Origin of the sequence: Falsiroseomonas sp. HC035, from assembly GCF_050563525.1 — a bacterium.
Lineage (GTDB): Bacteria > Pseudomonadota > Alphaproteobacteria > Acetobacterales > Acetobacteraceae > Falsiroseomonas.
This window is the reverse complement of sequence record NZ_JBNXUN010000011.1, coordinates 111579-168456: the sequence shown is the minus strand read 5'-3', so window position 1 is coordinate 168456 and position 56878 is coordinate 111579. Positions and strand designations below refer to the sequence as shown.

50 protein-coding genes (2 of these 50 only partly in view) are annotated in these 56878 nt (G+C 70.6%); 17 read left to right on the top strand and 33 right to left on the bottom strand.

Translation table 11 applies throughout. From position 1 onward, the window contains the following. Both ACLF3G_RS21260 and ACLF3G_RS21255 read left to right on the top strand, forming a co-directional pair. A protein-coding gene (locus ACLF3G_RS21260; RefSeq protein WP_430671414.1) for a DMT family transporter crosses the window boundary here: on the top strand, positions 1–619 show its 3' portion. It extends 254 nt beyond the left edge of the window; only the last 619 of its 873 coding nucleotides appear in the window; its start codon lies off the left edge, out of view; its stop codon occupies positions 617–619. Next, positions 616–2451: an ABC transporter ATP-binding protein gene (locus ACLF3G_RS21255; RefSeq protein ID WP_430671413.1), complete on the top strand. Its 1836-nt coding sequence runs from the start codon at positions 616–618 to the stop codon at positions 2449–2451. The genes ACLF3G_RS21260 and ACLF3G_RS21255 overlap by 4 nt, the downstream gene beginning before the upstream one ends. Before the next feature lies 1 nt (position 2452). Here the strand turns inward: ACLF3G_RS21255 and ACLF3G_RS21250 are convergent, their stop codons facing one another. From ACLF3G_RS21250 to ACLF3G_RS21240, 3 genes are all read right to left on the bottom strand, one after another. Next, positions 2453–2896, bottom strand: coding sequence for an acyl-CoA thioesterase (locus ACLF3G_RS21250; RefSeq protein WP_430671412.1), 444 nt, complete (start codon positions 2894–2896; stop codon positions 2453–2455). A 109-nt stretch (positions 2897–3005) separates the two neighbouring features. Further along, positions 3006–4391 carry an ABC1 kinase family protein gene (locus ACLF3G_RS21245; RefSeq protein WP_430671411.1) on the bottom strand — a complete coding sequence of 462 codons (1386 nt, stop codon included), beginning with the start codon at positions 4389–4391 and terminating at the stop codon, positions 3006–3008. A gap of 4 nt (positions 4392–4395) precedes the next feature. Then, positions 4396–6210 (bottom strand): M3 family oligoendopeptidase, encoded by a 1815-nt coding sequence (locus ACLF3G_RS21240; protein ID WP_430671410.1) that lies wholly within the window; start codon positions 6208–6210, stop codon positions 4396–4398. Positions 6211–6312: 102 nt separating this feature from the next. On the opposite strand from ACLF3G_RS21240, the gene ACLF3G_RS21235 reads away from it, so the two are divergent. Continuing rightward, on the top strand, positions 6313–8043 hold the full coding sequence (locus ACLF3G_RS21235; protein WP_430671409.1) for an AMP-dependent synthetase/ligase: 1731 nt from the start codon (positions 6313–6315) through the stop codon (positions 8041–8043). Positions 8044–8058: 15 nt separating this feature from the next. Here ACLF3G_RS21235 and ACLF3G_RS21230 read toward each other — a convergent pair whose 3' ends face one another. Together ACLF3G_RS21230 and ACLF3G_RS21225 are read right to left on the bottom strand one after the other, a co-directional pair. After that, complete coding sequence (locus ACLF3G_RS21230) at positions 8059–8766, bottom strand: SDR family oxidoreductase (RefSeq protein WP_430671408.1); 708 nt, start codon at positions 8764–8766, stop codon at positions 8059–8061. Further along, complete coding sequence (locus ACLF3G_RS21225) at positions 8763–9407, bottom strand: flavin reductase family protein (RefSeq protein WP_430671407.1); 645 nt, start codon at positions 9405–9407, stop codon at positions 8763–8765. The genes ACLF3G_RS21230 and ACLF3G_RS21225 overlap by 4 nt, the downstream gene beginning before the upstream one ends. Before the next feature lie 115 nt (positions 9408–9522). Between ACLF3G_RS21225 and ACLF3G_RS21220 the strand changes: the two genes are divergently transcribed. Further along, the gene (locus tag ACLF3G_RS21220) at positions 9523–10761 is read left to right on the top strand and encodes a 50S ribosomal protein L11 methyltransferase (protein WP_430671406.1); all 1239 of its coding nucleotides are present in this window, start codon (positions 9523–9525) and stop codon (positions 10759–10761) included. Positions 10762–10764: 3 nt separating this feature from the next. On the opposite strand, the gene ACLF3G_RS21215 is transcribed toward ACLF3G_RS21220, so the two are convergent. After that, positions 10765–11766 carry an LLM class flavin-dependent oxidoreductase gene (locus ACLF3G_RS21215; RefSeq protein ID WP_430671405.1) on the bottom strand — a complete coding sequence of 334 codons (1002 nt, stop codon included), beginning with the start codon at positions 11764–11766 and terminating at the stop codon, positions 10765–10767. Positions 11767–11987: 221 nt separating this feature from the next. Between ACLF3G_RS21215 and ACLF3G_RS21210 the strand changes: the two genes are divergently transcribed. The 3 genes from ACLF3G_RS21210 (at position 11988) to ACLF3G_RS21200 (ending at position 16121) form a co-directional block, all read left to right on the top strand. Then, a complete protein-coding gene (locus ACLF3G_RS21210; RefSeq protein WP_430671404.1) occupies positions 11988–14555 on the top strand; it encodes a sensor histidine kinase in 2568 nt (855 codons plus the stop codon). Beyond that, positions 14555–15814: a glycosyltransferase gene (locus tag ACLF3G_RS21205; RefSeq protein WP_430671403.1), complete on the top strand. Its 1260-nt coding sequence runs from the start codon at positions 14555–14557 to the stop codon at positions 15812–15814. The genes ACLF3G_RS21210 and ACLF3G_RS21205 overlap by 1 nt, the downstream gene beginning before the upstream one ends. Before the next feature lie 64 nt (positions 15815–15878). After that, positions 15879–16121 carry a DUF4287 domain-containing protein gene (locus ACLF3G_RS21200; RefSeq protein ID WP_430671402.1) on the top strand — a complete coding sequence of 81 codons (243 nt, stop codon included), beginning with the start codon at positions 15879–15881 and terminating at the stop codon, positions 16119–16121. Positions 16122–16143: 22 nt separating this feature from the next. On the opposite strand, the gene minE is transcribed toward ACLF3G_RS21200, so the two are convergent. From minE to ACLF3G_RS21135, 13 genes are all read right to left on the bottom strand, one after another. Continuing rightward, a complete protein-coding gene (gene minE, locus ACLF3G_RS21195) occupies positions 16144–16440 on the bottom strand; it encodes a cell division topological specificity factor MinE (protein ID WP_430671401.1) in 297 nt (98 codons plus the stop codon). Then, positions 16437–17255 (bottom strand): septum site-determining protein MinD, encoded by an 819-nt coding sequence (minD, locus tag ACLF3G_RS21190; RefSeq protein ID WP_430671400.1) that lies wholly within the window; start codon positions 17253–17255, stop codon positions 16437–16439. The genes minE and minD overlap by 4 nt, the downstream gene beginning before the upstream one ends. A 90-nt stretch (positions 17256–17345) precedes the next feature. After that, positions 17346–18116: a septum site-determining protein MinC gene (gene minC, locus ACLF3G_RS21185; RefSeq protein ID WP_430671399.1), complete on the bottom strand. Its 771-nt coding sequence runs from the start codon at positions 18114–18116 to the stop codon at positions 17346–17348. Between the two features lie 183 nt (positions 18117–18299). Further along, positions 18300–19451: an isovaleryl-CoA dehydrogenase gene (locus ACLF3G_RS21180; protein WP_430671398.1), complete on the bottom strand. Its 1152-nt coding sequence runs from the start codon at positions 19449–19451 to the stop codon at positions 18300–18302. 26 nt (positions 19452–19477) lie between these two features. After that, positions 19478–21061: an acyl-CoA synthetase gene (locus tag ACLF3G_RS21175; RefSeq protein WP_430671397.1), complete on the bottom strand. Its 1584-nt coding sequence runs from the start codon at positions 21059–21061 to the stop codon at positions 19478–19480. Beyond that, the gene (locus ACLF3G_RS21170) at positions 21058–22296 is read right to left on the bottom strand and encodes a phenylacetate--CoA ligase family protein (RefSeq protein WP_430671396.1); all 1239 of its coding nucleotides are present in this window, start codon (positions 22294–22296) and stop codon (positions 21058–21060) included. Before ACLF3G_RS21170 ends, ACLF3G_RS21175 begins: the two co-directional genes overlap by 4 nt. Beyond that, complete coding sequence (locus ACLF3G_RS21165) at positions 22287–23114, bottom strand: ABC transporter ATP-binding protein (RefSeq protein WP_430671395.1); 828 nt, start codon at positions 23112–23114, stop codon at positions 22287–22289. Before ACLF3G_RS21165 ends, ACLF3G_RS21170 begins: the two co-directional genes overlap by 10 nt. Positions 23115–23128: 14 nt before the next feature. Beyond that, on the bottom strand, positions 23129–24409 hold the full coding sequence (locus ACLF3G_RS21160; protein WP_430671394.1) for an ABC transporter substrate-binding protein: 1281 nt from the start codon (positions 24407–24409) through the stop codon (positions 23129–23131). A gap of 20 nt (positions 24410–24429) precedes the next feature. Beyond that, positions 24430–25497: a branched-chain amino acid ABC transporter permease gene (locus ACLF3G_RS21155; RefSeq protein WP_430671393.1), complete on the bottom strand. Its 1068-nt coding sequence runs from the start codon at positions 25495–25497 to the stop codon at positions 24430–24432. Between the two features lies 1 nt (position 25498). Continuing rightward, the gene (locus ACLF3G_RS21150) at positions 25499–26392 is read right to left on the bottom strand and encodes a branched-chain amino acid ABC transporter permease (protein WP_430671392.1); all 894 of its coding nucleotides are present in this window, start codon (positions 26390–26392) and stop codon (positions 25499–25501) included. Between the two features lie 9 nt (positions 26393–26401). After that, positions 26402–28312: an AMP-binding protein gene (locus ACLF3G_RS21145; protein WP_430671391.1), complete on the bottom strand. Its 1911-nt coding sequence runs from the start codon at positions 28310–28312 to the stop codon at positions 26402–26404. Between the two features lie 24 nt (positions 28313–28336). After that, on the bottom strand, positions 28337–29146 hold the full coding sequence (locus ACLF3G_RS21140) for an ABC transporter ATP-binding protein (protein WP_430671390.1): 810 nt from the start codon (positions 29144–29146) through the stop codon (positions 28337–28339). Between the two features lie 77 nt (positions 29147–29223). Beyond that, on the bottom strand, positions 29224–29967 hold the full coding sequence (locus tag ACLF3G_RS21135; protein WP_430671389.1) for a glycerophosphodiester phosphodiesterase family protein: 744 nt from the start codon (positions 29965–29967) through the stop codon (positions 29224–29226). Between the two features lie 151 nt (positions 29968–30118). Between ACLF3G_RS21135 and ACLF3G_RS21130 the strand changes: the two genes are divergently transcribed. The 3 genes from ACLF3G_RS21130 (at position 30119) to ACLF3G_RS21120 (ending at position 34599) form a co-directional block, all read left to right on the top strand. Then, positions 30119–30436 carry a hypothetical protein gene (locus tag ACLF3G_RS21130; RefSeq protein WP_430671388.1) on the top strand — a complete coding sequence of 106 codons (318 nt, stop codon included), beginning with the start codon at positions 30119–30121 and terminating at the stop codon, positions 30434–30436. A 221-nt stretch (positions 30437–30657) separates the two neighbouring features. After that, on the top strand, positions 30658–31677 hold the full coding sequence (locus tag ACLF3G_RS21125; RefSeq protein WP_430671387.1) for a TRAP transporter substrate-binding protein: 1020 nt from the start codon (positions 30658–30660) through the stop codon (positions 31675–31677). Further along, a complete protein-coding gene (locus ACLF3G_RS21120) occupies positions 31678–34599 on the top strand; it encodes an ATP-binding protein (protein WP_430671386.1) in 2922 nt (973 codons plus the stop codon). Between the two features lie 19 nt (positions 34600–34618). Here ACLF3G_RS21120 and ACLF3G_RS21115 read toward each other — a convergent pair whose 3' ends face one another. From ACLF3G_RS21115 to ACLF3G_RS21105, 3 genes are read right to left on the bottom strand one after another with little or no spacing between them, the layout of a single operon-like run. Beyond that, positions 34619–35548 (bottom strand): nucleoside hydrolase, encoded by a 930-nt coding sequence (locus ACLF3G_RS21115; protein ID WP_430671385.1) that lies wholly within the window; start codon positions 35546–35548, stop codon positions 34619–34621. After that, positions 35545–36717, bottom strand: a complete 1173-nt coding sequence (locus ACLF3G_RS21110) for an amidohydrolase (protein ID WP_430671384.1) — start codon at positions 36715–36717, stop codon at positions 35545–35547. Before ACLF3G_RS21110 ends, ACLF3G_RS21115 begins: the two co-directional genes overlap by 4 nt. A gap of 2 nt (positions 36718–36719) precedes the next feature. Beyond that, a complete protein-coding gene (locus tag ACLF3G_RS21105; RefSeq protein WP_430671383.1) occupies positions 36720–37298 on the bottom strand; it encodes a DinB family protein in 579 nt (192 codons plus the stop codon). A gap of 81 nt (positions 37299–37379) precedes the next feature. Between ACLF3G_RS21105 and ACLF3G_RS21100 the strand changes: the two genes are divergently transcribed. The 4 genes from ACLF3G_RS21100 (at position 37380) to ACLF3G_RS21085 (ending at position 41114) form a co-directional block, all read left to right on the top strand. Beyond that, positions 37380–38072, top strand: a complete 693-nt coding sequence (locus ACLF3G_RS21100) for a phosphoribosyltransferase (protein ID WP_430671382.1) — start codon at positions 37380–37382, stop codon at positions 38070–38072. Continuing rightward, positions 38069–39640, top strand: a complete 1572-nt coding sequence (locus ACLF3G_RS21095) for an ABC transporter substrate-binding protein (protein WP_430671381.1) — start codon at positions 38069–38071, stop codon at positions 39638–39640. The genes ACLF3G_RS21100 and ACLF3G_RS21095 overlap by 4 nt, the downstream gene beginning before the upstream one ends. Positions 39641–39718: 78 nt before the next feature. Further along, positions 39719–40048 (top strand): hypothetical protein, encoded by a 330-nt coding sequence (locus tag ACLF3G_RS21090; protein ID WP_430671380.1) that lies wholly within the window; start codon positions 39719–39721, stop codon positions 40046–40048. 76 nt (positions 40049–40124) lie between these two features. Continuing rightward, the gene (locus ACLF3G_RS21085; protein ID WP_430671379.1) at positions 40125–41114 is read left to right on the top strand and encodes a hypothetical protein; all 990 of its coding nucleotides are present in this window, start codon (positions 40125–40127) and stop codon (positions 41112–41114) included. A gap of 3 nt (positions 41115–41117) precedes the next feature. On the opposite strand, the gene ACLF3G_RS21080 is transcribed toward ACLF3G_RS21085, so the two are convergent. Together ACLF3G_RS21080 and ACLF3G_RS21075 are read right to left on the bottom strand one after the other, a co-directional pair. After that, positions 41118–41471 carry a hypothetical protein gene (locus ACLF3G_RS21080; RefSeq protein WP_430671378.1) on the bottom strand — a complete coding sequence of 118 codons (354 nt, stop codon included), beginning with the start codon at positions 41469–41471 and terminating at the stop codon, positions 41118–41120. Then, complete coding sequence (locus tag ACLF3G_RS21075; RefSeq protein WP_430671377.1) at positions 41471–42178, bottom strand: RraA family protein; 708 nt, start codon at positions 42176–42178, stop codon at positions 41471–41473. The genes ACLF3G_RS21080 and ACLF3G_RS21075 overlap by 1 nt, the downstream gene beginning before the upstream one ends. A gap of 172 nt (positions 42179–42350) precedes the next feature. Here ACLF3G_RS21075 and ACLF3G_RS21070 point away from each other — a divergent pair, with 172 nt between their 5' ends. After that, the gene (locus tag ACLF3G_RS21070; protein ID WP_430671376.1) at positions 42351–43943 is read left to right on the top strand and encodes a methyl-accepting chemotaxis protein; all 1593 of its coding nucleotides are present in this window, start codon (positions 42351–42353) and stop codon (positions 43941–43943) included. After that, complete coding sequence (locus ACLF3G_RS21065; protein ID WP_430671375.1) at positions 43940–45121, top strand: PP2C family protein-serine/threonine phosphatase; 1182 nt, start codon at positions 43940–43942, stop codon at positions 45119–45121. Before ACLF3G_RS21070 ends, ACLF3G_RS21065 begins: the two co-directional genes overlap by 4 nt. A gap of 188 nt (positions 45122–45309) precedes the next feature. On the opposite strand, the gene ACLF3G_RS21060 is transcribed toward ACLF3G_RS21065, so the two are convergent. From ACLF3G_RS21060 to ACLF3G_RS21030, 7 genes are all read right to left on the bottom strand, one after another. Continuing rightward, the gene (locus ACLF3G_RS21060) at positions 45310–45879 is read right to left on the bottom strand and encodes a fasciclin domain-containing protein (RefSeq protein ID WP_430671374.1); all 570 of its coding nucleotides are present in this window, start codon (positions 45877–45879) and stop codon (positions 45310–45312) included. Positions 45880–46019: 140 nt separating this feature from the next. Then, positions 46020–48611, bottom strand: coding sequence for an ATP-binding protein (locus ACLF3G_RS21055; protein WP_430671373.1), 2592 nt, complete (start codon positions 48609–48611; stop codon positions 46020–46022). After that, positions 48608–49639: a response regulator gene (locus tag ACLF3G_RS21050; protein ID WP_430671372.1), complete on the bottom strand. Its 1032-nt coding sequence runs from the start codon at positions 49637–49639 to the stop codon at positions 48608–48610. Before ACLF3G_RS21050 ends, ACLF3G_RS21055 begins: the two co-directional genes overlap by 4 nt. After that, entirely contained in the window at positions 49636–50664 is a 1029-nt protein-coding gene (locus ACLF3G_RS21045) for a chemotaxis protein CheB (protein WP_430671371.1), read from the bottom strand. Before ACLF3G_RS21045 ends, ACLF3G_RS21050 begins: the two co-directional genes overlap by 4 nt. After that, entirely contained in the window at positions 50661–51815 is a 1155-nt protein-coding gene (locus ACLF3G_RS21040) for a chemotaxis protein CheW (protein WP_430671370.1), read from the bottom strand. Before ACLF3G_RS21040 ends, ACLF3G_RS21045 begins: the two co-directional genes overlap by 4 nt. Next, positions 51808–52551 (bottom strand): CheR family methyltransferase, encoded by a 744-nt coding sequence (locus ACLF3G_RS21035; RefSeq protein WP_430671369.1) that lies wholly within the window; start codon positions 52549–52551, stop codon positions 51808–51810. Before ACLF3G_RS21035 ends, ACLF3G_RS21040 begins: the two co-directional genes overlap by 8 nt. Before the next feature lie 38 nt (positions 52552–52589). Beyond that, positions 52590–52994 (bottom strand): ATP-binding protein, encoded by a 405-nt coding sequence (locus ACLF3G_RS21030; RefSeq protein ID WP_430671368.1) that lies wholly within the window; start codon positions 52992–52994, stop codon positions 52590–52592. Positions 52995–53123: 129 nt separating this feature from the next. Here ACLF3G_RS21030 and ACLF3G_RS21025 point away from each other — a divergent pair, with 129 nt between their 5' ends. Continuing rightward, entirely contained in the window at positions 53124–54974 is a 1851-nt protein-coding gene (locus tag ACLF3G_RS21025) for a solute carrier family 23 protein (protein ID WP_430671367.1), read from the top strand. A gap of 166 nt (positions 54975–55140) precedes the next feature. Here the strand turns inward: ACLF3G_RS21025 and ACLF3G_RS21020 are convergent, their stop codons facing one another. Both ACLF3G_RS21020 and ACLF3G_RS21015 read right to left on the bottom strand, forming a co-directional pair. After that, on the bottom strand, positions 55141–56103 hold the full coding sequence (locus tag ACLF3G_RS21020) for a Bug family tripartite tricarboxylate transporter substrate binding protein (protein WP_430671366.1): 963 nt from the start codon (positions 56101–56103) through the stop codon (positions 55141–55143). A 1-nt stretch (position 56104) separates the two neighbouring features. Next, a protein-coding gene (locus tag ACLF3G_RS21015; protein ID WP_430671365.1) for a hypothetical protein crosses the window boundary here: on the bottom strand, positions 56105–56878 show its 3' portion. The gene runs 93 nt beyond the window's last position; 774 of the gene's 867 nt are visible here — the last part of the coding sequence; its start codon lies off the right edge, out of view; it ends in the stop codon at positions 56105–56107.

Genomic DNA, 56878 nt, shown 5'->3' with positions numbered 1-56878 from the left:
CTGGGCGATCTTCGCCGCGCTGCAACACACTACCGCGGCCCGCGTCGCCGTGCTGGTCTACACAGCACCCTTCTTCGCCACGATTGCCACCCACTTCCTACTGCCCGACGACCGGCTCACCCGGCGCAAGCTGACGGGCCTTCTGCTCGCCCTCGCCGGCCCGCCGATCCTGTTCGCCGACCGCCTCGGGGAGGCGCAGCTGTACGGCGATGCGCTCGCCCTGCTCGCCGGCTGCGCCTGGGGCGGCACCATCGCCACCATCAAGGCCAGCCGCCTGACCCGCATCGCGCCGGAGCGCACCCTGCTGTACCAGCTTGCGGTCTCCGCCTTCCTGGTGCCGCTCGGCTATGCCATGGGCGAGCCGGGCATCTTCGCGCCCACCGCCGTGGTCTGGCTGGCGCTGGCCTATCAGGTGCTGGGCGTCGCGGTCGTCAGCTATGTGGCATGGTTCTGGATGGTCTCCCGCCACCCGGCCTCCCGCCTCGCCCCCTTCCTGTTCCTGACGCCGGCCTTCGGCGTGGTCTTCGCCGCGCTGATCCTGGGCGAGCCGATCACGCCCGGCCTGCTGCTGGCCCTGGCCCTGGTCGGCGCCGGCATCTTCGTGGTGAACCGGGCATGAGCGGCAAGTCCTTCCGCGAACGCCTCGGCGCCCTGCGCAACCTGGCGCCCTTCCTCGCCATGGTCTGGCGTACCAGTCCCTGGCTCACCGCCTGTTCGCTGCTGCTGCGCCTGTGCCGCGCCCTGCTGCCGGTGGCGGCGCTGTTCGTCGGCAAGCTGATCATCGACGACGTGGTGCTGCTGCTCGGCGAACAGCCGCGCCCCACCCCCGCCGCATGGCTGGAATCCGGCCGGCTGAACTGGCTCGGCTGGCTGATCGCGGCCGAATTCGCGCTCGCCATCCTGGGCGACGTGCTCGGCCGGGTCGTCTCCCTGGTAGACACGCTGCTGGGGGAGCGTGTCGCCAACGCCGCCTCCATCCGCCTGATGCGCCACGCCGCGACCCTCGACCTCGAGGATTTCGAGGACGCTGCCTTCCAGGACCGGCTGGACCGCGCCCGACGCCAGACCAGCGGGCGGATGAGCCTGATGGGCCTGCTGTTCAACCAAGTGCAGGACATGGTGACGGTCGCCAGCTTCGCCGCCGGACTGCTGTTCTACGCGCCCTGGCTGATCGTGCTGCTGCTGGTGGCGCTGGTCCCCGCCTTCCTCGGCGAGTCGCACTTCAACGCACAGGGCTACGCGCTGGACTACGGCCGCACCCCGGGACGCCGCGAACTCGACTACGTCCGCGCCACCGCCGCCAGTGCGGAGACGGCGAAGGAGGTGAAGGTCTTTGGCCTGAACGGCTTTCTGATCGACCGCTATGCCCAGCTTTCCGCCGCGTTCTACACGGGCAACCGCCGCCTGGCGCTGCGCCGGGCCGGCTGGGGCGGCGCCTTCACCGCGATCGGCACCGTGGGCTACTACGCCGCCTTCGCCTTCATCGTCTGGCGCACGCTGGAGGGCGCCTTCAGCGTCGGCGACCTGACCTTCCTGGCAGGGTCCTTCCGCCGCCTGCGCAGCCTGCTGGAGGGCTTGCTCTCCGGCTTCTCCACCACAGCCAGCCAGGCGCTGTATCTCGACGACCTGTTTACCTTCTTCGAGGTGAAGCCCGAGATCCTCTCGCCGGCCAACCCCCTGCCCATCCCATCGCCGATCCGCCAGGGCTTCGTCTTCGAGGATGTCGGCTTCCGCTACCCCGGCGCGGATCGCTGGGCCGTCCGCCACCTGTCCTTCACGCTGCAGGCCGGCGAAGTGGTCGCCCTGGTCGGCGAAAACGGCGCCGGCAAGACGACGCTGGTCAAGCTGCTGACCCGGCTCTACGACCCGGATGAGGGCCGCATCCTGCTCGATGGCCACGATTTGCGCGCCTACGACGTCGATGCACTGCGCGCGAGCATGGGCGTCATCTTCCAGGATTTCGTGCGCTACAACCTGACCGCCGGCGACAACATCGCCGTTGGCCGCATTTCCGCCCGCGACGACGAAGCCCGCATCAGCCGCGCCGCGCAGCGCAGCCAGGCGGATGCCGTCATCGCCCGGCTGCCGGCAGGCCTCGGCCAGATGATCGGCAAGCGCTTCAAGAACGGCGTCGAACTCTCGGGCGGCGAATGGCAGAAGATCGCCATCGCCCGCGCCTACATGCGCGAGGCCGAGGTGCTGATCCTGGACGAACCCACCGCCGCACTCGACGCCCGCGCGGAATACGAGGTGTTCGCCCGCTTCAAGGAACTCAGCCAGGGCCGCACCGCCGTGCTGATCTCGCACCGCTTTTCCAGCGTCCGCATGGCTGACCGCATCCTGGTCCTCGCCGACGGCAAGGTTGAGGCGCATGGCACGCACGAGTCGCTTCTGGCCGCGGGTGGGCGCTATGCCGAGCTGTTCGAGTTGCAGGCCGCCGGCTACCGCTGACTCACCCGCGTCGCAGCGCCAGCCGCTGCGCGGGTTCCTCCACGCGCGTCCTCGCGAAGATTGTCAGAACATCCTCCGGCCAGTGCGCCACCCGTCGCGTCGCGAGGTCTACGCACAGGAACAGCACCTCGTTCTCCGCCGCGAGAAAACCGTCCTCAGCATGGTACAACCGGTGCCGCAGCAGCAGGCGCTTGGCGTCAAAAGCGAGCAGCGCGGTTTCCGCCGCAAGCGGCGCATCCAGCATCACCTCGCGCCGGTAGCCCTGCCAGGATTCGACGGCGAAGGTGCCCAGGCCCCGCGCCCGCAGCCCCGGCCCGAGGCCCCATTCCGGCCAGACCTCGTCCGTCGCCAGGTCGAACACCACCAGGTAGTAGGCCAGGTTCATGTGGCCGTAATGGTCCACCCACTCAGGGCGCACCCGGCCCAGCGGTCGCCTGATCTGCATGCCAATCCCCTCGTCATCGTTCCGCGTCAGGCGTTCAAGGCCCTGCCGTGGAATGCAGGATGACGAGGAGGACGCCAAGGCGGCTTCGCGGCGCGCTGGCCGCCCGTCGTTACCCCACCAGGCTGTCGGGCACCTTCGCCGCCAGCACCGCCGCGCGCTGGCGTTCGGACACCGCGGCTTCGGAGTGGTCGTGCACCAGTTCCATGAACAGCCGGTGCCAGTTCGCCTTGGCGCGCAGGCGGAAGAACACGCTGCCCAGGCCGATGGCGGCGCGGTCCATCAGCGGGAACTCGCGCGGGATCTTCACCCCGCCGGTCCGCTTCAGCCCCTCATGCACCGTCTGCGCCACCTTGCGGCCGTAGCTCGGGTCTTCGCTCGGCGTGATGGAGCGGACCTTGTCCTCGACCAGCGGCTCGTACAGGAAGCGCGCCCAGAGGTTCAGGACCTCCATGGTTTCCTTTGAAAGATTTCGAAAGCCCCAGATGCGGTAGGCCTCCGCCGCCTTCTCCCGGTCATCGTCGCGCACCGCCTCGTACAGCATCACCACGCCGGTGACGAAGCTTGCCGGGAAGATGCGGATGACGCCGAAATCGAGCAGGTTCACACCGTGGCCGACCTCGGCATCCTCGCGCACCTGGTAGTTGCCGAGATGCGGGTCGCCGTGGATCACGCCGTAGCGGTAGAAGGGCACGTACCAGGCGCGGAACAGCGCGGTGGCATAGGCGTTGCGCTCCTCCTCCGGCGGATCTTCCTCAAGCCGGCGAAGGATTGGCCGGCCTTCCAGCCAGCTCATCGTCAGAAGGCGCTTGGTGGTGAGTTCCGGCACCGCGACGGGCACCGCGACGCCGGGCGTGCCCGCCAGCATGGCGCCGTACAGGCGCATGTGGCTGGCCTCGCGCTCGTAGTCCAACTCCTCCCGCAGCCGCGCCGAAAGCTCCTGGTAGGCCTCGGCATTGTCGAGGGTGCTGTCCATCCGCCGGTACAGGTTCAGCGCCACCTTCAACTGGCGCAGGTCCGCCTCGACGATGCTCGGCATGTCCGGATACTGCAGCTTGCAGGCGACCTCACGGCCATCCGGCAGCGTGCCGCGATGCACCTGCCCCAGGCTCGCCGCCGCCACCGCCTCCTGGCTGAAGGTCTTGAAGCGGGACTGCCAGGCCGGCCCCAGCTCGCCCTGCATCCGCCGGCGGACGAAGGACCAGCCCATCGGCGGTGCGTTGGATTGCAGCGTCGCGAGTTCCTGCGCGTATTCCTCCGGCAGCGCCTCCGGCACCGTCGACAGGAACTGCGCCACCTTCATCAGCGGGCCCTTCAGCCCGCCGAGGATCTGCTTCAAATCCTCCGCATGCGCCATCTTGTCGGTCTTGATGCCGAGGAAGCGCTGCCCGGCCACCCGCGCCGCGATTCCTCCCACGGCGCCCGAGGTGCGCACCATGCGCCGCATCTCGCCGAACAGCGTCGACTGGTTTCGATCCAGGGGCCGGTCATCGGGCATGGGCTCAGGCCGTCCTTTCCAGCTCGTCGGCCGCGGAAACCCGCTCCAACTCGTCGATGAAGCCGGAGATGACGTCGAGGCCCTTGTTCCAGAAGGCGGGGTCGGACGCATCCAGGCCGAATGGCGCCAGCAGTTCCTTGTGCCGCTTCGTCCCGCCGGCGCGCAGCATCTCCAGGTACTTCTCCTGGAACCGCGGATGCCCGTCGCGGAACACGCCGTACAGCGCGTTGACCAGGCAGTCGCCGAATGCGTAGGCGTAGACGTAGAAGGGCGTGTGCACGAAATGCGGGATGTAGGCCCAGTACACGCTGTAGTCGGGCGTGAAGTCGAAGGCCGGGCCGAGGCTCTCGGTCTGGATCTGCATCCAGATCTCGCCGATCCGCTCATGCGAAAGCTCGCCCTTGCGGCGCTCGTCATGCAGCAGCGTCTCGAAACGGTAGAAGGCGATCTGGCGGACCACGGTGTTCAGCATGTCCTCCACCTTGCCGGCCAGCAGCGTGCGCCGCTTCCGGGGATCGGCTTCCGCGTCCAGCACGGCCCGGAAGGTCAGCATCTCGCCGAACACGCTGGCGGTCTCGGCCAGGGTCAGCGGCGTGGAGGACATGAGGTAGCCCTGCTGCGCTGCCAGCACCTGGTGCACGCCATGACCCAGCTCATGCGCCAGCGTCATCACGTCGCGCGCGCGGCCGTGGTAGTTCAGCAGCAGGTAGGGATGCGCGGACGGCACGGTCGGATGCGCGAAAGCTCCCGAAGCCTTGCCCGGCCGCAGCGCCGCGTCGATCCACGGCTTCTCGAAGAACGGCGCTGCAACGCGCTCCAGCTCCGGGCTGAAGGCGCCGTAGGCGGCGCGCACGCGGGTCACCGCCTCCGGCCAGGGGATCGTGCTGTCGCTGTCTTCGGGCAACGGCGCGTTGCGGTCCCAATGCATCAGCTTCGGCAGGCCGAGCCACTTCGCCTTCATCGCGTAGTAGCGATGCGACAGCCGCGGCAGGCTTTTCCAGACGGCGGAGACCAGCGCGTCCACCACCTCGTCCTCGACCATGTTGGCGCGGTTGCGCGCGCTGGTCGGGCGCGGGTACTGGCGCCAGCCGTCGATGATCTCCTTGTCCTTCGCCAGCGTGTTGGTGATCAGCGAGAACAGCCGCACCCGCTCCCCGAACGCGGCCGAGACCCCCTTCGCCGCCGCGGCGCGCACCGAGCGGTCCGACGACGACAGGTTGTTCAGCGCCGCCGAAACGGTCAGTTCCTCCCCCGCCACGTCGACGCGCATGCTGGCGGTGGTCTCGTCGAACAGCCGGTTCCAGGCAGACCGCCCGGTGACCTCCTTCTCGTGCAGCAGCTTTTCCAGTTCGTCCGAAAGCTGGTGCGGCCGGAACACGCGCAGGTCGCGCAGCCAGGGGCGGAAGCGGGTCAGCGCCGCGGACTGCCGGTATTTCGGCTCCAGCGCCGCATCGTCCAGCCGGTTCAGCTCCAGCGTCAGGAACAGCAGGTGGCTGCTGATCGCCGTCACCCTCTCCTGCACCGTCTGGTAGAAGCGGCCGTTCTCGGCCGATTGCGCATCGCCGGAGAACACCAGCTGGGCATAGGACATCGCCCGGCCGAGCACTTCCTCGATCCGCTCATAGGTCGAGATCGCGGTGGCGAGCGCATCGCCGGACAGGCCGATCAGCCGGCCGGCATGGCTGGCGTTGAACGCCTTGGCCTCGTTTTCGGCCCGGTCGAGGTCCGCGGTCAGGCGCGGGTCGTCCGGCGCGGCGTACAGATCCGAGAGGTCCCATGTGGGCAGGCTCTCGGCGGAGGAATCCTGGCTAATCGTCACGGTGTCCCTTGTGTCCGGCGGCTGTTGCCCCTGGATATAGACGTGCGACGGTCAAGGCCAAGCCGTGGCGTGCCAAACGGGCCGAAGGGGGGGATCAAGACGGTGACCAAGACGGTGACCAAGACGGGCGCTACGGACTGGACCAGCCTGCCGCACATGATGCTCGACCTGGCCCGCGGCTGGCATGCCAGGCCGATGCTGCGGCATTGGGAGGGCGGGGCCAGGGACGGCGCCTGGCACGCCATCACCTGGGGCGAGTACGCCCACCGCGTCGCCGCCATGGCCGCCTTCCTGCGCGCCAGGGGCGTCGCGCCCGGCGACCGCATCCTGCTGGTTTCGGAGAACCGCCCGGAGTTCCCCATCGCCGATACCGCCGCCATGGCGATCGGTGCCGTCACCGTGCCCACCTACGTCACCAACACCGTGGCCGACCATGCCCATATCCTGCGCGACAGCGGCGCCACCGTCGCCATCGTCTCGACCCATCGGCTGGCGGAACGCATGGCGGAGGCCGCCGCCCAGGCTGGCCGGACGCTCGACCTGACGATCTGCATGGAACCCGGGGCGCCCGGCGCGCTCGACTGGTCGGCGGCCATCGCGACGCCGGCCGACCCGGCCATGCTGCTGGCCGAGGCCGAATTGATCCCGCCCGGCCGGCTCGCCTGCCTGGTCTATACCAGCGGCACCGGCGGCCTGCCCAAGGGTGTCATGCTGCCGCACCGCGCCATGCTGGCGAACCGCGAAGGCGTTGCCCGCATCGCCACCCGCCTGCATCTGGACGGCACGCCATACCTGTCCTTCCTGCCGCTGTCGCACAGCTACGAGCACACCGTGGGTGGCTTCCTGCTGCCTTCGCTGGGGCTGGAGGTGGTCTATTCCCGCGGTGCGGACCGCCTGGCCGCCGAGCTGAAGGAGATCCAGCCCACTGTCATAACCGCCGTCCCGCGCCTTTTCGAAGTGCTGCGCGGCCGCATCGAGGCGCAGGTGGAGAAGGACGGCGGCCTGAAGCAGAAGCTTTTCCGCCAAGCCCTGGCACTCGGCCTACGGAAGATGGACGGGCCGCCGCTGTCGCTGTTCGAGAAGGTGCAGGACGCGGTGCTGGACCGCCTGGTGCGCGCCAAGGTGCGTGAGCGATTCGGCGGCAAGCTGCTGGCCCTGGTCTCCGGTGGTGCCCGTCTTGACCCTGATCTCTCGGGCTTCTTCCTCGCCATGGGCCTGCCCGTCATTCAAGGCTACGGCCAGACCGAGGCCGGACCCGTGATCAGCGTCAACCCGCCCTGGGCCAACCGCCGAAGCACCGTCGGTCCACCCTTGCCAGGTGTCGAGGCGCGCATTGCCGAGGATGGCGAGTTGTGCGTCCGCGGCGACCTGGTGATGGATGGCTACTGGAACGACCCGGACAGCACCTCCCGCGCCCTTGTCGATGGTTGGCTGCACACCGGCGATGTCGGCGAGATCACGGATGGCTACATCCGCATCACCGACCGCAAGCGGGACTTCATCAAGACGCTCGGCGGCGACATGGTCAGCCCCGCCAAGCTCGAGAGCCTGCTGATGGCCGAGCCCGAGATCACCCAGGCCGTCGTCGCCGGCGAGGGCCGCCCCGCCATCGTCGCCCTGGTGGTTCCGGCGGACGGGATGGCGGATAAGGTGCAGGCCGCCATTGCCCGCGTGAACGGCCGCCTGTCGAACATCGAGCGCATCCGCGCCAGCACCGTGGTGGAGCCCTTCACGGTGGAGAACGGCCTGCTGACGCCCACCATGAAGGTCAAGCGCCGCCTGGTGCTGGAACGCCATGCCGCGGCGGTGGAAGGGCTGGCGAAGCGCGGCTGAACCCGGCCAGGGCCCTCAGACGTGCCGGGTCAGCCCGCCATCCACCCGCAGGCTCTGGCCTGTGACGTAGGAGGCCTGGTCGGACAGCAGATAGGCCACCGCGGCGGCGATCTCCTCCGCCCGCGCATAGCGGCCCATCGGGATGCGGGCGCGGCGGCTGGCTTTCTCCGGCAGGCTGTCGACGAAACCCGGCAGCACCGCGTTCACCCGGATTCCGGCCGGGGCCAGTTCATCCGCCGCCAGCTTGGTCCAGGCACCTAGCGCCGCGCGTAGGGTCGTCGCCGGGAAGTCCGCCTCCGGCTCCAGCGCCGCGTAGGAGGACAGGTTCACCACCGCGCCCGCGCCCTGCGCCCGCATCGCCGGTAGCACCAGTCGCAGCGCCCGGATGGCCGAGAGCATCACCATGTCGAAGCCGGCATGCCACTGCGCGTCGGACAGGTCCAGCAGCGGCGCCTTCGGCGGGTGGCCGGCATTGTTCACCAGCGCGTCGATCCGCCCGAAGCGGTCCAGCGTCCCAGCGACCAGCCGTTCCAGGTCCGCCGGCTCGGTGACGGATCCGGTGATGCCCAGCGCATCCGGCAGCGTCGCCGCCAGCGTCTCGGCCGCACCGGAGGGCGACATCACCGCGACCTTCCAGCCATCGCCGGCGAGACGCTGCGCCACCGCCGCCCCGATGCCGCGCCCGGCCGCGGTCACGATGGCAACGCCCGGCGCGACCTTCACGTCCGGTCGCTCGTCGTCGTGGTGAAGACGCCGCCATCGGTCGGTCGCAGCGCCTCGAACATTTCCGTCACCTGGGCGTAGTCGCGGTAGCCGCAGCGGGCGATGGACTGCGCCGCGACGGCATCGAAGCGGCCCTCGATGATGTAGCGCTCGTCGATATGGATGCCGACGACCTGGCCGATGATCATGAAGCCATCGGTCGGCTTGCCGTCCAGGTCGTGCAGTTCCATCCACTGCAGCACCTTGCATTCCATGCTCGCCGGGCTCTCGGCGACGCGCGGGGCGCGCACCAGGTGGCAGGGCGCCATGGTCAGCCCGGCGGCATCGAATTCGTTCTCGCCTTCCGGCAGGGCGCCGGAGGAGGTGTTCATCGCCTCGAACAGTGGCCGCGTCGCCAGGTTGAAGACGAACTCCCCGGTTGCGACCGCATTCGCCGCGCTGTGCTTCAGGCCCTCGCTGCCGAACACCATGATGGGCGGGTAGCCCTGGACCAGGTTGAAGAAGCTGTAGGGCGCCAGGTTCGGTCGCCCGGCGGCGTCCAGCGTCGACATCCAGCCGATCGGCCGCGGCGCGACGATGGCCTTCAGCGGGTCGAAGGGCAGTCCATGTGACTTCCTGCCGTCGCCGGGCTTGTAGAACATGCGGTTCGGTCCTGCGTCTGGGTTCGCAGCAACCCACCATATTTTCCCCGGGCCCGCCACTGCCGCACCGCCACCGATGGCGCTATGAGTCCGGAACGAACCGGGAGGAGGCCGCGTGCCCCCATCGCAGCAGGCTCCCGCGCATGAGGCGCTGGCCCGCAGCCTGACGCGCCGTGGCGCCCTGCACGCCGCGCTGCTGCAATGGCAGGCGCTGCTGCGGCTCGACCCGGCGCACCCCGACGCCTTGCTGGAAAGCGCGCTGCTGCTGCGCCGTCTGTCGCGGCCGCTCGAGGCCGTGGCGGCCTTCGCCGAAGCCGATGCCCGCGCACCCGGCGACCCGCAGATCCTGGCCGCGCTGGCGATCGCACAGGCGGAAGCCGCCCAGCCCGACGCCGCCATCGCCAGCTTTCGCCGCGCCATCGCAGCCGATCCTGGCAACCCGCACCTGCGCCACCAGCTGCGCCGCCTGATCGGCGCCCGGGTGCCGTTCTGGCACATCCCCATGCTGAACGACGTCGCTCGCAACGATGCCTTCGAGGCCGCCATCCTCCAGGCCCTGGCGACCGACGGCCCGGGCGCGCGCCTCCTCGACATCGGTACCGGCAGCGGCCTGCTGTCCCTGATGGCCGCCCGCGCCGGCGCCACTGGCATCGTCACCTGCGAAGCCGTCCCGCTGATCGCCGATACGGCGCGCCGCATCATCGCCCTGAACGGTCACGCGGACGCCATTTCGGTGGTGGCGAAACCCTCCACCGCGCTGGTCCTTGGTGACGATCTGCCCGACCGGGCAGACATCCTGGTCTCCGAGATCCTGTCGAGCGACCTGCTGGCGGAAGGCGTGCTCGAAGCCTTCGAGGATGCGCAGCGCCGGCTGCTGCGCCCAGGCGCGCGCATCATCCCGCGCGCCGCCGCCGCCATCGGCTGCCTGATCGAAAGCCCAGTGCTGGCGAACTATGCCGGCGTCACGCGCGCCGCGGGCTTCGACGTCTCGCCCTTCGCCGCCCTGGCACCGGCGCGGCTGCCGGTGCATGGCCGGATGGGCCAATGGCGCCGCCTGTCGCCCGACCTGGAACTGCTGCGCCTCGACCTGACGGCGCCGACGCACGATCCCGTCCTGGCGTCGCTCTCCGTCGCGGTACTGGCGGATGGGCTGGCGCTCGGCGTGCTGCAATGGATGCAACTCGATCTGGCGCAGGGCATCGGCTTCGACAACCACCCGGAGGCTGCGGCCGATGGTGGCTGGATGCCGATCCTGCACGCCTTCCCACAGCCGGTCCAAGTCACCGCCGGCAGCATGCTGGCGCTGCTGGCCGGTCACGACCGCAGCAGCCTCATTATCCTTCCTGCGGATTAAGGCTCAGGCGGCCTGCTTCATCTCCGCATGCACCTCGGCCAGGATGCCGAAGGACCGCAGCCGCGCCGCCGGGTCGTGGATCTGCGCCGTCACCATCAGCTCATCCGCCCCGGTTCGCTCAACGAAATCCCGCAGCCCCTGCCGCACCGTCTCCGGCCCGCCGACGATGGAACACGACAGCGCATTGTCCAGCATCGCCTGCGCCCGCGGATCGAGCCGCTCCGCGAAGCCCTCCCTCGGGGCCGGCAGCTTGCCCGCACGCCCGGTGCGCAGGTTCACGAAGGCCTGCTGGAGCGAGGTGAACAGTAACCGCGCCTCCGCATCGGTCGGCGCCGCGAACACGTTCACTCCCAGCATCACATGCGGCGCCGCCAGCCGGGCGGAGGGGCGAAAGCGCTGGCGGTACACCGCCGCGGCTTCCATCATCTGCGCCGGTGCGAAATGGGACGCGAAGGCATAGGGCAGCCCCAGCATCGCCGCGAGCTGCGCGCCGAAGGTGCTGGAGCCCAGGATCCAGGCCTCCACCTGCAGGCCGGCGCCGGGCACCGCCTGGACCGTCTGGCCGGGCTGCACCGGCTCGAAATAGGCCAGCAGCTCCATCACGTCGCGCGGGAACTCATCCGGGTCCGCATGCAGGTTGCGCCGCAGCGCCTGCGCCGCGTGCTGGTCCGTGCCCGGCGCGCGGCCAAGGCCCAGGTCGATCCTCCCGGGATGCAGCGCCGCCAGCGTGCCGAACTGCTCCGCCACCACCAGCGGCGCATGGTTCGGCAGCATGATGCCCCCTGCCCCGATCCTGATCCGGCTGGTGCCGGCCGCGACATGCGCCAGCGCCACCGCCGTCGCGGCGCTGGCGATGCCCGGCATGTTGTGGTGTTCGGCCATCCAGAAGCGCCGGTAGCCCAGCGCCTCCGCATGCCGCGCCAGCTCGGCGGAATTTCGCAGCGCCTGCCCGGCATCGCTGCCGTCGGGAATCGGGGAGAGGTCGAGGACGGAGAGTTCGATCATGTCCGACATATGGGCACATTCGGCCGCCGATGAACCCCGGCGAGCGCCCCGGACCCGCCGGCACGGCACGACACACGCATAGGTTGCAGCGGCCCGGCGCACATTTGTGTTGCAGGCTGCCCCGGCAGGCGGCCGGTGGTGGACGTGGCAGCACGCCGTCTGACAAGGTGACACCCGACTGGCGGGCGGAACGTCCCTGGCCACATCGCGCAAAGGATCTCATGAACGTCGAGCGTAGCCAGGGGCCTGCGACGCCCGCGACGTCCCCTGGCCAATGGTCGCTGCCACTGGATGTCGAACCGACGGTTCCGAGGCACGCGGCGCCCGGGCTGCGCCGGCAGTTGTTCGGCCTGGTCCTGGCCACGCTGCTGCCTGCCCTCGCCTTCGGTGCCGCGGCATCCTGGGAAGCCCTGCGCCGGCACGGGCAGGCGGCCGAGACCCGGCTGCTGGACACCGCCGGCGCGCTGGCCGCCGCGGTGGATGCCCACGTCGCCAGCCGCATCGCCGCCCTCACGGTCCTTGCCGCCGCCCCTGATACGGTGCGGGAGGATGCGCCGGAGGCCTTCGCCGCCCTGGCCCGCAGCACCGGCGCCGCCTTCGGCGCCTGGGTTGTCATCTACGCCGCCGACGGCACCATGATCCTGAACACCGCGGTGCCGCAGGGGGCGCCAATGCCGCCGCGCGGCAACGGAACGGTGCAACGCGTGCTCGAGACCGGGGTGCCCATGGTCACCAACCTGACGCTCGGCCGGGTCAGCGGGCGGCTGGTCGCCATGGTCCTGCTGCCGGTGCGACGCGAAGGCGTACCCTGGCGGGTCGCCGCCATGCCGCTGCTGCCGGAACGCCTGCACGCCTTGCTGGCTGGCCAGGCCGCCGGTGGCCGCGGCGCCGTCGCCGTAACGGATGCGGCCGGTGTGCTGGTGGCGCATTCCTCCGATCCGGCGCGCCTGGTGGGCCAGCAGCGCCCGCCCCGGCCGGATGACGACCGGCTCGGCCGCACCGGCGTGCTGCGCGGCCAAAGCCTGGCGGATGGCGCGGCGATCCGTACCGCCTACCATGTCATTCCCTCCGCCCCCGGCTGGATGGTCTGGGTGAACGAGCCCGAGGCCTCCTTCCTGGAAGCCCAGCGCGGCCCGCTGCTGGCGCTGGCCGGCGGCGGCCTGATGGCGCTCATCCTCGGCCTGTCGCTCGCCGCCGCACTGAGCCGCCGCCTGCTGCGCCCGGTGGAGGCGCTGGTCACGCATGCGGAGGACGTCGCCAGCCGCGGCACCTGGCAAGACGCCCCGCCCCGCCCGGTGCCGCCCGCCAAGGTCCGTGAATTCGAACGCCTGCGACTGGCCCTCGCGGCGTCGGAGGCCGCGCTGCGCGAGGCGGAGGCAAAGTATCGCCGGGTCCAGAGCATCGGCCGCGTCGGCGGCTTCATGATCGACCTGCGCTCCGGCGCCATCGACCGCTCGCCGGAATACATCGACCTGTACGGGCGCGCGCCGAGCCCGAGCGAGGCCAGCCACGAAGCCTGGCTGCGGCGCCTGCATCCCGAGGATCGCGAGCGCGCCGACCGGATCTTCCGCGAAGCCGTCGCCGATGGCGCGCCGCATCTGGAATATGCACAGGACTACCGGATCATCGAACCGGACGGCCAGATCCGCTGGATTTCGGCCCGTGCGCAGATCGAGCGCGACGCCTCCGGCCGTGCGCTGCGCATGATCGGCGCGCATGTCGACGTCACCGCCCTGAAGCGCGCCGAGGCGGCGATGCGGGAAGGCGAGGAACGGCTGCGCCAGGCGCTGGAGGCCGCCGAGCTCGGCGCCTGGGAGATCGACCTGCGCCGGGGCCGCGCCATGCGCACTGCGCGCACGCTGGAGATCTTCGGTTATGGGTCCGAGGCGCAGTTCGGCGAATATCCGGCCTGGCGCGATCGGGTGCATCCGGAAGACCGCGTCGCGCTGACGACTGCCGTCGAGTCCGTGCGCCTCGGGCGGGCCGAGCGCTACCGCGTCGCCTACCGGTTCCTGCGCCCGGACGGCGCCTGGCGCTGGGTCGAGAGCCAGGGCCACGCCGCCGAACGCGACCCGGCCACGGGCGAGGCCATCCGCATGATTGGCACGACGCAGGACATCACCGCGCGGCGCGAGGCGGAGGACCGCCAGGCGCTGCTGTCGCGCGAACTGGACCACCGCGCCAAGAACGCGCTGGCCATCGTGCAGGCGGCGCTACGCCTGACGCCCAGGGAGGATGCCGACGCCTTCGCCAGCACCGTCGAGGGCCGCGTCGCCTCCCTCGCCCGCGCCCATACCCTGCTGGCGCAGGGGCGCTGGGTGGGGGCCGATCTGCGGGCGGTGGTGATGGGGGAAATCAAGCCATTTCTCGGCAGCCCCGGCTTCCTCGGTGGCGAGGCGCCGGAGGGACCGCATGCGACGCTTGATGGGCCGCCCGTGCCGGTCCTGCCGGCCGCGGTGCAGGCGCTGTCGATGGCATTCCACGAGCTTGCCACCAATGCCGCGAAGTATGGCGCCTTGTCGGTGGCGGAGGGACACCTCGCCGTCTCCTGGTCGCTGAGCGAGGTTGAGGGCGTCTGGACCCTGCATCTGAGCTGGCGCGAGACGGGGGGGGCCGAGACCGTGGCCCCCAGCCGGCGCGGCTTTGGCTCGACCCTGGTGGAGGCGACCATTCGCCGGCAGTTGGGTGGACGGCTCGAACTGGACTGGCGGGCGGAAGGGCTGCATTGGCAGGCGTGGGTGCCGCTCGCGCGCCTGGCCGCGGAAGCCGGGCCACCCGCTGATCCCTGATGGCGGGCGCCCGGCGCGTCGCCATCCACACCTTGGGAACCCGCGGCGACGTGCAGCCCTTCGTGGCCCTCGGCCGCGCGCTGCGCCAGGCGGGCTTCGAGCCTTGCCTCGCCACCGCGCCACGCTTCGCCGACTTCGTCCGCGACCATGGCCTGCCCTTCGCGCCGCTGCCCGGCGAGATGCTGGACATGATCGACACGCCCATCGGCCGCGCCGCCCTCGGCGGCCGCCACGCGCTGGCGGCGAAATGCCGGCTGCTGCGCGCCGCCCGGCCGATGTTCCGCCGCCTGCTGGATGCGCAGTGGCAGGCCGCGCAAGGCGCCGACATCATCGTCGCGCACCCGAAGGCGCTCGGCGGCATGTCGATCGCGGACGCGCTGGGCATTCCCGGCTTCGTCGCCCTGCCGCTGCCGGGGCTGACGCCGACCGTAGCTTTCCCAAGCCCGCTGCTGCCCTTTGCCGACCTCGGCCCGCTGAACCGCGCCAGCCATGTCCTGATGCGACGCGGCGGCGACTGGGTGGCCGGTGGCGCGCTGCGGCACTGGCGGGCGGAGGTGCTGGGCCTGCCGCCGGGCGCCTCGCTCGGCCTGCGCGGCCGTCCGGCGCCGGTGCTCTACGCCTACAGCCCCAGCCTGGTGCCGGTGCCCTGGGACTGGTCGGCGGAGGCTGTCGTCACGGGAAGCTGGGTGCTGGAGGAGCCGGAATGGGTGCCGCCGGCGGCCCTGCTGGCTTTCCTCGCCGCCGGCCCACCGCCCGTCTACGTCGGATTCGGCAGCCTGCCGGCCGAGGATGCGCGGCCTCTGGCGGAACTGGCCATGTCTGCCGCGGCCCAGGCCGGGCAGCGCGCGGTGCTGGCCACCGGCTGGGGCGGCCTGGACCCCGGGCAGGCTCCCGCCAGCGTCCACGTCCTGGACGGCGCACCGCATGGCTGGCTGTTTCCGCGCATGGCCGCCGTGGTCCACCATGGCGGCGCCGGCACCACGGCGGCGGGATTGCGCGCCGGGCGACCTTCGGTGATCTGCCCCTTCTTCGGCGACCAACCCTTCTGGGGCCGCCGGGTTCACTCCCTTGGTGCCGGTCCCGCCCCGATCCCGCGCCGCGCCCTGAGTGTGGACCGCCTCGCTGAGGCCGTCCGTCTCGCGGTAGACGATCCGGTCATGCGGCGGAACGCCAAGTGCCTCGGCGCCGCGATGGCGAGCGAGGATGGTGTTGGCAGTGCCGTCGCCGCGATTGAACAGGCTTGGTCAAAACGAAGATAGCACCGCGGTCGTGCATCCAACCGGGCATGATCTCCGTATACCTTGAAAGACAGGAGCGGTGCCGATGTCCTTCCAGGCTCATCTCGACAGCATCCACGCCCGCACGGGCAAGCGCCCCGAGGATTTCCGGCGCCTCGCAGCCAGCAAGGGCTTTCTTGAAGGCGGGGCGCTCAAGCCGGGCGTGAAGGCGACCCACGTCACCGCCTGGCTCAAGGCCGAATACAACCTCGGCCGCGGTCAGGCGACAACGGTCCTGGCCCTGCTCGGCGGCCTGTCCCGCCTGCCGCGCTGCTTGGACGGCGCCTGACGGCACCGTCCACACGTCCGGCTCAGCCCGCCGCCGCGCGACGCCCGCCCGAATTGGCCGGCCCCGGCAGGTCGATCTCGATCGCCAGCGTGGACATGTCCCCGCCGCGGTCGAGCGAGACATTCACCCGGCCGGGATCGATGGCGACGTAGCGCGCCACCACGGCGACGATCTCCATCTGCAGCTTCGGCAGGAAATCCTCCCGCGTCCGCCCGATGCGTTCGTGCGCCAGGACGATCTGCAGGCGCTCCTTCGCATGGGACGCGGTCGGCGGGGCTTCCACCTTCCGCGCCTTGAACAGATCGGCGAGCCAGCTCATGCCGCCCTCCCCCCGAACAGCCGTGAGAACAAGCCCTTCTTCGCGGGCTCCAGGAACCGGTGGTCGATCTTCTCGCCCAGGAAGCGCCCCACCGCGTCCTTATAGGCCATGCCGGCGGCGCTTTCCTGGTCCATGATCACCGGGTTGCCGGTGTTGGACGCCTTCAGCACGCTTTCGCTTTCCGGGATCACGCCGAGCAGCGGGATCGCCAGGATTTCCCGGATATCCTCCAGCTTCAGCATCTCGCCCTTCTCGACCCGGTTGGGGTCGTAGCGCGTCACCAGCAGGTGTTCCTTCACCGCCTCCCGCTTGTCTTCCGCCCGCTTCGACTTCGATTGCAGCACGCCCAGGATGCGGTCGCTGTCGCGGACGGAGGACACTTCCGGATTCGTCACCACGATGGCCTGGTCCGCGAAGTACAGCGCCAGCAGCGCGCCCTTCTCAATTCCCGCGGGGCTGTCGCAGATGATGAAGTCGTGGTCCTTCGACAATTCCTCGATGATCTTGCCGACGCCTTCCTTGGTCAGCGCGTCCTTGTCCCGCGTCTGGCTGGCCGGCAGGATCGACAGCGTATCGACGCGCTTGTCGCGGATCAGCGCCTGGTTCAGCCGGGCTTCGCCGCTGATCACGTTGACGATGTCGAACACCACCCGGCGCTCCACCCCCATGATGAGGTCGAGGTTGCGCAGCCCGACATCGAAATCGATGACCACGGTGCGCTTGCCGCGCTGCGCCAGGCCGGTCGCGATGGCGGCGGAGGATGTGGTCTTGCCCACGCCCCCCTTGCCAGATGTGACGACGATGATTTCCGCCATGCTCAACCCCCGAAAAGCCGGTACTCGATACATCCAGGCGCGCGCCTCGCACGATGCGCCGCCACCCCAATCCCCGACGCCCCGCCGGCCTCAGCCGACCGGGTCGAACCGCATGTGCTCGCCCACCAGGCGCGCCTGCACCGTCTTGCCGATCGGCGCATCCCCGAGCCCTTCCCGCACCGCGTAGTAGCCGGCGATGGAGACCAGTTCCGGATCGAAATTCAGCGCGAAGACCCGCGCTTCCGCATTGTCCTGCCCACCGGCGATGGCCCGGCCGAGCAGGCGGCCATAGACGTGGATGTTGCCATCCGCCAGCACTTCCGCGCCGCGGTTCACCGTGCCGACGATGATCAGGTCCGTGCCCTGCGCCCAGATGCGCTGCCCCGCCCGCACCGGTTGGTCCACCACCATGGCGGCAGGCCGCGGCGCGGCAGGTGGCGGCGGTGGCTCGACCGCCGGCATCGGCTGCGGCATCGCCATGGGGGGCGGTGCGGCAGCGAGCGCCACATCCTCCTCACGCCCCCCCGCCTGGCGCAGCGGCGGCAGGCCGGCACCCTGGGCGGCGTGGCGCATCTCCGGCGTGCCGCCGGTGGTGCCGATCGGCACGATCTCAATGGCGCGCAGCCCCTGCACCAGGCCGTTGAAATCGACATCCTCCGGCCGCGCCGGAATGTCATCGAGGCCGATCACCACCGGCGCAAAACGCAGGAAACCCGGCGCACGGCGGAACTGGTCGCCGAGCGCCGGCACCAGCGCCTCCACCCGATGGTCGAGCAGCCGCATCACCAGCAGGTTGAAATTCGCCCCCCGTAGCCGGAAGGGCTCGAGGCGCGGGGGGTGCGGGCTGGACGCAGCGGACATCGCGTAAGGGGATTTCCCGGCCGGAGGTAAAGCTGGAGGGCCAGCGTGATCGTGCTCTATAGCCGCGCCGCGCCCGTGAGCGAAGCCTCCTTAAGCAGGCGTGATGCTTTGCAGGCACTTGGGCCGCAAACCTGCCACGGCATGCCAGGCCCGAATCGAAGCTGCCGCCGAGGCGCTGGCGGATCAGGCACTCTCGCGGAATATTTCACGCCCGATCAGCAGGCGCCTGATCTCGCTGGTCCCGGCGCCGATCTCGTACAGCTTGGCGTCGCGCAGCAGGCGCCCGGCCGGGTAGTCGTTGATGTAGCCGTTGCCGCCGAGGATCTGGATTGCATCCAGGGAGGCCTTGGTCGCCGCCTCCGCCGCGAACAGGATGGCCCCTGCCGCGTCCTTGCGGCTGGCGTGCCCCCGGTCGCAGGCGCGCGCCACCGCATAGACATAGGCGCGGCAGGCGTTCAGCGCGGTGTACATGTCCGCGACCTTGCCCTGGATGAACTGGAACTCCCCGATCGCCTGGCCGAACTGGCGGCGTTCGTGGATGTAGGGCACCACCAGGTCCAGGCACGCCTGCAGGATGCCGATGGGCCCGGCGGCCAGCACGGCGCGTTCGTAATCCAGCCCCGACATCAGCACCCGCACGCCACCGCCGACGGTGCCGAGCACGTTTTCCGCTGGCACCTCGCAATCCTCGAACACAAGCTCGCTGGTCGGGCTGCCGCGCATGCCGAGCTTGTCCAGCTTCTGGGCGGGCCGAAATCCCTTGAAGCCCTTCTCGATCATGAAGGCGGTGATACCCTTCGGCCCGGCCTCGGGATCGGTCTTGGCATAGACCACCAGCGTTTCCGCATAATGGGCGTTGGTGATCCACAGCTTGGTGCCGTTCAGCACCCAGCGGTCGCCGCGCTTCTCCGCCCGCAGCTTCATGGACACCACGTCCGACCCCGCTCCCGGCTCGCTCATCGCCAGGGCGCCGAGATGTTCGCCCGAGATCAGCTTCGGCAGATAGCGCTGCTTCTGGTCGGCGTTGCCATTGCGGCGAATCTGGTTGACGCAGAGATTCGAATGCGCCCCGTAGCTGAGCCCGACGGATGCGCTGGCGCGGGAGACTTCCTCCATTGCCACGCAATGCGCCAGATAGCCCATGCCGGCGCCGCCATACTCTTCCTCAACCGTAATCCCGTGCAGGCCGAGCGCGCCCATCTCCGGCCACAGGTGGCGAGGGAATTCATCCGTGCGGTCGATCTCGGCGGCGATGGGGGCAACGCGGTCCTCGGAGAAGGCGCGCACGCTGTCGCGCAGCGCGTCCACCTCGTCGCCCAGGTCAAAGTCCAGCATCGGCAATTGGTTCGCGGCCATGATCCTCAGTCCCCTTCCGCATAGCGGCGGCGCAGGACGCCGCGCATGATCTTGCCGGTCGCGGTCTGCGGCAGTGCGTCGACGAATTCCACCTGGCGCGGATACAGATGCGCGGCCAGGCGGGTGCGCACGTAGTCCTGCAGTTCCGCGGCCAGCACCGGGCCGGTCTCGACACCGGGCCTGGCGACGATGACGGCGGCGACCCGTTCCGTCCGTAGCGGATCCGGCAGGCCAATAATGGCGGCCGCCGAAACCGCGGGGTGCGTCAGCAGGAAATCCTCCACCTCACCCGGACCGATCCGGTAGCCCGCCGAGGTGATCACGTCGTCGTCGCGCCCGACGAAGGTGAAATAGCCGTCTTCGTCGCGACGTGCCCGATCGCCGGTCAGCAGCCACTCGCCGAGGTATTTCCGTGCCGTCGCCTCCGGCTGGTTCCAGTAGCGCAGGAACATCACGGGGTCCGGCGCCCGTACCGCCAGCACGCCCTCCTCCCCCGGCGGAAGCGGCCGTCCGTCCTCGCCAAGGATGGCCACCTCGTGCCCCGGCACGGCTCGCCCCATGCTGCCTGGGCGCACGGGAAAGATGTTGTTGGAATTGGCCACGATCAGGTTGCATTCGGTCTGGCCGTAGAACTCGTTGATCGTCACGCCGAAGGCGCCGCGGCCCCATTCCAGCATCTCCGCCCCCAGCGTCTCCCCACCCGAGCCGACACTGCGCAGCCGTTGCCCGAATCGCGCGGGGTCAGGCACCGCGCGCAGCATCCGCAGCGCGGTCGGCGGCAGGAATGCATTGCGCACGCCGTGCCGCGCCATCAGCGACAGGCAAAAATCCGGGTCGAACTTCTGCATGCGATGCGCCAGCACCGGCACGCCGTGGAACAGGCTCGGCAGCAGCACGTCGAGCAGCCCGCCGATCCAGGCCCAATCCGCCGGCGTCCAGAACAGGTCGCCCGGCTGCGGGAAGCCGTCCTGCGGCCATTCCACGCCCGGCAGATGCCCGCGCAGCACCCGGTGCCCATGCAGCGCGCCCTTCGGGCTGCCGGTGGTGCCGCTAGTGTAGATGATGAGCGCAGGGTCGTCCGGGCCCGTCGCGACGCAGGCGTGGCTGTCCCGCGCCCGCGCCATTTCCGCCGCCAGGTCCAGCGCGCCGGTGCCGCCGCCGACCGCGAAGATTTTCGTCAACTCCGGCAAGCGATCACGGATGGCGGTGACCTTGGCCAGACCGGCGCCATCGGTCACCAGCCCCGCCGCGCCACAATCGCTGAGCCGGAAGGCCAAAGCATCCTCGCCGAACAGAAGAAAAAGCGGCACGGCGATGGCGCCGATGCGGTAGGCGGCCAGATGCGCCACCGCTGCCTCCGGTCCCTGTGGCAGCAGCACGCCGATGCGGTCGCCGCGCTGCAGCCCGTGCGCCAGGAAGACATTGGCGAGGCGGCAGGCGCGGCGGTGCAACTCGTCGAAGCTGATCCGCTCCACCGCGCCGCTGTCGTGCAGATGCAGCAGGGCCAACCTGCCGCTGCCATCGGCCCAGCGGTCGCAGGCTTCCTCGGCGATGTTGCAGCGCGCCGGGATGTTCCAGCGGAATGTCATGCCGGGCGGGTGTCGTCGATCACCTTGCCGTCGTTCGGCAGGGCGCCGGATTCCAGCAGTTCCACCACGCCGCGCAGCCGTGTCGCCGCGTTCAGTGCATTGGCCAGGCTCTCAGCCAGCGCCGCATCGCGCACCGGCGTCTCGACGCGCAACACCATGGTGTCCCGCGTGCCGTCCAAGCCGACGACGAGCCGCGCCCGCCCCAGGCCGGGATGCGCCCGCATCACCTCGGCCACCTGTTCCGGCCGCACGAACATGCCACGCACCTTCGCCGCCTGGTCGGCACGGCCCATCCAGCCGCGGATGCGCATGTTGGTGCGGCCGCAGGGCGAGGCACCCGGCAGCACCGCGGACAGGTCGCCGGTTGCGAAGCGGATCAGCGGGTAGGTGGCGCAGAAGGAGGTGACGAGAACCTCTCCCACCTCGCCCTCCGGCAGCGGCTCGCCGGTGCCGGGGCGCACGATCTCGACCAGCACATCCTCGTCGCAGATCAGGCCCTCACCGGCCTCCGACTCATAGGCGATGAGACCGACATCGGCGGTGCCGTAGCTCTGTCGCACCACCAGCCCGCGATCGGCATAGAAGCGCCGCAGCGCCGGAAGGTAGGCGCCGCCTGTCACATGGCCAAGCTTCAGCGCGGACAGGTCCAGCCCCAGCGCATCGCCGGCCTCGAGGATCGACTTCAGGAAATCCGGCGTGCCGCTGTAGCACTGCGCGGAAAAATGCGCCGCCGCCCGCGCCTGGCTTTCAGTATTGCCGGGGCCGGCCGGAAACACCGGGCATTCCAGCGCCCGCGCGCCTTCCTCCAGCATCATCCCGGCCGGTGTGAAGTGGTAGGCGAAGCAGTTGTGCAGCAGCATGCCGCGCCGCAGCCCGGTGGCATGCAAGGCGCGTGCGTAGCGCCAGGGGTCGGTGCCGACGCCCTGCGGCTCATGGATGGGCCCGGGCGAGGCGAAGACGCGCGGCACCTGCGCCAGGCTCAGCGCCGTGAAGCCGCCGAAGGGCGGTGCTTCGGCCTGCGCCGTGATGAGGTCCGACTTGCGCGTCACCGGCAGCGCCGCCAGCGCCGCGCGGTCCGTCACCGCGCGCGGCTCGAGGTCCGCCAACAGCATGGCATAGGCCGGCGCATACTGCTTCGCATGGCCGATCTGCCGCGGCAGCGTATCGGCCAGGGCTTCCTCCCGCTGCTCCGCGGTCTGCGTCTCGCGGTCGTCGTAGTGATCGGTCACAGCCACCGCTTCCGTCGCTTGTAGGATTTCAGGTTGCGGAAGGATTTGCGGTCCGCGCCGTGGCCGCCGAGGTAGAATTCCTTCACGTCCTCGTTGTTCGCCAGCTCCTCCGCGCTGCCATCCAGCACGACCTTGCCCTGTTCCATGACATAGCCGTGGGATGCCACCGACAGCGCCATGCGGGCGTTCTGCTCGACCAGCAGGATGGTGATGCCGAGGTCGCGGTTGAGCTGGCGGATGATGCCGAACACTTCCTTCACCAGCAGTGGCGACAACCCCATGGATGGTTCGTCCATCAGGATCAGCTTCGGCCGCGCCATCAGCGCGCGCCCGATCGCCAGCATCTGCTGTTCGCCGCCCGAGAGGTAGCCGGCCAGGCCGGTGCGCTCCTTCAGCCTCGGGAAGTAGCCATAGACCATCTCGATGTCGCGCCGGATCTCCGCATTGTCGCTGCGGGTGAAGGCGCCCAGGCGCAAATTCTCCAGGCAGGTCATGTCGCTGATGATGCGGCGGCCTTCCATCACCTGGAAGATTCCACGCCGGACGATCTCATGCGCCTCGATGCCGTTCAGGCGTTGACCGGCGAAGCGGATGTCGCCGCGCGTGATCTCGCCATCCTCCGACTTCAGCAGGCCGGAGATCGCCTTCAGCGTGGTCGATTTCCCCGCGCCATTGGCGCCGAGCAGCGCCACGATCTTGCCCTGCGGCACGGCCAGGGACAGGCCGCGCAGCACCAGGATGACGTCGTTGTAGACGACCTCGATGTTGTTGACCTCGAGCAGCAACGCCTCCACCGGTGTTGCCACCGGCGCAGGCCTCGCCATTTCGCCGGAAAGGCTCACCAGCCCAGCCAGTCGGCGCGGCGATCCAGCTCGATCGTCGCGATGTTCTCGATCTTCATCGTGCCCGCCCGCATCAGGTCGGTGACGCTGCCCTGGGAGGTGTCGCCGCTGACATTGGCGCGGTACAGCGCAACGCGCAGCGTGCCGCGATGATCCTCCCGCGTGAAGGTGGAGGGGTTGCAGACACCCTCGAAGCCGCGCGGCACCCAGTTCTGGCGCGCATAGAAGCCATCGCGGATGCGCTCCCCGGTGATCTCGCCGCCCTGCCCCGCCGTCTCCATCGCCTCGACCATCAGCATGGCGGAGCAGATGCCGGAGATGTAGTGGACCGGGCGATAGGCCGTGCCGGCCGTATCCGAAACCCGGCTGATTTCCCGCACCTGCGCCATGCCGGGCGCTTCGCCACCCCAGACCGCGCCGGTGCGCACCGGGAACACCACGCCATTCGCCGCCGCGCCCGCCGCCTTCATCGCGTTCTCATCCATCCCCCAGACGTTGCCGAGGAACTGCACCTGCACGCCGGCCGTCTGGCAGGCGCGCAGGACGGAGATGTTGGAGCCCGCCGTGTTGCCGAGATAGGCGTAATTCGCGCCGCCATTGCGCAGGCCAAGGCATTGCGCGGTGTAATCGCCAGGCGTCAGCGCGAACTGGATCGCCGGCAGCACGTCGAAGCCAAGCTCCGCGGCCAGCGCCTCGCCGGCCGCCTTGGGCGAATTGGGGTAGGGGTGGTTGGCGCCCATGTGGACGTATTTCGGCCGGCCCTGCTGGCCACGATCCTTCCAGTCCTGCGCCGCCCATTGCAACATGGCACGCAGCCCGTCCGAATAGCTTGGCCCGTAGAAGAAGTTGTAAGGCGCCGCCTCCACGCCCTGCCGGCCGCTGCGCCCGGCGGCATCAGTCAGCGCGGCGGAGTAGGAGGCGCTGATATAGGGGATGCGGTCGCGCGTCACGAAGCGCACCAGCGCCTCGGTATCCGCCGTGCCCCAGCCCTGGATGGCGACGACGCGGTTGCGGCCGGTCCAGGCCTGATACTGGCTGACGGCACGCGGCGCGGCGTAGCCGTAGTCGAAGCCGGAGACGTTGAGTTGCCGGCCGGCCACGCCGTTGCGGCTGCGGTTCACCCAGGCCAGCGCATCCGCCACGCCCTGCCCATAAGGTTGGCCGACATCGCTGGTCGCGCCCGAATTGTCCATCAGATGGCCGACGGGAATGGGCTGCGCCGCCAGCGGCAGCGAAGCCGCCATCGCCACACCGAAGGCCAGGGCCTGCATCTTCATCTTGTCGTTCCTCCCCAGAGCTAATGCGAATACGGGTAGAGTTTCCAATACGCCTTGATCAGGCGCCACCGCCTTGCGAGCCCATCGGGCTCGAAGATCAGGAACAGGATGATGGCGGCACCTACCACCATCTCCCGCAGGAAGGATATGCTGGCGCCGAGGCGCAGTGCGCGATCGATCGCACCGCCCGCCAGCGCATCCGCGCCCCATTGCGTGACTTCCGGCAGCATCACCATGAAGGCCGCGCCCATCAGGCTGCCCATGACGGAGCCCAGACCGCCAATGATGACCATGCCCAGGAACTGGATGGAGAACAGGATATTGAAGGCCTCGACGCTGACGAACAGCAGGTAGTGCGCGTACAGCGCGCCACCGATGCCGGCATACAACGACGCGATGCCGAAGCTCAGCGTGCGGTAGTAGGCCAGGTTGATGCCCATCATCTCCGCGGACAGATAGTGGTCCCGCACCGCCACCAGCGCGCGTCCGTCGCGCGATCGCATCAGGTTCGCCGCGCCCAGGAACATGATGATGACGTAGAACAGCGTGAGGTAGAAATAGGTTTCGTCGCGGTCGAAGGCGAAGCCGAACAGCACCGGGCTCTCCGTCATCCGCCCTGCCACGCCGCCGGTGAACCACTGCGCGCGGGCGAAAAAATCCTCCAAAATGAACTGCGCGGCCAGCGTCGCGATAGCCAGGTACAGGCCCTTGAGCCGCGCCGCCGGCGCGCCGAACACCAGCCCCACCAGGGCGGTGAGGATGCCGGCCAGCGGAATGCACAACATCACCGGCACGTGGTAGCGCTCGTGCAGATAAGCCGAGATGAAGGCGCCGAGCCCGAAGAAGGCGGCGTGGCCGATGCTGATCTGCCCGGTAAAGCCCACCAGGATGTTCAAGCCCAGCGCGGCGATGCCGAGGAAGCCGATGTTGATCAGCAGCGAAAGCTCGTAGCGCCCGAATACCAGCGGCGCCAGGCACAGGATGGCGATGCCCAGGATCACGGCGATGCGACTGTTGCGCGTTGGGAAGATGGTGGTATCGGCGCGATAGCTGGCGCGCCAGTCGCCGCAAGGGGTGAGCGCTGTCATCTCAGACGCGCTCGATGTTCTTGGTGCCGAACAGCCCGTAGGGCTTGATCAGCAGGATCAGCACCAGCGCGTAGAAGGGCGCGATCTGGAACATATTGCCCCAGTTCAGCCATTGGCTGTCGATGTAGTGCGCCCAGTTCTCCAGCAGCCCCACGATGACGCCGCCGAGAACGGCGCCCAGGACGGAATCCAGCCCGCCCAGGATTACCGCCGGAAACACCTTGATTCCGTAGAAGGACAGCGCGCTCGAGACGCCGTTCACCACACCCACCACCACGCCCGCCACCGCCGACACCACCGCCGAGATCGCCCAGGACATGGCGAAAACCTTGGGTACGGACACGCCGAGCGACTGCGCCACCTGCTGGTCGAAGGCCGTGGCCCGCATCGCGAGACCATGCTTGGACGCTTTGAAGAACCAGCCGAAACCCGCCATGATCAGCAGGGATACGCCAAGGCTTGCGAGATAGACGGTCTGCACCTCCAGCCCCATCACCCGCACCTGTTCCATCGCGAAGATTGGCGGAAACGGCTTGGCGAAGACGCCGAAGATCCACTTCATCAGCGCCTGGAAGAAGATGCCGAGGCCGATGGTCGCCATGATGACGCTGATCACCGGCTCACCGATCAGCGGCCGCAGCACGACAACCTGCAAGACCAGGCCGAACAGCATCATGAAGACAAGGGTAAACAGGAAGCCGGCGTAGAAGGGCAGTTGCCACTCGGTCAGGAACCACCAGCAGACCCAGGCGCCGACCAGCAGGAACTCGCCCTGCGCGAAGTTCACCACCTGGGAGGCCTTATAGATCAGCACGAAGCTCATCGCGACCACGCCATACAGCGCGCCCACGATCAGTCCGTTCAACGTCAGTTGCAGCAGCAGCGCCCAGTCCATCAGCTTCTCCTAGGCCGCGGCGGTGGTAGGTTCCGGCCGCGCCGCGGCCGAGGCTGGTTCGGGCCGCACCACAGCCAGCGTCGTGCGGATTCGCTGCGTCGTGCCGTCTTGGAAGGCGATTGTGGTATCCACCGGAATGCTGTCCGCGCCGCCATAGATCGCGGCGATGATGTCGCCGTACTTGCGCGCGATGACGCCGCGCCGAACCTTGCGCGTCCGCGTCAGTTCCTCGTCATCCGCGTCGAGTTCCTTGTACAGCAGCACGAAGTCGCGCAGCCGCTGCGCCGGTGGCAGCGTCTCGTTCACGCGGCGCACTTCCTCCCGCAGCAGGTCCAGCACCTGCGGACGACCCGCCAGGTCGGAATAGGTGGTGAAGGCAATGCGGTTGCGCTCCGCCCATTTGGAGACAATGGGAAAGCGGATGCAGATCATCGCCGCCAGGTGCGACTGCCCGGCGCCCAGCACCACCGCTTCCGCCACATAGGGCGAGAATTTCAGCTTGTTCTCGATGTATTGCGGGCTGAACCGGTCGCCGCCCTTCGTCTCGGCGATATCCTTAATGCGGTCGATCACCACAAGCTGCCCGGCTTTGTCGAAATACCCGGCATCCCCGGTGTGCAGCCAGCCGTCCCGCACATCCGCCGGGTCCTCGGCCCCCAGATAGCCGGAGAACATGTTGGGATGCCGCGTGACGATCTCGCCGACACCATTCGCATCGGGCTTGTCGACGCGGATCTCGATGCTCTCGTCGAAGGGCACGCCCACGGTGTCGAAATCCACCTGCCCGGCACGGTGCAGCGTGTAGGCGCCGAGCAGCTCCGTCTGGCCATACAGTTGCCGCATCGGTACGCCCATCGCCTGGAAGAACCGGAATGTCTCCGGCCCCAGCGCCGCACCACCCGTCGCGGCGGAGGTCAGGTTTGAAAATCCCAGCCGGTCCCGCAATGCCCGGAACAACAGCGCATCCGCCGCCGCCGAACGTTTGCCGCCGGCCAGCTTCAGCCCCAGGTCGAACATGCGGCGCTTCAGCGGCGAGGCATCCATCACCCGCGCGCGGACCTCCGCCGCCAACTGTTCCCACACCCGCGGCGCGAACAGCACGAAGCTCGGCCCGATCTCGCGGAAATCGGCCATCATCGTCTCCGGCTCCTCGACGAAGTTCACCTTCATCCGGGCGATCAGCCCCCACCCGAGCACGTAGATCTGTTCCATGATCCAGGGCAGCGGCAGGACGGAGACATATTCATCCTGCGGCCCCTTGGGGTCCGCCTTCAAATAGGCGCGGCAATGCCGGATCAGCGCGCCCGCCGTCAGCATCGCCAACTTCGGCCGCGCCGTGGTGCCGGATGTCGTGCACAGCACGGCGATGGCCTCGCCATCCGTCGCCGCCACCAGCGCGTCATAGGCACCAGGTGCCGCCGCCTCCGCCGCACGCCCGGCCTCCAGCAGCGCCTCCAGCGACATCAGCCGTGCGTCGGCATGCTTCCGCATCCCGCGCGGGTCGGCGTAGATCACATGCCGCAGCGTGGGCACGCTGTCGAAGACGTTCAGCAGCTTGTCGACCTGCTCCTCATCCTCGGCGAAGACCAGCTTCGCGCCGGCATGGTTCAGCAGGTAGGCCACTTCCTCATCGAGCGCGTCGCGGTACAGGCCGAGGCTGCGCGCGCCCACCGCATGCGCGGCGATCTCGCCCATCACCCAGTCAGGCCGATTGTCGCCGATCAGCCCGACCACGTCGCCGGCGCCGATGCCGAGCGCTTGCAGCCCAAGCGCCATCGCCGCGGTACGTGCCTGGTATTCGGCCCAGGTGAAGGACCGCCAGATGCCGAACTGCTTCTCCCGCAGCGCCACCTCCGCGCCATGCTCCGCCGCGTTGCGCGCCAGCAGCTTCGGCAGCGTATCCAGCGCCGGTGCCTTCATGAGCGTGCCCTCATGCGCGTGCACTCATGCCGTCACCGACTCCGCCGCCGGCTCGGGCAGGTCCTCGCCGAGATAGGCGCGGCGCACTTCCGGATGGGCCATCACCTCCTCCGGCAGGCCTTCGGCGATCTTGCGGCCGAAATCGAGCACCATGACCCGGTGGGAAATGTCCATCACCACGCCCATGTCGTGCTCGATCATCAGGACGGTCATGCCCCATTCGGCGTTCAGGTCGGTGATGAAGCGGGCCATGTCCTCCTTCTCCTCAAGGTTCATGCCCGCCATCGGTTCATCCAGCAGGATCAGCTTCGGCTTCAGCGCCACGGCGCGCGCCAGCTCCACCCGCTTGCGGAGGCCATAGGGCAGCGTGCCGGCCATCGCCTTGCGCACCGCCTGAATTTCCAGGAAGTCGATGATCTCCTCGACCTCGCGCCGATGCGCCAGTTCCTCCTTCTGCGCACCGCCAACCCAGTACAGCATGCCGCGCAGAAAACCCGCCTTCAGCAGGTGGTGGCGGCCGACCATGATGTTGTCCAGCACGCTCATGTGCCCGAACAGCGCCAGGTTCTGGAAGGTGCGTCCGATGCCGAGCCCAGCGCGGCGGTTTGGCCCGAGCCGGGTGATGTCCGCCCCATCGAAAGCGATCCGCCCTTCCGTTGGGCGGTAGCGGCCGGATACGCAATTGACCATGGAGGTCTTGCCGGCGCCATTCGGCCCGATGATGGAGAAGATCTCGCCCGGCCGCACGGCGAAGGATACGTCGGTCAGCGCCCGTACCCCGCCGAACCGCAGGCTGACGCCATCCACCGCCAGGATCGGCGAATCATCACTCAAATGGACGCGCTCCCCGGAACGCCGTTTTCGTTGGCGGGAGCTTAGGCGGGCTTCCGGGCCGGCCGCAACGGCCCGTTTCAGCCGCCCTGGCGCATCCGGATGGCCAGAGGCGGGTCGTCCGTGGCGAAGATGTCCACGCCGAGGTCCAGCATCCGGCGGATGCTCGGCGCATGATTGCCGCCCCAGGCGCCGATGCCGATCCCCGCAGCACGCAACCCGGCGACCAGCTCGGCATTGATGACGCTCTCATGCATGCCGACCTCGGGGAAGCCGTAGGCCCGGGCGGTGGCGACAAGGCCCGGAAGGCCCAGGTCGCGCAGGGTCGCGGTCTCCAGCAGCCAGGCGACGCCCGCGAGCCCACCGGCGGCCTGCGCCTCCGCCATCGTGCCGGCGTGGAAGCCGATGATCCAGGCGCGGCGGCGCTGCCCGGCCGCATCCAGACCGGCCAGCGTCTTCCTGACAATGCCGGGATAGGGCCGCCCGGCCGTATCCGCCTTGATCTCGATGCGCGGTGCCACCGGGCTGCCGGCCAGGATCGCAAGATAGTGTGCGAGCGTCGGCGGCGCCTCCCCGGCCGCGCCGCGCACCCGCAGCGTGCCGAACTGCGCCGCCGTCAGCGCGGCAACCGGGCCGCTCGCGTCCGTCATCCGGTTCAGCGTGGCGTCGTGCATCACCACGACCTCGCCATCGGCGGTCAGGTGAACGTCGCATTCCGCTTGTTCCAGCGCCAGTTGCGCGCTGTTGCGGAAGGCGGTGGCGCTGTTCTCGGGCCACAGGAAAAGGCCGCCGCGATGGGCGGCGATCAGGGTCGGGTTCTGCATGAAGGCCAGCATCGCCGCCCGACGCGCGCCGCACCAGCCCCGTCCCGGTCTGCTGCACCACAAACTTGCATCGGATTGCATGCGATGGCCGCTCGGCGCATAGAGGATGCGGCGGGGCGGAAGCCCCATGGCTTCGTGGGCGGAGGTTGCAATGACCCTGTCGATCGTCATCCACCGGCCCGAAGGGGCTTCGGACACGCCAGCGGATGCGGCGATGGATGGCATGCGCCTGGCGGTCCGCGATGCGGTCTGGGAGATTGCGGATGCGCATTGGGCGCTCGGCAGCGATGCCATCCTGGTGTCCACGGACCTGTCGCCAGACTACATGCTGAGCCACTTCCAGCGCGCCCTGGCACGGCGCGGATATCCTGAATCGGGGTTCCTTCTGGTCTCCAGTGTCGGCCCGAAGGCCGCCTGGTCCGGCCTGCCGGCCGAAGCCGAGGGGTGGCTGCGCGAAGTCCTGCCGTGAGGCGCGTGCAGCTCGAAGCGCTGGCTGGCCTTGCGCGAGCGAAATAAACGCGATTTCCTGTAGGCGCACTCGCGTTATGGTTGCTGCAATCGTTAACGGGCTTGCTATAAGGCTCCAGTATGACCCCGGAGGATGCCGGGGAAATGGCCAGGCTTGAGCCAGGGAGTCCCCGCATGCCGACAGCAGGTCGCCGCCTTCGCCTACTGCTTGTCGCTCTGGCCATGCTCCTGGCCGGCTCCGCAACCGGGCGGGCGCAGGATCCGGCGCCGATCCGGCTGAAGATCGTCGGCGGCCTTGCCAATGTCAGCCAGTATGTCCGGTACGAGGAGCCGTTCTGGCGGTCCCGCATCGGGGAACTGACGGATGGCCGGGTCCAGGCGGAAATCGCGCCATTTGATCGCAGCGGAATCCGCGGCCAGGAAATGCTGCAGTTGATGCGCCTCGGCGTCGTGCCGTTCGGCACCGCGCTGCTGGCCGTGGTCTCGACCGAGGAGCCGGAGTTCAACGCGGTCGACCTCCCAGCGCTGGCACCGGATATGGCAAGCCTGCGGCAGACCGTGACCGCCTTCCGCCCGCATGTCGAACAGGTGCTGAGGGAACGCTACCAGATCGAGCTGCTGGGCATCTACACCTACCCCGCCCAGGTGGTGTTCTGCACCCGTCCCTTTTCGGGCCTGTCGGACCTGTCCGGCCGCCGAATCCGCACCTCCTCGGTCGGCCAGTCGGAGATGGTCCAGGCGCTTGGCGCCACGCCGGTGGTGATCCCCTTCGCGGAGGTGGTGCAGGCGATCCGGGGCGGCGTGGTGGAATGCGCCATCACCGGCACCCTGTCCGGCAATGCGGTCGGGCTGCACGAGGTCACGACGCATGTGCATTCCATGGCGCTGGCCTGGGGCATCTCCATCTTCGGCGCCAGCGGCACCGCCTGGGCCGCCGTGCCGGCCGACATCCAATCCATCATTCGCCAGGGTGTCAGCGATCTGGAACTGCAGATCTGGGCGGCGGCGGATCGCGAGACCGGCGAGGGCCTGGCCTGCAACGCCGGCCTGCCCTCCTGCACCGCCGGGCGCCGCGGCAGCATGACGGTGGTGCCGGTCAGCCAGGCGGATGACGAGCGCCGCCGCCAGCTTCTAACCGAGGTTGTGCTGCCACGCTGGGTCAACCGCTGCGGCCTGGACTGCGTCGATGCCTGGAACGAGCACCTGGCGCCGGTGCTCGGCATCCGAGCTCGGCCCGAATAGATGCAGAACGCCCGTCGGCTGCGGCTCGCCGTCCTCGCCGCCGTGATCCTGCTGCTGCTGGCGCAGGTCGTGGCCACGGCGATGCTGCTCGAACGTTCCCGCAGGGCGGCGCTGGGCAACGCCGCCGATACTGCGGAGCGGGTGGGACGCGCTGTCGAGTCCTCGATCAACCGCAGCTTCGTCCAGGTCGATGCCATGCTGGCCGGCCTGCCATCCATTCTGGCGCCCTATGCCCGCGACGGCCGCTTCGATGCCAATGCCGCCGGCCGCGTGATGCGGGAGTTGAACAACCAGAACTTCACCTTCCGCGACGTGCTGCTGGTGCGGGCCGATGGCATGCCCATCGCGACTTCGCTGGCCGTGTCGCGCCGCCGCCCGTTGCCGCTGCCGCTCGGGCCGGCGTTCACCGACGCCACGCCGAATGCCGGCAGCGTCATGATCGGCGGCCCGGTGCAGAACCCGGCGACCGGCGAATGGGCGCTGTTCTTCGCCCGCCCGGTGCTGATGCCGGTGCTCGGCATGGTCACTGCCGTGGCCGAGGTGCCCGTGCCCATGGTCGGCAGCCTGCTCGGCGTCGGCGGCAGCGCGCCGGGCCTGCGCACGACGCTGGAGCGGGAGGACGGCACGCTGCTTGCCGCCCTGCCGCATGACGAGACCCGTATCGGCCGCCGTCTGGCGCAGCCGGCCTCCGCCCTGGCAGGGGTGCGGGAAGCCCGCAGCCGCTTCAACGACGAGCCGGTGCTGATCTCGGTGCGACCAACGCTGTATCCCTCGCTCTCGATCGTCACCACGATCGAGATCGACGCGGCGCTGAGTGGCTGGAGCACGGATCGGGAACGCGCGCTGTTCGTATCCGGCGCCTTCGCCGCCCTGGTGCTGGCGCTGGCCGCGGCGCTGCTGCTCGGCCTGCGGCAGCGGGAAAAGGTGGAGTCGGAACGGGCGCGCTGGCGCTCCACGCTGGAGAATGCGCTGGAGAGCATGTCCGACGGCTTCGTCATGTTCGGGCCGGACGACCGGCTGATCGCCTGCAACCAGCGCTACAAGGAATTCTACGCGATCTCCGCCCCCTTCATCAAAGCCGGGGCGGCGTTCCGCGACATCATGCGCGAAGGCGCGCGGCGCGGGCAGTATCCGCAGGCGGTGGGCGATATCGAGGCCTTCGTCGCCGAGATGGACCAATGGCGCCACGCCAACAACCCGCCGATCGAGCGCCTGCTGCCGGATGGCCGCTGGGTCCTGATCACGGAGCGCAGCACGCCGGATGGCGGCACAGTCGGCATCCGCACCGACATCACGCCGCTGAAGCGCGCGATGGAGGATCTCGCCACCGCCCGCGACAACGCCCGCGCCGCCGGCGAGGCGAAGAGCCAGTTCCTGGCGCGCATGTCGCATGAGTTGCGCACACCGCTGAACGGCGTGCTCGGCTTTGCCCAGGTGCTGCTGCGCGACCCGGCGCTGACGGAGGAACAGCGCGACCAGGTGCGCACGCTGCACGAGGCCGGCAAGCACCTGCTGGAGCTGGTGAACAGCCTGCTCGACCTGTCCAAGATCGAGGCCGGCAAGCTCGACCTGCACCTGCGCGACGTGGCCGTGCGGCCGCTGCTGGAAGGCTGTGCCGGGCTCCTGGCCCCGGAGGTCGATCGCAAGGGGCTGACCCTGAAGCTCGACATCGCGCCCGGCACGCCGCCTGCGGTGGCCGCGGATGAACTGCGGGTGCGGCAGATGCTGCTGAACCTGCTGTCGAACGCAGTGAAGTTCACGCCGCCCGGCGGCAAGGTCGACCTGCGCGCGACGCCGCTCGGCGAAGGCCGGCCCGGCCTGCGGATCGAGGTGCAGGATACCGGCCCGGGCGTACCGCCGGAAAAGCGCCACCTGCTGTTCGAGGATTTTTCCCAACTGCTGCCGGCCAATGCGCAGGAGGGCACCGGCACCGGCCTCGGCCTCGCCATCTCGGCGCGCCTCGCGGCCGCGATGGGCGGACGGATCGGCTGCGACAGCGAGACTGGCCGGGGGGCGCGCTTCTGGGTGGAATTGCCGCTGGAGGAGGTGCCGCTGCCGGCCGCCGCCGCCATCGCCGCCGCCCCCACGGCCGAGCCTGCCTTGGCCAATCCGGGCCGCAGCCTCCGCATCCTGGTGGCGGACGATGTGGCGGCGAATCGCATGGTCGCCCGCGCCATGCTGGTCGGCGCCGGCCATCGCGTCGACAGCGCGGCCGATGGCGCGGAGGCGCTGGCCGCGGTGGAGCGCGAGGCCTACGACGTGGTGCTGATGGACGTGCAGATGCCGGTGATGGATGGCCTGGAGGCGACCCGCCGCATCCGGGCGCTCGACACCGCCCGGCGCCGCGTGCCGGTTCTGGCCGTCACCGCCTCCGCCCTGCCGGAACAGGTTGCCGCCTGCCACGCCGCCGGGATGGACGGGCACCTGGCCAAGCCGATCGACCGCGAATCGCTGATTGCCGCCGTCGCCCGCCTCGCGGCCGGTGATGCGATGCCGGGCGCCGCCGCGACCCCCGGCGCCGGGGTGCAGCAGCCGCTGCTGGATGAGGCGGTGCTGCGCAACCTGACGGCCGACCTGGGCCCGACCGCCGACGTGGTGGTCAGCGAATTCGTCTCCGAGATCCGCTTCGGCTATGAAACCCTGTCCTCGCCGGGCATCACCCGCGACATCCCGCGCCTGCGTCACGCCTCGCACCGCATGCTCGGCGCCGCCCGCACCCTTGGCGCCCGGCGCCTGGGCGCTGTGACGGAAGCGCTGCAGAAGGACCTGCACGGCGATGACCCGAGCACGGCGGGCCTGCGACTGGTGCTTGAGACCGCGGCGGCGACCCTGCCGCTGATCGAGGCGCCGCCGGAACGCCCGGCGCAGGGCGAGGAGGCGAAGCCGCGATCCGTCAGGTTGGCGCAGGGCGTGGCGGACTGAGACCTGAGGCAGCCGGGGCCTACGGCAGCCGGGCAATCCTCTCGGCCAGCAACCTGAAGAAGCCGGCTGCGTCCAAGGTCTCCTGCAGCAGCAGGTTCGGCACCTGCCGCAGGCGGTCCCAGCGATCGATCACCGTGCGCCCACGCCCCGGGCCGGGTCCGCAATCGACCTCCGCATAAGCATCGCGCACGCCGAACAGCTTTGGCGCCACCAGCCAGGCGATGGTGCAGGGATCGTGCAGCGGGAAGCCCCTGTGGCCCATGCGGCGGGACGGTGGCAACGCCCGCAGGATGGCCAGCGCCGCCTGCCAGCAGGCCCCGCCCTGGTGCCGCGCCAGATCCTCGATCACCTGCGGCGTCACGAAGGCCTGCGCTGTCAGGTCCAGCGTGGCCATGGACAGGCGGCAGCCGAGGCCGAGCAGCATGGCCAGCGCCTCGGGGTCGTTCCAGGCGTTGAACTCGGCGGCGGGGGTGATGTTGCCCTCCGACCAGGCGCCCGACATCAGCGCGATCTCGGCGACGCGGTCGACCAGCGCCGGTTCGGTGGCGAGGGCCAGCGCAAGGTTCGTCACCGGCCCCAGGCCGACCACGGTGAAGGACTTCGCGGGTGCCACGCGCAGCAGATTGCGGATCGCATCCGCCGCGATGCCCGGTGCCAGCGGCGGGCCTTCCGGCAGCCGCACCCCGCCCAGCCCATCATCGCCGTGCACCGCGGTTTCTGCCCGAAACGACGCCATCAGGGATCGCTCGGCCCCGGCCACCACCGGGATGTCGCGCCCGGCGAGCGCCACGATGGCGCGGGCATTGGCGGTGGTGCGGTCCAGGCCGACATTGCCGCCGGCCACCGTCACCAGCCGCACATCCAGCTCCGGCGAGGCCAGCGCCAGCCACAGCGCGATGGCGTCGTCCGTTCCCGGATCGCAGTCGATGATGGTCGGGCGCGGCGTCATCCGAGTTCCGCCTCCACCAGGCTGCACCAGAAGGCGGCGCCATGCGCCAGGGCGGCGTCCGGGAAGTCGAAATACGGGTTGTGGTGCCAGCCCTCCGGATGCGCCGGGTCGCCGGTTCCGAGCCAGGCATAGGCACCGGGCCGCCGCGCCAGGAATTCGGAAAAATCCTCGCCGGCGGTGATCGGCGGGTGGTCGTCGCGCACGGCGTCGGCCGTGCCGGTGGCGGCGGCGACCATCACGGCCGCCTGCGCCGCGTGGTTCACCGTGGGGGCGAGGCGGCGGATGTAGCGCGGCGCGGCGTCCAGCCGGTGCAGCGCTGCGATGGCGTGGGCGATCTCGGCCAGGCGGGTCTCAAGATGCGTCCGCACCGTCTCCTCCAGCGCGCGGGCGGTGCCGCGCAGGAAGACGCTGGCCGGGATCACGTTCGGCGCCGCCGGGTCGCCCGCCGCCATGTGGCCGACGCTGACCACGGCGGTGCCGAGCGGATCGACCTCCCGCGCCGCGATCGCCTGGATGGCGGTGATGAACTGGGCCGCCGCCAGGGTCGCGTCGCGGCCGAGATGCGGCTTGGCGCCATGTGTGCCGATGCCGCGGAACGTCACCTCCCAGGTGTCGCTGCTGGCCAGTACGGCGCCCTTCGGAACGGCGATAGTTCCCATGGGCAGGCCGGGCAGGTTGTGCAGGCCGTAGATCGCCTCCATCGGGAAGCGCTCGAACAGCCCGTCCTCCGCCATCGCCCGCGCGCCGCCGAGCGATTCCTCGGCCGGCTGGAACACCAGATGGACGGTGCCGGCGAAGCGCTCGCGGTGCGCCGCAAGCCATTGCGCGGCGCCGAGCAGCATCGCGGTGTGGCCGTCATGCCCGCAGGCATGCATCCGGCCGGGCGTGGTGCTGGCGTAGGGCAGGCCCGTGGACTCCGTCATCGCCAGCGCGTCCATGTCCGCGCGCAGCCCGACGCAGCGGTTGCCCGCGCGCGCGCCACGCAGGGTGCCGACGAGGCCGGTGCGGGCGATACCCTCCGTCACCTCGATCCCCCAGCCGCGCAGCAGTTCCGCGACACGCGCGGAGGTGCGCACCTCCTCGAAACCGAGTTCGGGATGGCGGTGGAAATCCTGGCGCCACATGGTCATGGCCGGGATGGCGTCGGCGAAGTCGTCAGGGCGCGGCATGATCAGCTTCGGCTCCAGATTCCGTTCCAGATTCGGGCCTCGGTGAAGCCGAGTTCGGCAAACTCGGCGGCGCGCAGGGGCGCTTCCTCGGCGGCGTAGAATTCATCCAGTTGCGGCGGCGTCACGCCGGTGCCGGACAGCATGGCATGCGCCTGGCCGCGGTGGTGGATCTGGTGCTGGAACAGGTGCAGCAGCAGCCGGTCACGCCGTTCGACCTGCACCCGCGTGTCGCGGTTCACGCGCACCTCGGTGGCCAGCGCATCGTCGTCCAGCGCCTCGCAATGCGAAATCAGTCGCCGGTCCACCGTCGCCTGCGCCGTGCGCAGATCCGCCAGCTTCGGACAGGGCACGGGGTCCGCGAAGGCCTTCGGCCCGAGCCAGCCACCTTCCAGCGCATCGACGTAGAACCAGTCGATGATCAGGATGTGGTTCAGCGTCGCGATCAGGCTCGGGAAGAAGCCGGTCCGCGGCGCCGCCAGTTCCGCCGCATCCAGCTTCGCGCACGCCGAGAGCAAGCGGTGATTGGCCCAGGCATTGTTGTAGGCCTGGGCGCGGAAGGTCAGGCTCAGGCTGGGCTTCATGCGGACCTGTCCCCTTTGCGCAGGTTGCGGATACGCCGCCGAGCGTGGCACGCTGGTGCCTCTCGATAAAGCGGATGGCTGATGCGGTTCTGGCAGCAATTTGGCGCGCCCGGTGGCTCACCGCCGCCCTACCGCGAGCATTTTCCCGCTGCCATGCCGGATGGCAGCGTGCTGGACCTGCCGCTGCGCGATCTGTCTGAGTTTGCCGTAGCGGGCCTGATCGCCAACCAGGCCAGCTTCCCCGTGGTACGGCGCCTGGCCGGCTGGATGACGGAGGCCGCGCGCCCCTTCGCCGCCGATGTGGTGGTGGGCCTCCCCTCGCTCGGCCAGGTCTTCGCGCCGCTGGTCGCCGAAGCGCTCGGCCATTTGAACTGGGTCGCGCCGGGGTGGTCGCGCAAGCGCTGGTACGAGAACCGGCTCTCCGTATCCGTCCACTCCATCACCAGCCCGGCCGAGCGCCGCCTGTGGCTTGACCCGCGGCTGCTGGACCGGCTGGCGGGGCGCCGCGTGCTACTCGTAGACGACGTCATCTCCACCGGCACCTCCGCCCAGGCCGGGCTGGCCCTGCTCGCCGCCGCCGGAGTCACGCCGGTGGCGCTGCTGGTCGCGATGGCGCAGGGCGATCGCTGGATGCCCGGCTGGCCCGGTGCCGTACCGGTGCGTGCCGCCTTCGCCACGCCGATCTTCCACCCCTGCCCCGGGGGCTGGCGGCCGGAAGCCGGCACCGCCCCGCATCGCCTCTGCCCGCTCCTCCCCAAGGACCACGCCGCATGATCCGCTCCCTCCGCGCCGCCCTTCTGGCCTCGGCGCTCTTCGCAGCGCCCGCTTTGGCACAGGACAACATCCGCATCGGCGTGGAGGCCGGGCCGACCAGCCTCGATCCGCATTTCGCCAGCCTGATCACCAACATCGCCTTCGCCCGCCATGTCTTCCAGCCGCTGATGGAACAGGACGCGAAGCAGGACCTGCGCCCCGCCATCGCCACGTCGCTCCGTGCGATCGAGCCGCTGGTCTGGGAGGTGAGGCTCGACCCCGCGGCGCGCTTCCATGACGGCCAGCCAGTGACGGCGGAGGATGTCGCCTTCACCCTGTCCCGCGCCGGCGACGTACCGAACTCGCCTTCCTCGTTCCGCTACGCCACGCGCCCTATCACGCGGGTGGAAGCCGTGGATGCGACCACGCTGCGTCTGCACACCGCGCAGCCCACGCCGCTGCTGCCGAACTTCCTGGCGCTGGTGATGATCGTCTCGAAGAAGCACGGCGAGGGCGCCACCACGGCGGACTACAATGCCGGCCGCGCCATGATCGGCACCGGCCCCTTCCGCCACGTCTCCTGGCAGCCCGGCAGCCCGGTGGTGATGGAGCGCAATCCTGCCTTCCATGGCGCCGCCCCCGCCTTCGCCCGCGCCGAATTCCGCCCCATCGCCAATGCCGGCGCCCGCGTCGCGGCATTGCAGGCCGGCGACGTGGACCTCATCGAGATCGTCCCGCCCGACCACTTCGCCCGGTTCCGCGGGGAGCCCGCCCGCTTCAGCGTCGCCGACAGCCCTTCCAACCGGCTGATCTTCCTGACGCTGGACAGCGACCGCATCGATAGCCCCTTCGTCCGCGCCAAGGATGGCGGCCGCATCGACAACCCGCTGCGGGATGCCCGCGTGCGCCGCGCCCTGTCGCTGGCCATCAACCGGGACGCCATCGTCTCCCGCATCATGCAGGGCCAGGCCCTGGCCGCCGGCGACCTCGGCCCACCGGGCTATTTCGGCACCTCCCCGGACATGACGCCGCCGCCCTTCGACCTCGACCAGGCGCGCCGCCTACTGGCCGAGGCCGGCCTGCCCAACGGCTTCGCCATCCAGCTCAACGGCCCGAACGACCGCTACACCAACGACGAGCAGGTGGTGCAGGCCATCGCGCAGATGTGGACCCGGCTCGGTATCACCACCACCGTCGAGACCAAGACGCGATCAATGTGGCTCAGCGAGGCGGCGCAGCTGCGCTACTCCGCCAACCTCGCCGGCTTCTCGCCCAACCCGGAACTGCTCGGCATGCTGGAGACGCAGATCCACACCTGGGACACGACGCTCGGCCTCGGCAGCGCCAATCGCGGCAGGTTCTCCAACCGGGAGATCGACGCCATCATCCAGCGCGCCCGCACCACCATCGACGACGACCAGCGCCGCGCCCTGACGCAGCAGGCGACGCGGATGGCGCTGGTGGATCACACGGCGCTGGTGCCGCTGTACTTCCAGGTAAACACCTGGGCGATGCGGCGCGGCTTCACCTATGCGGCGCGGACTGATGAGATGACGCTGGCCTTCAGCGCCGGGCGTGCGGCGCAGTAGCGATCCGCTTGATCGGGCAGCGCGCGGCCACCATAGTCTCGTGGCGACATCGATGAGGTGAAGCGAAGGGAGGATCAGGTGCGGAAGACGGACTATTTCGGAACCTTCCTTGACACGCTGAACTCCAGCAGCGCGGCGCCACGTGGGCCCCTCATCAAGGGCGCGCCGCGCCCGGCCAGTGCCGTTGAACCGGCACCCACCTTGGAACTGGAGACGGTCCTCCAGGTGCTGCCCGGCGAACCGGGCGCCGAGATCTCGATCGTCGACCTGGCGCGCACGCTCGGGGTGGGGCTGGGCCAAGTGATCCCGGTCCTGAAGACGGCGGAGACCAACGGGTTGGTTCGCAACAACCGCGGCCAATTCTCCCTGACAGAGATGGGCCGGCAGGCCGCCGTCCCGGCCAGCTAAAGCCGGTTGCGGGACGTTCTGGCACGGCGCTACGCTCGGCGCGTCGTTCCGCCGCAGCACCGGAGGCGCCTGCCGCATGCCCGATCGGGCCCGCATCGCACTCGTCATCCTCGTCCTGGCCGTGCCGCTGGTGCCGCTGGTCGGCGGCCTCGCCGCCGCCGGGACGGTGCGGGACCTGGTGCTGATCGGACTGGTCGCGCTGGTCGCCGGGGCCTTCGTCTTCGTGCTCGCGGGCGATCCGGCGCGGCAGGCCGCGCGCACCAGGCATCAGGCCTCGCGCAGCGCGGCGGTCACGCTGGGCAGTGCCGGGGCGCTCGGCCTGGGCCTGATCCTGTTCGTGCTGTGGCTGCGGGCGGCGCCAGGCGCGGGCATCGCCTGGGACAGGCATGTGCTGGCGCAATACGGCTCCGTCGCCTTCTTCGCCGGCGCGGTCGGCTTCGGGGAGCTGATCGCGCGCTACCGCGACGATCCGTCCCGCCTGCTCGGGATGCGGCCCTCCGCGGCCTATATCTGCATCAACGTCGCCTCCGGCATCATCGCGCTGGCGCTGGTGCAACAGTTCCAGGTGATCGACGCCGCCAACCCGAACAAGCTGCTGGTCGAGACGCTGCTGGCCGCCTTCGGCGCCATCGCCTTTTTCCGTAGCTCGCTGTTCACCGCCCGGATCGGCGATGCGGATGTCGGCATCGGCCCCTCCACCATGCTGAAGACCTTCCTGGAAGGGTCCGACCGGCTGGTGAACCGCAGCCAGGCGACCGACAGGGCGGATACCGTGGCCGAATGCATGCAGGACATCGACTTCGAGAAGGCCAAGGCCACCCTGCCCGCCTTCTGCCTCGGCCTGGTCGAAGGGCTGAGCGTTGAGGAGCAGCGCGAGCTCGGCGAGCAGATCGCGCGGCTCGACCAGGATGCGAAGATCACGCCGGCGGCGAAGACGCATATCCTCGGCGTCTACCTGCTGCGCCAGGTCGGTGGCACGGTGCTGGCGAAGGCGGTGCAGACCCTGGGCGACACCATCCGTACCGGCGGCCCGCAACTGGCGGAGGCCATGGATGTGCCGGAGTAAGCCTCAGCCGCAGCCGGGATAGGCGAGCCAGCCGAGTTCTCGCCCGTCCGGGTCCACCACCCGCCAGGCGTCGACGCAGCGCCGTTCCAGCATGAAGGCGCGCAGGCCTTCATCAGCCCGCGCCGCACCAGCAGGCCGTAGGGCGGTGCCGGCGCAATCCTGCCGCGTGGCATCCGGCAGCAGCAGGCGCGCGACCACGCCCCCGGCTTCCTCCCACGCCGCCACCACCATGGCGCCGGGCCGGTCCGCGAGGCAGGCGCGCAGCGCCGGCGCCCATTCCACCACCCGCGTTTCCCAGGCCACCTCCTGCGCGAGCGCCAGCCCCGGCAGCAGCGCCAGGGCCAGAGCCGACCGCATCAGTGGATTTCGCTGGCCCGGCCGATCGCCTCGGCCAGCTTCGCCGCGCTGAAGTCCGGGTCCTTGCACAGGTCCAGGATCACCTTCTCCCGTCGCGCGCCCAATTCGATCGCGGCCGGGATCAGCCGCACGGCCTCATGCGGGATCACCACGGCGCCGTGGAAGTCCGCGTGGATCACGTCCTCATGCTTCACATGCATCCCATGCACGGCCACTTCCTGCCCGTAGGCCACCATGTGGACGTAGGCGTGGGAGGGATTCACCACCCCCGCCAGCAGCTGGAAACCCGGCGCCAGCATATCCAGGTCACGGATCGAGCCGTTGGTGACGCCGCCCTGCGCGCCGAGCGCCTTGTGCACCGCGGAATGCACCTCGCCCCAGAAGGCGCCCACGCCCGGCGTGTCGTCCAGGTCCTGCAGCACCACGATGGTCGGCAGGGAGGCACGCTCGACATACTCGTACCAGCCGAGCCGCACCGCGCGGTCCTGTTCGGCCGGACGGCCGGAGGGTGCCGCGGCGCGGATGGTGCCGGTGCGCGCCAACCCACAGATCGGCGGCAGCTTGCGGTCGGCGGCGACCAGCGGCCGCACCGTAAAGCCATGGCCGCGACGGCTCGGAACCACGGTCTCCAGCGCATTGCAGATAGTGGGCGTATCCCATTGCCGGAGCGTCTCGAGGTCTTCCAGCGTGAACGGATGCTCGGCCATGGTCGCGTTTCCCTTTCCCGGCAGTGTGCCGGCCGCAGGATCGAACCTGCGCCCCGGCTCGTCAAACGGTCCTCCCCGAACCAGCCAAGCTTGTTGCCACCTCGCGCCGCCTGTAGCCTCACGCCCAGGTCAAGAAGGCCACGCCCCCATTCCACCGGACCCGCCCCGAGCCATGACCTTGCAGAAACCCGGCGCCTCCCGCATCCGCGCCTGGTTCGGCCGTATCGGCGTGCGCGCCGGGCTGATCTCGCTGCTGATGCTGATGGTGGTCGGGCTGCTCTCCGGCGCGGCCCTCATCGTCGTCGCCCGCCAGGTCGTCATCATCGAGCAGCTTGGCCTGCGCGACCGCAATGCCGATGCCGCGGTGGACGATCTGGCGTTGAACGTGGCGGATTTCTCCTCGGCCTTCGCCAGCGTCATCGCGGGCGTCCTGCAGCCCGGCCCCAGCGCGCAGCGCATGGTCCGCAACGGGCAGCTCATCGGCGAATCCTTCGACCGCATGGTGGCGATCCTCGGCCCGCAGATCGACCCCATCGTGCTTGGTGGCGGCGTCGACATGGCACGCCGGCTGCCGGAATTCACCGAACAGGTCCGCGCCGCCTTCGCCGCACGGGAACGGGCACAATTCGGCCCGCTGCACGAGGAATGGCTCGACTTCGCCTCCGCCTTCAACCGTGTGGCCAGCGTCGCGCGCACCGAGGTGAAGCGCAGTTCCGACGAGTCGCTGGAGGCTGCGCACCAGCTGGAGGACCAAGCGCGCACCATCGTCCTGGCCGCCGCCGGGGCCGGGCTGATCGGCTGCGCCCTGGTCTGGGTGGTGCTGGTCCGGCTGCTGGCGCAACCGCTGTCACGCCTCGCCATGGCCATGGTCCGCCTGTCGCGCGGCGCGGTGGAGACCGCGGTGCCGGGTTCCGAGCGCACCGACCAGGTGGGCGAAATGGCGCGCGCCGTGCTGGTGTTCCGCGAGAACCTGGTCGCCGCACGCAACCTGACCGAGACGGCGCTGGAAAACGCCCGCCGCACCGCGGTCGCCACCACCCAGGCCTCCGACGCCATCGGCCAGGTCTCCGACGGCGCGATGACCCAGCTCGCGGAATTGCGTCAGGTCGAGGAAGCGCTCGGCCAGACCCAGGATGCGGTGCGGGAAGTGGGCCGCACGACTCAGGACAGCAGCGACCGCGCTGATGAGTCGAAGGCTCTGCTGGCCGAGAACCTGGTGAAGCTGCGCAGCCTGATCGAGCTGGTGGACGCCGTCGCCGAGGATACCGAGCGGGTGACGCGCATCGCCGGCACCATCGCCAAGATCGCGACGCAGACCAACATCCTGGCGATCAACGCGGCCATCGAGGCGGCGCGCGCCGGGGAACACGGCCGTGGCCTTGCCGTGGTGGCGGAAGAAGTGCGTGCCCTGGCCGCCAGCAGCGAGAGCCTGGCGCAGGAAATCGCCGACGTGGTCCTCGTCGCCGGCCGCCGCACCCGCGAAGGCAGCGGCACCGCCGCCGCGGTGGGGGAGGCGATGGACGATTTGGAGAAGCTGGTCACCGAATCCGCCCGCCTCGCCGGTGCCATCGCGGTGGCGATGGAGGAACAGCAGGCGACCGTCACCTCCATCACCGACCGGGTCAGCACCCTGTCCCGCATCGGCCAGTCCAACGCCACCGCCGCGGAGGAAATCACCGTGACCATGATCGACCTGTCGAAGCTCGCGGCGGAGACCCGCAGCGTCGTCGAAGCCATGGCCTCGGAAAAGGGCGCGCGCGCGTGAGCGAGACGGTGGCGCCCGGCGAGGATGTCGCGATCCTCGTCGTCGACGACAGCAGCTTCAACCGGCTGGTGCTGAAGCGGCGCCTGGCCGAACTCGGCTATCCCAACGTGACGATGGCGGAGGACGGATTGCAGGGCCTCGCGGCGCTGGAACGCGGCCATTTTGACATCATGCTGCTCGACCTCGAGATGCCCAACCTGGACGGCATCGGCGTGCTGGAGCAACTGCGTGCGGCACGCGGCGCGGCGCCGCCCGTCATCGTCATCTCGGCCCTGACCGAGATGGAGAAGATCGTCCGCTGCATCGAACTGGGCGCCGAGGACTACCTGCCGAAATCCTTCGACCCACCGCTGCTGCGCGCCCGCCTCGGCGCCGTGTTGGAGAAGAAGCGACTGCGGGACCTGGCGGATGCGCGGCTGGCGGCGCTGGAGGCGGAGCTGGAATCGGCCCGCGCCGCGCAGCTTTCGCTGGTGCCGCGCGATTTCGCGGCCGCCGCCACGGGAACGTTGACGGTGCACGCCGCCATGGTGCCGGCGCGACAGGTCGGTGGCGACCTGTACGACTGCCTGCGGCTGGATGCGCGCCACATGCTGTTCGCGGTGGCCGATGTCTCCGGCAAGGGCGCGCCCGCCGGCCTCACCATGGCGCGCACCCTCGGCTTGATGCGCGCGGCCGCGAAGCGGCTTTCGACGGATGGCCAAAGCCCCGACCCCGGCGCCATCCTCGCCATGGCGAATGACGACCTGGCCGCCGACAACGAAAGCCAGACCTTCGTCACGGTGGTGCTGGGCATCATCGATGGCACCACCGGCGAAGGCCGCATCGCCGTCGCCGGCCACGACATTCCGCTTCTGGTCGCCCCGGGCGCCGCGCCGCGCCTGCTGACCGGCCTGCGCCGCCAGCCGGCGCTCGGCGTGATGGAGGGCATCGGCTACGCCTCCGACCCCTTTCGCGTCGCGCCGGGCGAAGCGCTGTTCTGCTATTCGGACGGCGTGTCGGAGGCCGAGGACGACCGCGGTGGCTTCTTCGGCCGTGAACGGCTGGAAGCGGCACTCGTCGAGGCCGGCGCCGAACCGATCGCGCTGGTGGAAATGGTGCTGCGCGCCGTGACGGCCTTCGCCGACGGCGCGCCACAGGCGGACGACATCACCGCCCTGGCGTTGCGCTACCAGGGCTGAAACCAGCGGTCATTTTCGATGACCGCTGTGTTTTTCGCGCCCTGAGACGCCGGGCCCGGCCTTCGGCCGCTTGGCTGCGCGGCACTGGCCGCGGCGCCCGTCTGGGCCTCCGTCTGGGCGCCCGTCTGGGCGCTCGGCTGGCCGTGCCGGCCGCACGTCACCCAATGATGCCGCTGGTCAGAGACCTCTCAGTTCGGCAGCACCGGCGCGTTGGTGACATGGAACACACCGTCGGCCGCCAGCACCTCGCCACGGGTGATGGCCACCGGCGGGCGCCCGGCCGCCAGGGTCACACCCTCCCGCGTCAGGGTCGCGGTCCGTGTGCCGGTCGGCTGGACGTTCAGGCGGGCACGGTCCCAGGTGACCACGGTGTTGCGCCGCGCCGCGATGTCCGCGAAGCGCAGCAGCCCGAAGGCAGCGTTGGCGAAGGCGATGGGCTGCAACAGGGCGCGCTGCGCCTCCGTCGGGCTGGACGGCGGATTGTCCAGCAGCGCCAGGACCGGTGCCGGCAGGCCGTTGAAGCCCTCGTTCACCGGGGCGAACAGCGTCACCGCGCCGCTGCGCAGGCCGAGCCGCGTGTTGGCACCGCTGACCGTCAGCAGCGCGGCGAAGCGACGATGCTCCGGCTTGCCGCGCAGCAGGGTCAGCAGGTCGATCGTGCCGTCCTCCGGCAGCGTGCGGGGTCTGGTGGGCGTTTCGCAGGCGGCCAGGAGCAGCGCGAGGCTGCCAGCGCCGAGCGCGTGGCGTCGGGAAATCACGGGCAAGTCCCTTTTTACATACCGGGTGATGAAGCCGGGGCGAATCGCCCGGCACCGGCGCGGCCTGCCGCGTCTAGCCCTGCGAAAGCCCCCCGTCCAGAAGCGGGAAGGCTGTTACGCAGGCGGCCGGATTCGCAGGGTCAGCCGGACACGTCTGGTGCAAAGCCATCCGGCTCCAGCACCACCACCGGCTCTCCGTTTCCGAGAACGCCGACACCGCCGATGCCGGGCAGCGCCGCCAGCGCCGGGTGCAGCGGGCGCAGCAGCAGGTCGGTCCGCCGCTGCACGCGGTCCACCGCCAGTCCGAAGGATCGGCCGCCCGACTTCACGATGACGATGGTACCGGCCATGGCGCGTTCCGGCCCGATCGGTCCCTCGGTGCCGATCAGAGCGGCCAGCCCCAGCACCTCGCAGCCCGCCGCAGCCCCGGCCTCCAGCACCGCCTCCACCCGCGCCGCCGGCAGCGCGTAGGAGTGGCCGGCAGCCTCCACGAGAAGCACCGGCTGCACCGCGGCGGTCAGCGGCAGCAGCAGGGTGAAGCTGGTGCCCTGCCCCGGCTGGCTGGCAATCTCCACGGTGCCGCCGGCCCGGCGGATCGCATCCTGCACCACATCCAGGCCGACCCCGCGGCCGGAGGTCTCGGTCACCGTCTCGGCGGTGGAGAAGCCCGGCCGGAACAGCAGCGCGAAGACCTCCGCCTCTGTCATCTGCGCCGCCTGCTCCGGGCTGACGACACCGCGCGCCACGGCGCGGTCGAGCACCCGGGCACGATCGATCCCCCGCCCGTCCTCGGAGACGCGCACCCGGACCTGCCCGGTGCGCCGCGCGGCGGAAACCCGCAGCGTGCCGCGGCGCGGCTTGCCGGCCGCCTCGCGCGCCTCGGCTGGCTCGATGCCGTGGTCCACCGCGTTGCGCGTCAGGTGCAGCAGCGGGTCGGCAAGCAATTCGACCAGGCTGCGGTCGATGGTGACGTCCTCGCCTTCCAGCAGCAATTCCACCTCCCGCCCCGCCGCCTGTGCCACCGCCCGCACCACCCGCGGCAGCCGGGCGAACAGCGTGCCGATGGGAACCACGCGCAGTTCCATCACGGCATCGTCCAGCCGCCGCATGCCGACCGCGAGACGGTTCTCCGTCCGCACCAGCATTTCCTGCAACTGCCGCAGCCGGCCGAGCGCCACACCCAGCTCCCGCGCCGGCCCGCCCGGCAGCCGGCGTTCGAGCGCGCCGAGCGCCGCCAGCGCCTCCGTCGCGCCGCCATCATCCAAGGTTTCGGCAAGGGCGAGCGCCGCTGCGCGCACCTCTGTCTCCAGCGCGATGATCTGGTCGATTGTCTCCTGCCGCACGCGCATCGTCACCGGCGCAGCAGGTGCCACCACCTCCGGTGCAGGACCTGTCGCCGCGGCGGCGAGGTCCAGCACCGCCAGCCCTGCCGGGTCGGCCGCCGCCAGGGCGCGCGACAGCGCCTCGAACTCCGGAGGACCGGCCAGCAACATGTCGAGATGCGGCGGATGGGCGTCCAGCACCGTCCGGCTGGTCAGAACCTCGGCCTCGGCGGCCAGCACCGCGGCGATGGCCGTCTCAAGCTCCGCCGGCAGGCCGAGGGCAAGGCGCAGGCGGACCAGCGGGCGGCCCCCTTCCACCGCGGCGAGCACCCGGCGACGGCCCTCCGCGCCCAGCAGCGTCGCGAAGCTGGGGGGGATGCGCGGATCCGTCGCCTCCGTCGTCGGCAGTGCCTCCCCCACCGCGCGCAATGCCGGCAGCCCGCCTTCGGAGGCATTGCGCAGCCGTTCGACCAGCGCCGGCCCCTGCGCCGCCAGGATGGCCGCCGCATCCGGGTCCGTGCCGCGATCGGCCAGGTCCTGCACGGCGAGCAGAAGCTGCTCCAGCCCGCCCAGCCCGAAGCCGGCCGCGATTTCCGCCGCGATGGCCGCGCCGGCCATCGCGGCGGTAGCATCGCCGCCCGCCAGCGCCGCATCCAGTTGCAGGGCAAGCCCCGCGAGCAGCGGCCCGAGCGCCGCCGATTCGCCGCCCGCAGGCCCCACCAGGGCGGCCACCCCGGCAGGCTCGCCTACTTCCGCCTCCAGCAGCCCGAGTAGCCGCCGCAGCGCGCCCAGCGCCGCGAGGCCGCCGCCGCCGGCGAGCCGTTCCACTGCCGCCGCCAGCCGGTACAGGCCGAGCATCCGCGCGGCCTCGGCCAATTCGCCTGCCTCGCGCAGCGCCTCCGCCCGGCGTTCCAAGGCGAGACCGGCGAGCAACGGCGCCGCCTCGGCAAAGCGGGACGCCAGCGCCCCGCGCAGCGCCGTGCCCGCCTCCATCCTCGGGGCCACCGGCTGCGGCGGTGCCACCGCAGCGGCCGGCCCGGCTTCGGCCAGGGCGCCAAGCCGCGCCAATAGCTCGCCCGGGGCCGGCACGTCCCGATGCGTCTCCAGCACCTGCGCCCGCTGCCGCCGGAGCGAATCCACCGCCGCCAGCAGCGCCTCCGCCACGGCACCGGAAACCACAAGCCGCCCGTTGCGTGACAGGCCGAGCAGGTCCTCGCAGCGATGCGCCACGTTCTTCAGCCCCGGCGCGCCGAGCGCGTCCGACATGCCCTTCAGCGAATGGAAGGCGCGGAACAGCCGGTCCACCTCGTCCCTACCTGTGCCGCCGGCGGACAGGATGCGGTCGATGGTGTCGAGGTGATCCTCGGACTCGCCGGCGAATTCCTGCCAGAGCGCCTCGTCCTCGATCATCGCGCGGCCTCCACCGGCAGGCCGGCGGCCCGCCGTGCCGTCCGAAGCAGTGCCACCCCCTGGCGTTCGCGCAGATCCGGGCTGAGCGCGCCGGATGGCTTGCCGACGATGCCCGCGACGCCAAGCCGCCGCGCCTCCACCGCCGTGGCCGAACCGGGCCGCGCGGCGGAGGAGACGATGACGACCGCCCCGCCGCCCTCCAGCGCCCAGCGCCGAAGCACGCCCATGCCGTCCAGCTCCGGCATCTCGATGTCGAGCATTGTCAGGTCCGGCGCCAGATCGCGCAGGGCTTCCAGCGCCCGCAGGCCGTCCGGGGCCTCGCCGACAATCTCGAAGTCCTCGTCGAGCGCCAGGGTCTCCCGCACCAGGCGTCGCATCATGGCGCTGTCATCCACCACCAGCACGCGCTTGCGCGGCCGGCCGACGGGTTCCGGCATGTCCCCACCCGCCGCGACGATGCGGGCCGCCTGTGCCGCAAGTTCGGTGGAAAGGCTGTGCAGGCCGTCTGCGTCGAAGGGCTCCAGAAGCCCGGGCGCGCGGTCGAGCAGCCGCAGCAGCGAAGCGAGGCCCACCGCCCCCGCCATCGCGCGCAAGCCATCCACCGCCCGCCCCGCCGCTGCCGCGTCCGCAGCGCCGGCAAGCCTGTCGCAGCCGGCTGCGAATTCGGGCGCCAGCGCCGCCAGCATTTCCGCATCGAGCAGCGCGGCCGGTGCCTCCGGCGCGGCGGCCTGCGAAGGTGACTCCGGCGCCAGCGCCACATCGCCGCCGGCCTCGCCCACCACCCGTGCCTGCCGCGCCAGCGCCTCCGCCGCCTGGTGCAGCGCCGGCCAGTCCAGCGCCTCCAGCGCCTGTGACGCCCGGTCCACCAGCGTGGCGAGCGACGCCGCGCCGAGTGCCGCGGCCATCGCCCGCATCTGGTCGAGCGCCCGCGACGCCGCCAGGGCATCGCGCACCATGGCCAGGCGCACCGCCTCCGCCTCGAACTCCGGCACGAAGGCGTCGAGCAGATCGCGGTCGAGCGTGCTCATTCCACCAGCCCCGCCACACGCCGGCCGAGCCCGGCCGGGTCCGCCGTCTCGATCGCCAGCCCGGCGGCGATCACCGCGCCCGGCATCCCGGCAACGACACAGCTGGCGGGCGTCTGGGCCAGCACCGGCATCCCCCTGTCCTGCATCGCCCGCGCCCCGACCACGCCGTCGCGCCCCATCCCGGTCAGCACCACGCCCAGCGCCCGTCGCGCCACCAGTGCCGCCGACTGGAACAACAGGTCCACCGAAGGATGCACCGCGGCAGCCCCGCCCGCGAGCCGCAACACCAGCCCGGCCTCCGGCCCGCCGGCGCCGCGCGCGAGATGCCCATCCGTGCCACCGGAGATCAGCGTCACCTCTCCTGACATCAGCCGCTGCCCGGTGCGCCCCACGCCCACCGGCACGCCGGACAGCCGCGCCAAATGCTGCGCCAGGTCCGGCCCGAGATCGGCCGGCATGTGCTGCGCCACCACGCAGGGCACCGGCAGTCGCCCGGCCGCGGCCAGGAAAGCGGCCAGCGCATCCGGCCCGCCGGTGGAGGCGCCCACCACCACTACGTCGCAGCCACCTGCCGCCCGCACCACCCGCACCGGCGCGGCGCCGCGCGCCGCCGGCCGCACCGCGGCGCGCTGCCCTGCCCAGTGGCGCAGCCGGCCGCGCAGCTCCCGGTCCAGCCGCGACAGGTCAACCCCGCCGAGGTCACCATCCTTGCACAGGTAGTCCACCGCCCCGCGGTCCAGCGCCGCCAGCGCGGTGGCGGAGCCGTCGCTTGTATGGTGGCTTACCATCAGCACCGCCGGCGGGTCCGGCAGCGCCATGATCCTCCGGGTCGCCTCCAGCCCGTCGAGCTTCGGCATCTCGACATCCATGGCGATGACGTCGGGGCGCAGACGCGCGGCCTGCTCGATCGCCGCCTCGCCATCGGCCGCCTCGCCGACCACGCGCAGGTCGCCTTCCGCCTCGATGATGCGGCGCAGCGCCATGCGCATGAAGCCGCTGTCGTCGACCACCAGCACGCGGATCATGCCCGCCACCCCGCCAAAACCGCGGCGCGGCAGACCGGCAGCGGCATCTCGCCGAAGGTCGCCACGGCGGAGACCAGCCCCTCGCCGGCCACCGCCGCGATCAGCCGCTCCGGGATGCGGCGCAGGCCGGTGACCTGTTCCACCGCAAGCGCCATCGGGCGGGCGCCGGCCAGGCGGAGCAACGGCGCCTCCGTACCGGGATGGCGCAGCACGGGGGAAAGGCCCATGCGCAGCCCGGCATCCAGAACGGGCAGCACGTCGCCACGATGCGCAGCGACACCTCGGAAGGCCGCACCCAGCCCGGCCATGCCGGGCGAGGCGGTCGGCGAGACCGGAGGGATCACCGCAAGCACCTCCTCAACCGGCAGGGCGAAGGCCTGGCCGCCCGCGGCACATAGCAGCAGGTTCCGCACCGGCTCTGGCACCGGCGGCGCCACCGCCTCGGCCAGCGGTGCCTGCACCAACGCCTCGGCCGCGGCGTCCAGCCGGACGATCAGCGTCGCCTCCCGCGCCTGCGCCGGCCCGACCCGGGCGCAGGGCACGCCAAGCCGCCTGCCGCCATGACGGAACAGCACCAGCAGCGCGGCCTCCTCCGCGGGCCCTTCCGCCGCAAGCAGCCAGGCGGGGTCGAGCACCAGCACCGGCGCGCCCGCCGCCACGGCATAGCCGAGCGCCGCGGGCCCCGCCCCGGGGGCTGCGCGCAGCGGCGGCAGCGCCACCACGCGCTCCAGCACCGTGAAGGGCAGCACCATGCGCAGCGGGCCGAGTTCCGCGGCGATGGCGACCTGCCGCGCGCTGCCGCGGCGCATCGGCACCGCCCAGCCGCCAGCTTCCGCCGGCAACGGCGCCGGCGTGCGCCGGCCGCCGAGCCGCGGCACCACCAGCAGCGGCGCGCCCTCGGCCGGCAGCTCCGCGAAGGCCTCACCGGCGACCACGACGCGGCCATTCGGCCCGTCCAGCATCACCCAGGCCGGCCCACCCGGCAGGCCGGGCGCCGCCGCCATCACCGGCACCACCTGGCCGCTGACCACGGCAATGCCGAGCAGGGCCACCCCCGCAAGCGGCGCCGGCCGCAGCGGCGCGGACTCCACCGGCACCGCGTCGGCCGGCAGAGCGAAGACCAGCCCACCCGCGCGTAGCGCCTCAGCCATCGGCCATGTCCCGCCGCCAGATGCCGACCAGGTCGCGCGACCAGGGCACCAGCCCAAGCCCCTTCGGCGGCCGGTCCGTCGGGCCCAGCAGCAGCGCACCACCCGGCCGCAGCGCTGCGGCCAACCGCCGCAGCACCGCCACCCGACCCTCCTCCGTCATGTAGATCAGCACGTTGCGGCACAGGATGGCATCGGCCGCGCGGTCCGGCAGCGCCGCATCCAGCAGGTTGGCGCGGCGGAAGGCGACGGCGGCGCGCAAGGCCGGAGCGGGGGAGAACCAGTCGCCCGCCACCTCCAGCAGAGCGCGATCCTCCGCCGTCACTTCGCGCAGCGCATCGGGCGGGCCGAGCCGGTAGCGCGCCGCCATCGCCGCCTGCAGGGCCGGGCGGCACAGATCCAGGCCCTCGACCTGCCAGGGAACGCCGGCGCCGGTGCCGAGGATCGCCAAGGTCCAGGCCTCCTCCCCCGTCGCGCAGCCGGCCGAGACGAGGGCAAGCGCGCCGCGCCGCGCCAGCAGCGGCAGCACCTGCGTCCGGAACGCCGCCAATTGCGGCGCCGCGCGGAACATCCGGGTTTCCTGCACCGTGACCGCATCGAGCAGCGCCGCCCACTCCGGCTGGTCGATATTGGCCTGGTCCAGCGGCAGGCGCGCCAGCAGCGGCGCGGCGCGCTTCAGGCGATTGCGCAGCACGTCCGATTCGGCGAAGCCCGCCAGCCGGGCAAGGCGCGCCTGCAACGGACCCAACCCAGGATCATCGAGGGTGGGGCTGCCGCTCAGCCGGACAGGTCCAGCACGGCCGTCATGCGATTGCGCCCGTCCTGCCGGCTGTAGTCCAGCGCGCGCGTCATCTGCCGCACGAAGTGCACGCCCAGGCCGCCGACATCGCGATCCTCCAGCGCCGCCCCGGTATCCGGCGCCGCCTGCGCCAGGGGGTCGAAGGCGCGGCCATCATCCTCGATGGTGGCCACCAGCGTGTCGTCCTGGTGATGGACCGCGACGGCGACGAAGGTGGCGGCGCCCGGGCCGGTGCTGCCATGCATGGCGACGTTGGCCGCCAGTTCCTCCAGCACCACCGTCAGCCGATGCGCCACCTTCGGCGCGAGCGCCGACTGTTCCGAAAAGCCCTCCAGCGCATCAAGCAGGCGCGCCACCGCCTCGGGGTTCGGCGGGATGGTCATCGCGAAGGATGGGGCGGAGGCAGGCGGCACCCGTGTGCCCTCTCATGGCGGATTGACCGGAGGTTAGCCGTGCCGATGCCACTTGTCGCGCCCCCTGCGTCGCCCGCCTCTACCCAGGGTCACGCGGCCATGTTCCAGTATCGATCGGTCGACGTGCCCAGTATAACTGACGCCGGCATTGTAACCAGGGCGACTACGCGCGTCGAAAGATACAGTCTGAAGGAAGTTCGTTCCATTCGCCCGATTCCGTCCTGGTTCTTCGGCTACCTCGCCGCTCTCACCGCCCCGCGCGAAGACCGCCGTACCGCCCGCCCGCCACAGCTTGACTTCGGACTCGACGAGGCACCGGGGGCAGCGCAGACGGCGGCATTGGCGGGCCAGCAACTGGCGATCCAGGCGATCTACCTGATCCTGCCCGGCTTCGTCGCCGCGCAGTACGGCCTGCTGGCGATGGACGTGCTGAATTTCGTCTGCCTGTCCGTTGCCGCGGTCGGCATCGCCGGTCTTCTGCAGGCGCTGCCGCGCGGGGCAATCGGTTCCGGCTACCCCGTCGCCTCGATTCCTGCCCCGATCTTCGTCGCCGTCTATCTCTCGGCCGTGTCCGAGGCGGATCCCGGTACCGTCGCGGCTGCGACTGTGCTGACCGGCCTGATCGGCCTGATCCTCGGCGCCACGCTGCGCCGCATCCAGAAGCTGGTACCGACCGAGGTGGCCGGCGTGGTCGTGCTGCTGATCGGCGTCAGCCTGCTGCCGCGCGCCTTCGCGGCCGCCAGCACGGCAGCGGCGGACTCACTTCACCCGGCGATCACCTTCGGCACCCTGGCCGCCATGGTCGCGCTGGCCCTGAAGGGCGGGCGATTGGCGCGCTTTGCCGTGCTGGTCGGCGCCGCGCTCGGCACCACCGCGGCGCTGGCGTTCGGGCTCGGCGCGTCCGACGTCGATGTGCTGGCCAGCGCGCCGTGGTTCGCGCTGCCACGGCCCACCCCGCCGAGCCTCGGCGCCTTCGATGCGGCGCTGCTGCCGGCCTTCCTGGTGGCGCTGCTCGCCTCCTTCGCCTCCTGGACCGGCGACCTGCTGGCCTTCCAGCGCGCCGCGGATGGCAATTGGCGGCGCCCGGACCCCGCCCCGCTGCGCCGTGGCCTGGTGGCACAGAGCCTGGCGATGCTCGTCGCCGGCTTGGCCGGGGCGATGCCGACCGGCACATCCTCCGCCTGCGTCGGGCTCGCCATCGGCACCCGGGTGCTGTCGCGGCGCGTCGCCATCTTCGCATCGGTGGCGCTGCTGGCGCTGGCCTGCTGCCCGAAGCTGCTGGCGCTGCTGCTGGCGCTGCCGGACCCGATCGAGGCGGCGATGCTGCTGTATGTCTGCTGCTTCATGCTGGCCAGCGGCTGCCAGTTGACGGGCGCGCGGATGCTGGACACGCGGCGCACCTTCACCGTCGGGCTCGGTCTCGCGCTGGGTCTCGGCACGCTGCTGGATGCGCCGGTCATCGCGCAGGTGCTGCCGCCGATGCTGCGATCGCCCATCACCGCCGGCGCGCTGGGCGCCATCCTGCTGAACCTGCTGACGGCACCGCTGGTGGCCCAGCGCGCCGCCTTCACCATCCAGCCGGGCGCCGGGATGAACCAGGCGCTGCTGGACCAGGTGGAGGCGCTGGGCGGCGCCTGGGGGGCGCGGCGGGAGACGATGACCCATATCGGCCACGCATTGCTGGAACTGGAGGAACTGCTCGCGGCACGAGGTGGCGCCGCGGAAATCGCGGTGCAGATGCACTACGCGACCGACCGTATCCTGGTGACAGCGACGTGGCAGGGCGAGCCGCTGCCGAGGCCTGCCGCGCGGCCGGACGTCACCGACCTCGAAGGCTCCGACACTGCACGGGAGGCCTTCGCGCTCTGGCTCGCCACCCGCAACGCCGAACGGCTGGACCAGCGCGCGATCCCCGGCGGCGCCGAGCTGCGGCTCACCTTCGCGGACTGATACCAAATCCCGGTGATCGTGATCGATCACGGCCTTGTAGGTCTCGCTCATCGGCGCCGGCATCCGCCCGCTTGGCTATGCGCCACCTGGCGGGGCGGCCATTCGGCCGCTCGCCCGCCTTCGGCGAGCGCAGGTTCCGATCAATGGGATCTGGTATGAGCTGGCCTCAATCCACCCGGATATTTGCCTCCCGCACGATCTGCGCCCAGCGCGGCAATTCGGAGGCGACCAGCGCGGTGTAGTCGGCGGCGCTCATCTGGTTCGGCCTCGTGCCAAGATCGGCCAGGCGCTCCGCCATCGCCGGGGTGTTCAGCCCGCGCACCAGGGCCGCATTGATCCGGGCTGCCACGGCAGGGTCCATGCCGGCAGGCCCGGACAGGCCGAACCAGTTGTTGGCGACCAGGCCCGGGAACTGCAACTCCGCGAAGGTCGGCACGCTGGGCCAGCGGATCGCGCGTTCGGCGCTGGTGATGGCCAGCAGGCGCAGCTTGTCATTGCGGCCGATGTCGGCAACGGCGGCCATGACGCCATCCGTCTGCCCGGCCAGCACGTCCAGCACCGCGGGCGCCGCGCCGCGATACGGCACATGCAGCAATTCCACCCCGGCCATGCGGGACAGCATCTCGGTCTTGGCGTGGCCCGTGGTGCCGTTGCCGGAGGAGCCGACCTTCACCGCCCCCGCCGAGACCCGCGCCGCCGCCAGGAACTGCGCCAGCGTCTCGTACTTGCCGTCCCGCGCCACCCCCAGCGCCGTCGGCACCGCGGCGATCAGCCCGATATGCGTGAAATCGCGCAGCGGATCGTAGGGCATGGTGCGGTTGACCGCCGCGCCGACACCATGCGAGGCGATGTTGGACACCACGAGGTGCAGCCCGTCCGGCGGCGATTTCGCGACGTTGTCGGAGCCGATCATGCCGCCGGCACCGGCGCGGTTGTCCACCACGACAGGCTGCCCCAGCCCCGCTTCCAACTCCCGCGCCGCCAGCCGGCCCAACAGGTCCACCGTGCCGCCGGGCGGAAACGGCACGACCAGCCTGATCGGCCGGGCCGAACCGCCAGTCTGGGCGAAGGCGGGGCGCACCAGCGCAGGTGCCGCGAGCGTGGCGGCGAGCAGAAGACGGCGGCGCATCTCAGGACACTCCTTGTCGGGTTACAGGCCAGGACCAGGCCGGCTTCGCGCGTCCGGCCAGCAGCCGGATCGCGGATCGGGTCGCGGCCACGGCTCCCGCGACCGCCGCTGTTCCTTCGATGACGCAGCCATGGCAGGGGCAGATGCGGTCCACCGCGCGCGCGGCAAAGATCGCGTCGAGGTCGGCCAGGATCGGCGCGGGGTCGATGCCGACCAGCCAATCGAACTTGGCCGACAGCATCCCGGCGATCGCGCCGATCTCAAAGGGCTTCTCGCCGGGGTCGCGCACCAGGGGCTGCCCGGGATCGTCCCGGGTCAGGAAGCCGAAGCTCTCCGAGGTGAACAGGCTGCGCGTGGTGTGCTCGTAGAACCAGTTTGTCGCCAGCAGGCGCAACTGCACGCGCAACGGCTCCAGCCGCAGGCGCCCGACCTCCAGCACCTGCCCGACCTCGATCCGCACGGCGCGCACCGGGGCCATCGCCTCGATCCGCGCATGCGCCTCCGTCGCCTCGACCCAATCCATCAGCTCCAGCGGGTTGAGCACGCCGACATAGGGCACCTCCGTGATGCCCAGCGCCTGCGTCATGGCGTGCAGGTTCGCCATGCAGTCCTGTTCGCGCCGCGTGTTCACCATGCGTCGCCGGGTCGTGTCGCCGAGTGTCGCTTCCAGGGCCGGCCGCAACACCGGCCAATGCACCGGCAACCCGGTATCAACCGCCATCCACTCGGTGCCATCCGTCAGCGCATAAGCCGTGACCGGCAGCCAGCCGCGCAG

Coding starts and splice junctions, on each gene's coding strand:
- ACLF3G_RS21175 (WP_430671397.1), bottom strand. CDS start 21,061: ATGACATTCCGCTGGAACATCCCGGCGCGCTGCAACATCGCCGAGGAA.
- ACLF3G_RS21135 (WP_430671389.1), bottom strand. CDS start 29,967: ATGCAGAACCCGACCCTGATCGCCGCCCATCGCGGCGGCCTTTTCCTG.
- ACLF3G_RS21085 (WP_430671379.1), top strand. CDS start 40,125: ATGCCCGATCGGGCCCGCATCGCACTCGTCATCCTCGTCCTGGCCGTG.
- ACLF3G_RS21105 (WP_430671383.1), bottom strand. CDS start 37,298: ATGAAGCCCAGCCTGAGCCTGACCTTCCGCGCCCAGGCCTACAACAAT.
- ACLF3G_RS21050 (WP_430671372.1), bottom strand. CDS start 49,639: ATGAGCACGCTCGACCGCGATCTGCTCGACGCCTTCGTGCCGGAGTTC.
- ACLF3G_RS21200 (WP_430671402.1), top strand. CDS start 15,879: ATGTCCTTCCAGGCTCATCTCGACAGCATCCACGCCCGCACGGGCAAG.
- ACLF3G_RS21095 (WP_430671381.1), top strand. CDS start 38,069: ATGATCCGCTCCCTCCGCGCCGCCCTTCTGGCCTCGGCGCTCTTCGCA.
- ACLF3G_RS21040 (WP_430671370.1), bottom strand. CDS start 51,815: ATGGCTGAGGCGCTACGCGCGGGTGGGCTGGTCTTCGCTCTGCCGGCC.
- ACLF3G_RS21160 (WP_430671394.1), bottom strand. CDS start 24,409: ATGAAGATGCAGGCCCTGGCCTTCGGTGTGGCGATGGCGGCTTCGCTG.
- ACLF3G_RS21110 (WP_430671384.1), bottom strand. CDS start 36,717: ATGCCGCGCCCTGACGACTTCGCCGACGCCATCCCGGCCATGACCATG.
- ACLF3G_RS21100 (WP_430671382.1), top strand. CDS start 37,380: ATGCGGTTCTGGCAGCAATTTGGCGCGCCCGGTGGCTCACCGCCGCCC.
- ACLF3G_RS21165 (WP_430671395.1), bottom strand. CDS start 23,114: ATGGCGAGGCCTGCGCCGGTGGCAACACCGGTGGAGGCGTTGCTGCTC.
- ACLF3G_RS21225 (WP_430671407.1), bottom strand. CDS start 9,407: ATGTTCTACAAGCCCGGCGACGGCAGGAAGTCACATGGACTGCCCTTC.
- ACLF3G_RS21115 (WP_430671385.1), bottom strand. CDS start 35,548: ATGACGCCGCGCCCGACCATCATCGACTGCGATCCGGGAACGGACGAC.
- ACLF3G_RS21080 (WP_430671378.1), bottom strand. CDS start 41,471: ATGCGGTCGGCTCTGGCCCTGGCGCTGCTGCCGGGGCTGGCGCTCGCG.
- ACLF3G_RS21210 (WP_430671404.1), top strand. CDS start 11,988: ATGAACGTCGAGCGTAGCCAGGGGCCTGCGACGCCCGCGACGTCCCCT.
- ACLF3G_RS21245 (WP_430671411.1), bottom strand. CDS start 4,391: ATGCCCGATGACCGGCCCCTGGATCGAAACCAGTCGACGCTGTTCGGC.
- ACLF3G_RS21030 (WP_430671368.1), bottom strand. CDS start 52,994: ATGACCATCCCGCCGAACCCCGAGGCGGTGGCGCGCCTGCTTGATGCG.
- ACLF3G_RS21020 (WP_430671366.1), bottom strand. CDS start 56,103: ATGCGCCGCCGTCTTCTGCTCGCCGCCACGCTCGCGGCACCTGCGCTG.
- minC (WP_430671399.1), bottom strand. CDS start 18,116: ATGTCCGCTGCGTCCAGCCCGCACCCCCCGCGCCTCGAGCCCTTCCGG.
- ACLF3G_RS21025 (WP_430671367.1), top strand. CDS start 53,124: ATGTTCCAGTATCGATCGGTCGACGTGCCCAGTATAACTGACGCCGGC.
- ACLF3G_RS21130 (WP_430671388.1), top strand. CDS start 30,119: ATGACCCTGTCGATCGTCATCCACCGGCCCGAAGGGGCTTCGGACACG.
- ACLF3G_RS21250 (WP_430671412.1), bottom strand. CDS start 2,896: ATGCAGATCAGGCGACCGCTGGGCCGGGTGCGCCCTGAGTGGGTGGAC.
- ACLF3G_RS21150 (WP_430671392.1), bottom strand. CDS start 26,392: ATGGACTGGGCGCTGCTGCTGCAACTGACGTTGAACGGACTGATCGTG.
- ACLF3G_RS21125 (WP_430671387.1), top strand. CDS start 30,658: ATGCTCCTGGCCGGCTCCGCAACCGGGCGGGCGCAGGATCCGGCGCCG.
- ACLF3G_RS21215 (WP_430671405.1), bottom strand. CDS start 11,766: ATGATCGAACTCTCCGTCCTCGACCTCTCCCCGATTCCCGACGGCAGC.
- ACLF3G_RS21255 (WP_430671413.1), top strand. CDS start 616: ATGAGCGGCAAGTCCTTCCGCGAACGCCTCGGCGCCCTGCGCAACCTG.
- ACLF3G_RS21070 (WP_430671376.1), top strand. CDS start 42,351: ATGACCTTGCAGAAACCCGGCGCCTCCCGCATCCGCGCCTGGTTCGGC.
- ACLF3G_RS21180 (WP_430671398.1), bottom strand. CDS start 19,451: ATGCTGGACTTTGACCTGGGCGACGAGGTGGACGCGCTGCGCGACAGC.
- ACLF3G_RS21205 (WP_430671403.1), top strand. CDS start 14,555: ATGGCGGGCGCCCGGCGCGTCGCCATCCACACCTTGGGAACCCGCGGC.
- minE (WP_430671401.1), bottom strand. CDS start 16,440: ATGAGCTGGCTCGCCGATCTGTTCAAGGCGCGGAAGGTGGAAGCCCCG.
- ACLF3G_RS21075 (WP_430671377.1), bottom strand. CDS start 42,178: ATGGCCGAGCATCCGTTCACGCTGGAAGACCTCGAGACGCTCCGGCAA.
- ACLF3G_RS21055 (WP_430671373.1), bottom strand. CDS start 48,611: ATGATCGAGGACGAGGCGCTCTGGCAGGAATTCGCCGGCGAGTCCGAG.
- ACLF3G_RS21155 (WP_430671393.1), bottom strand. CDS start 25,497: ATGACAGCGCTCACCCCTTGCGGCGACTGGCGCGCCAGCTATCGCGCC.
- ACLF3G_RS21045 (WP_430671371.1), bottom strand. CDS start 50,664: ATGATCCGCGTGCTGGTGGTCGACGACAGCGGCTTCATGCGCATGGCG.
- ACLF3G_RS21145 (WP_430671391.1), bottom strand. CDS start 28,312: ATGAAGGCACCGGCGCTGGATACGCTGCCGAAGCTGCTGGCGCGCAAC.
- ACLF3G_RS21120 (WP_430671386.1), top strand. CDS start 31,678: ATGCAGAACGCCCGTCGGCTGCGGCTCGCCGTCCTCGCCGCCGTGATC.
- minD (WP_430671400.1), bottom strand. CDS start 17,255: ATGGCGGAAATCATCGTCGTCACATCTGGCAAGGGGGGCGTGGGCAAG.